The sequence below is a fragment of the Bradyrhizobium sp. UNPF46 genome (assembly GCF_006658625.1).
In the GTDB taxonomy this organism is placed as follows: domain Bacteria; phylum Pseudomonadota; class Alphaproteobacteria; order Rhizobiales; family Xanthobacteraceae; genus Bradyrhizobium; species Bradyrhizobium nitroreducens.
In genome coordinates this window covers 53533-110992 of sequence record NZ_LFJB01000034.1, presented here as the reverse complement: position 1 = coordinate 110992, position 57460 = coordinate 53533, and the positions used below count along the sequence as shown (strand labels likewise).

Here is a 57460-nt window from a genome sequence, read left to right as displayed (position 1 = left end):
TCTTGTCCTGGGTGCCGCGCTCCTTGGCGCGGTCGAAGATCGGCTTGGTCATGCCGGTCTCGATCAGGCCCGGGCACACCGCGTTGATGCGCACGCCGGTGCCGGTGAGCGAATACGCGGTGGTCTGCACCAGGCTGATCACGCCGGCCTTGCTCGCGGCATAGGGATGTCCGCTGGCACCGGCCTTGAGACCCGCGACGGAGGCGGTCAGCACGATGGCGCCGGACTGCTGCTTCACCATGTGGGGCATCGCGTGCTTCACCGCGAGGAACGGCCCGATCAGATTGATGCGCAAGATCTCCTGCCAATGTTCCACGGTCTGCTCGGGAATTGGAACAAGGCCGCCGGAGATGCCGGCATTGGCCCAGATCACGTCGAGTCGGCCATGTGTTGCGACGGCCTTCTCGATCACGGCGATGACGTCCTTTTCGGAGCCCGCATCGGCGATCATGGCTTCCGCGACGCCGCCGGCTTTTTTGATCTCTTCGACCGTCTCCTTCACCGCCTCGGTGCGATCGACCGCGATCAGCCTTGCGCCCTCCCTGGTGAACAGCAGCGCAGCCGCACGGCCGATGCCGCTGCCGGCGCCGGTGATGATGACGGATTTGCCTTGCAGACGGCCCATGCGTTTCTCCCTGTGGTGCCTCGCGCGACGCTTGCCGCGCGACGGAATTTCAAACAAGATTTCAAACGGTAAAGTGTCTTGAGACACGTTGCCTCCTGACGTACAGCGACATCAAACGGGATGGAAGGGTTTCGATGGCAGGCGCAGACAAGCCCAATGTGGTCACGACGCGGTGGTGGTGGGTCCGTCACGCGCCTGTGCGCAACGATGGCGGCAACATCTACGGGCAGAGCGATCTCGCCTGCGACACCAGCGACACCTACGTGTTCAATGCCGTTGCCAAGGTGCTGCCACGCAAGGCGGTCTGGTATTCGAGCAATCTGATGCGCACGCACCAGACCGCGGAAGCGATCTGGGCGGCCGGCTACCCGAAGCCTGCGTCGATGCCATGGGAAGCAGATCTCGCCGAGCAGAATCTCGGGAAGTGGCAGGGCATGAACCGCGCCGCATTCATCGCGAGCCGCCCCGTCGGCTCGAGCTGGTTTGCCGACATCAACGAGCCCGCGCCCGGCGGCGAAAGCTTCATGGATCTCTACAACCGCACGCGCCGCACCATCGAGCGCATCAACGGCGAGGCTGGTGGGCAGGACATCATCGCGGTCGCGCATGGCGGCACCATCAAGGCGGCGATCGGCCTCGCGCTCGACGGCCAGATCGAGCGGGCGCTGTCCTTCGACATCGACAATTGCTCGATCACGCGGCTCGATTATTTCGCAAGCCCTGAGCGCTCGGTCTGGCGGTTGCCGATGGTGAATCAGCAGCCCTGGATCGCGGACGATGCGCACGCGGCGATGCATCAGCTGGCCGGTCCGGAAGTCAAGAAGCTCGCCTGAGTAGCTCGCCATTCCGCGTTCGATGCTCTGCATCGCTCCGGAACATTAAAGATCAATCTGGGAGGAACACATGACCTTGTTCGACATGAAGGGGAAAGTCGCCGTCATCACGGGATCGACGCGCGGTATCGGGCTTGCGATCGCCGAGCGCATGGCCGAGCACGGCGCCAAGGTCGTGATCTCCTCGCGCAAGGCCGACGTCTGCGAGCAGGTCGCCAAGGGCATCAACGACAAGTTTGGCAAGGGCACCGCGGTCGCGATCGCCGCGAACATCTCCTCGAAGGAGAACCTGCAAAATCTCGTCGACGAGAGCAACCGCGCCTTCGGCAAGATCGACGTGCTGGTCTGCAACGCCGCCTCGAACCCGTATTACGGCCCGCTCGCCGGCATCTCCGACGATCAGTTCCGGAAGATCCTGGACAACAACATCGTCGCCAACAACTGGCTGATCTCGATGGTGGTGCCGCAGATGATCGAGCGCAAGGACGGCTCCATCATCATCGTCTCCTCGATCGGCGGCCTCAAGGGCTCGACCATCCTCGGCGCCTACGCGATCTCGAAGGCCGCCGACATGCAGCTCGCGCGCAACCTGGCTTGCGAATACGGCAAGCACAACATCCGCGTGAACTGCATCGCGCCCGGCCTGATCAAGACCGACTTTGCCAAGGCGCTGTGGGACAATCCGGAGAATCTGAAGGCCTCGACCGCGCGCTCGCCGCTCTTGCGCATCGGTATCCCCGACGAGATCGCAGGCGCGGCCGTGTTCCTGGGCTCGAAGGCCGGCGACTTCATGACCGGCCAGACCATGGTGATCGACGGCGGCGCGACGATCAGTTGATGGTCGCTCTCGTGTCCCGGACGCGGCGCAGCACGAAGTGCTGCTCCGCAGAGCCGGGACCCAGAAGGCCAAGCACGAGATCGTAGAGATATGGGCCCCGGCTCAGCGCCGCACCGCTACGCGCTGCGTCGCGTCCGGGGCACGAGAGCGGAGACTACTCCACCGCCGCGTAAACCAGATCCCGCACCAGGGTCCGCGTGTAGTCGCGCTGGCCCGGGCCCTGGCTCATGAACACCGCGAACAGATCCTCCTTCGGATCGATCCAGAAGAACGTGCCGGCGATGCCGCTCCAGAAATACTGGCCGACGCTGCCGGGGAAGGGCGCGATGCCGGCCTCGCGGCGCACGGCGAAGCCGAGACCGAAGCCGTGGCCGGGCGCGAGCAGGGTGCCGTTGATCTGAACCTGCGGCCCGAGATGATCGGATGCCATCAGCTCCAGCGTCTTGCGGCCGATGATCCTGTTGCCGTCGAGCGTGCCGCCGTTGCGCAGCATCAGGCAGAAGCGGGCATAGTCCATCGTCGTCGAAACGAGACCGCCGCCGCCGGACTCCATCACCGGCTGCTCGAGCATGTTGAACAGCGCGACCTTGTCGCCGGTCCAGGGATCGGCCGCGAACGGCTCGGCGAGCCTGCCCGCGTTGGCCTCGCTGGTCGAGAAGCCGGTCTCGGCCATCTGCAGCGGTGCGAGCACGCGCTCGGTGAGGAACGTGCCGAGCGACTTGCCGCTGACGACTTCGATGATGCGGCCGAGGATGTCGGTGGAGCGGCTGTAGTTGAACTCCGCGCCGGGCTGGCAGACCAGCGGGAAGCTCGCCACCAATGCGGCATGCTCGGCATTGGTGATCTTGCGGCTGCGGACGCGGGAGTCCTGGTAGAGCTTGTGCACGGGGCCGTCGCCCTGATGCTCGTAGGTGAGCCCCGAGGTGTGGCGGAGCAGGTCCTGCACGGTCATCGGCCGCGACGGCGGCACCAGGTCCAGCTTGCCGTCCTTCACGATTCCGACCTGCTGGCTCGCAAATTCCGGGATGAATTTTGCGACGGCGTCGCTGAGCAGGAGGTGGCCGTCCTCGACCAGCGCCATGATGGCGACCGAGACGATCGGCTTGGTCATCGAGAAGATCCGGAAGATCGAATCCCGCGTCATCGGCGCGTCGGCCGCCGGGCTCTGCTTGCCGAGCGCCTCGAACCAGCCGACCTGGCCGCCTCTTGCCACCAGCACGGTGGCGCCGGGAATGGTTCCCTTGTCGATCTCGCGCTTGAAGGCGTCCGACATGGCCTGAAGCCGCGGCCGCGACAGCCCGAGCGTCTCCGGGCGGGCCTCCGGCAGTGGTGGGGTGGAGGCTGTGGAGGTGGCTATGGTGGCAGCTTGGGCGGTCATGGAGGCTCCCGGACTCTTGTTTTTGGTTGACCGGGAAAGTGTGGCTCAGGCGTCCTGAGAAGAACAGATGCATTCGGCGTGGTGACATCTGCAGCGGACGCTCAGCATTGGGCCTTGCGCACGGAAATACAATTCGGGGTAGACAATAGCGGACGAAACACCCTATCTCTGGCGCGGGCTGAACTTGGGACTACGAGGACAGGGGGCGTTCATTGAAAGTGCTGCTGGGGCTGGCGCGCATGGTCGCGCTGGGCGGGTTGCTTGTGCTTGCGGGCTGCGTAACCGCCAATAATTCCCTCTCGCAGAGCGACGTCGCCAGCATGAAGCTGGCTGGCGTTGCGGTCAGTTTTGCACCGGACGCACGCATCCAGTGGGAGGACGGTCTCCGCGCCTATGCGGACGCGAAGGCGGTCAGTCTGGAACAGGTGGCCACGATGGCCGACACCCCGGATGTCAAGGCCTTCGAGCAGGGCCTGCTGACGCCGCGGATCAAGGCCGGCGTCGAGCAGGTCCTGGCCGCCCGGCTGGCGGGCACGCGGCCGGTGCGGCTGGACATCCGGGTGAAGAGCCTGCTGTTCCCGTCGGCCATCCAGCGTGTCGTGATCGGCGGCCATCGCGGCATGATCGCGGACGCCAACCTCGTCGATGCCCGAACCGGCGCGCTGATCGTCGCCTATCCCGAGCTGAACGCATCGCTCTATACCGGGCAGGGGATCGTCGGGGCGGCGGTGCAGGCCGCTATCGACAATAACGCGACGCAAACCCCGGTGGACAAGGTGAGCGTGCGCTACGGGGAAATCTACCGGAACTGGCTGCTGAAGGATGGGGCCTAGCGCGAACTGCGCATATGGCGCTCGCTTCGCTCTTGCAATCCGGCCGCCCCCTGTGCTTGAAAGCGGCCTGATCCGAAGCGGCGACGCAAGGGTCTGTAGGAGTGTAGCTCAATTGGTAGAGCACCGGTCTCCAAAACCGGGGGTCGCAGGTTCGAGCCCTGCCACTCCTGCCAGTAAAATCAACCACTTAAGTCAGATGCTGGCAGGATAGGGACGGGGCGTCCCGCGGACGAATCGCCACGCGTGGGCCATCTCACCAAGTGTGAGCCTATCCGCTCCAAGTCCGGGGTCGGCAGAGGCCGGGCGGCGCCTAGCGCGCCGGGGCCCGCTCCGCATCGTCGGGAATTTGGCTGAGATCGACGTGCCGGATGGGAACACGGCGCAGCAGCGAGACGATGGTGCCGCCGAGCTCGAAATAGGTGCGCAGCCGCAGCGCGCGGGAGGAGCCCTTCAGCTCCGCATTCAGGCTCACGGGCACCTGGACATAGGTGAGGCCGAGCTGGAGCAGGGAGATCAGGGCGCAGATCTGATAGCCATAGCCGTCGGCCTTGACCGCGATCTGGCGCAGCCATTTCACGGGGTAGACGATCATGCTGTGGTAGTCGGACAGCCAGAAGCCGAACAGGCAGTTCAGGATGAACCGCAGCGAGTGCGACTGCAACGAGCGGTTGACCGAGCGGTCCGACTGGTTGTCGCGATAGGTAATGACGAGATCCGCGGCGCCCGCCGCCTTGAACATCCGGGCAATACCCTCGTTCTGAAAGGCGTGGTCGCCGGGAATGAGCGTGATGGCATCGAATTTCGCGCGCGAGAGGGCGTATTCGAAGCCGGCGCCGACACCGCGCCGCTCGGGGTTATGGTGCACGATGATGCGGGGCTCGCTGGCCGCGAACTCGTCCATGATCGCGCCGGTGGCATCGGTGCTGCCGTCGTCGATCAGGAAAATCTCGAAGTCGTCGAGCAGCTCGCGGGCGAGCGGCAGCACGCCGTCGATGGTGTCGGCGATCTTGTCCTGCTCGTTCAGTGCAGGGATGACGATCGTAAGCCGTTTTGCCGCCCTGGAAGGTGTCATTTCATGCCGCCCGCTGCAGGCCACTCTTTTACTGGTGGAACCCTGGCGCAACTCTAGGTCATCCGGGCTGAGCGAACAATAAGGGCCCCGCAGATATGCCCTGCACAACCAGCAGGAAACCGGCGATCTGTGTGTTTCCAGCAACTAGTCGGAGGAAAAATCGTAAAGACTGGTGTCGCCGATGCCGAAGGCGCGGCGCAACTGTCCGACGCGGCCTGCCATGGTCCGGCCCGCCGCTGTCGCGGCGAAGTGCGATCCGACCGGCTCGACCAGGCCGCTGTCGACCAGGCTTCCAATTCGTCCCTGGAACAGAGCTGGAACCTGCCGTTCGACGATGTCGGAAAGCGGAGCCTTCCGCTCGGACCGGCCGACGAGGCCAAGCAGAATGTCCAGCGAGACCGATTTGTACACAGCGCCAAAAGCGAAGACATAGCCCATGACGAAAAATCCGAAAATCGAAGCTGCGTCCCAATACTGAAATTGCGCGACGACCAAAACCCCGAGCATCACGCCGAGACCATGGGTGATGATCGCGGCGATCGCGAGCAGGGTCACGGGTGCAACGGTCCATCCGCGCGCGCGGGCCATCAGCTGCAAGGCGGGCGACAGCAGGGCGAAGGTGACGGCGGCGAGGAATCCGACAACGAAGGACATCGTGACCGCTCACCCGAGGCCGGTCGACAGACGAACGAATTTGACGAGACGCGCGACCGCCACGCCCTTCGTCGTCGGAGCCAGCTTGCCGTCTGCGATGGTCAACATCCCCGCGCCGACCAGGAGTTTCAGGCGATTGTGCGTGAATGTGCCGAGATCGCCGCCCTGCATGTAGGCCACGGCCCATTGCTCCAGGGTGAGGGGACGCCCGGCCTTGTCGAGGGCCGTGAGCAGCGTCAGGGTGAAGCCCCAGGCCAGCAGGCTGAACAGGATGTAGAAAAACATCATCGCCGTCGCCAGCAGGAACAGGCCGCCAATGACGTCGTCGAGATGGCGTTGACCGGGAAGCGCGATGCAGGCGATCGCGTAGAGGGTCATGAGGCTGGCGCAGGCGAGCCGGTAGCGGCGACCGGATCCGCCGGTGGCGGCGATACGCGCGTAGCACAGCAACAGCAGCGGCAGCACAGCGCTGAGACCAATCGCAGCGGCTTGCGCGGGGCCCGGTAGCATGTTCATTGCGGAAAATCGTCCCGGACGCCTCTCAGGCCCAGCCAGTGCAGGAGTCTATAGGAGGTCGCATTTTTCCGGTCAAGGGAGCCCGTCATGGGCGCTCTTGCGGACCTCAACCGGGCGTGCAAATCCTTGTCGGCGATGCCGTTCCTCCCTCCGAGATGTCTCCATTGCTGCGTGCGATCATCGTCCTCCTCGTCGTGCTGTTGGCTGCGCACGCACCGATGCTCCTCAACGACGGTCTCTTCATGGACGACTGGCTCGTGCTCAAGCCGCGTCCGGACTATTTCATCGACATCGATTTCCTGCTGAACGGCGCCGGCCATCCGATATTCTACAGCTACGACACGTTCGCGAACTGGACCGGTGCCCCGATCGCCGTGATGGTATCGCTCGCGGTTGCCGGAATTGTCCTCGGGGCAATATCGTTCGCGCTGACCGCAACGCGTCTCGGTCTGCTCGACCGCGCCGAGGCGGTCGGTTTGGCGCTGATCGTCTGGACCTATCCCGGCTACCAGCTCTGGGCGGGCAAGGCGAACGCGGTCTACGTCTTCAGCTTCGGACTGTTGTTCATCGGTGCCTGGCTATTGACGCTGGCCTTCGCCGCAAGCGGCCTGCAGCGCGTGCTGCTTCGCATCGCCTGCGCCCTCGTGTTTCTGCTGAGCTTTGCGCTCAACTCGACGATCGTGCTCTATGCCTTCGTGATGCTCGGTCTGTTCGTTGCGATATGGCGGGGCGGCGACGCGTCGGACGGCTTCGTTCGCCGCACATGGCTCGCATCCTGGCGCTGTGCCCTCGGCTATCCGGAGTTGGTGCTGCTGCCTCTGATCTACTGGGGCTCGCTCAACATCTGGTTCAAGCGGATCGGCGTCTATGCACAGCACTATGACGCGCATTTCCCGACCTTGCGGGAGCTGGCTGGGGGATGGCAGGCATTCTTCGCCGCGGCTTACCGGGACGTCCTGGCCCATGCGGTGCGCGCGGCGATCACCGTCCCGACGATCTTCATTTTGGCGGCGGTGCTCGTCGGCATCGTCTTGCTGCTGCTGCGTTCCGACATCAAGCCGACCACGTCCAGGCTCGGGATCCTCGCGCCGCTCGCGCTCGCCGCAATCTTGTTTCTCGCATTGTCGTCGCCCTATCTGATCGCCGGCCTGCGGCCGTCGTCCACGCATTTCTACGAGAGCCGTCACCTGCTGATGTTCGGCGTGCCGTCGGCACTGGCGCTTCTCGCATTCAAGCGGCAGGCCGAACGCTGGACCGCTCCCGGCGTCGCCTTTGCGGTCGTGTTCGGAGGGGGCCTCATCCTGTCGATCGGCATGCTGTGGAGCGACTACGTCTTCATGCAGGCGAGAACGTTGAAGCAGGAGGCCCTGGAGCGCAATCTTGCCGGCCGGGTCCAGCCGGCAGCGACGGTCTACGCGCTCGACGACGGTTTCTTCGATTATCCGTCGCGGCACGTGCCGTTCGGTCTCGCCGAGGTCACCGGCATGCTGCGTCTCGCCTGGGGCAATCAGCCGTTCTTCGGATTTGCACTGCGCGCCGAGCGGCCCGACATCCTGCGGAGAATGGACGAGGCGCGGAAGGCGCCGGGGAGTGCATTCCATCATTTCGATCCGACGGGGCCGCAGGCGACGATCTCGTTTCAGCCGGGACCGGGGGCCGCACCGAACCAGACCCTGGTGCGGAAGTACTACGCGTGCCGGCTGCTGGCGCGCTGCGATGTTGCAGAGTTCCTGGCTCAGCTTGCGCAGGTGACGATCAAGCTCGGACCGATCGCGGGCGTCCTGCCGATCGAAAAGGATGCAGCGCCTAGCCGCTAACCCGCCGTTGCCAGACGGCTTCCGCCAGCGCGATGTCGGTGACCGAATCCGCGCCGGAGGCCAGCGGGGCGCCTCGCGCGGTGACATCGGACACGAAGGCATCGGCCTGGCGCCGGAATGCCCAGCTCGTTTCACCGGTCAGGCGTGTGCTTTGACCATCGTGCTCGACAATGACCTCCGCCTCCTGCTCGGCAAAGGGGGGAGGCAATTCCAGCGTCACCGCGCCGCGCTCGAAGTCGATCGTCAGTCCCTCGCGCCAGGCACCGTCCGATCCGCTCACGAGATCCAGCGCGCAGGCGATGCCGTCGAAGTCGAGGATGATGCGCCCGGCACCCGAAGCCTCGATCTCGCTTTCGGCGACCGTCGGCGACGATCCCAGCAAATAGCGCGACAGATTGATGATGTGGCTGAAGACGTTCAGAAAGTTATCGTAGCCGGGACGCATCTCGCGCGGCATCCAGTCGGGACCATCCTGCCAGAGCTCGAGCCCGTCCGGACGCGCTTCGCCGGTCATCACGAAATTGTCCTGCGCGCGGCCCGTGTCGCCGCCGAAGCACCAGCCTCTTGCCCGGACGATGCGTCCGAGCGACTGGTCTTCGCGCAAGCGCGTCAGCACCTCCAGCGCCCGCGCCACACCGGCATCGTGACGCTTCATGTAGCCGATGCTGTAGACGAGGTCTTGCTGCCGCGCGGCGTCGACCAGCAATGCGGCCTGGGCCGTCGTGTAGGCCATCGGCTTTTCCGAGAGCACGTGCCGGCCGCTCTTCAGTGCGTCCAGCACGATCGGGCCGGTGGCACGGCGCTTGGTCACGACGACGACGGCGGACACCGCGCTGTCCGCCAGCAGCTCCCGGTGCGTGCCGTAAACCTTGGGAATGCCGAATTTCTGCGCCGCGGCGGCAGCCAAGTCCGGCCGGAGATCGGCGATCGCGACGACGCGGCAGGCGGGATTGGCAGCGAAATTGGCGAGGTGGCACATCTGGCCGACCATGCCCGTTCCGATGATGCCAATGCCTGGCCTCACTGGCTATGATCCCTCAGCGCTTCCGGACGACGAGGAAATGCGCCGGCTGTCCCCATGTGTTGATGAAGGCCGCATCCGACTGGGTGAGAGCGGTGACCGCGGCCGCGTCCCGCTGACCGATCGCGGCAAAGATGCGATGGAAACTGTCGAGCGTGGCGATGATGGCGTCGATGTCGGCCGCATCGTCGGCGAGAATGTCCGTGGACCGGATCGTCTCGCGCAGCGACGCGAGGCCCGCGATCACGCGCGGCAGGCTCTCGCCGAAGGGATTGTCGATCATGCCATCGACATCGAGAACCAGCGCTTCGATCGATGCCGAGATCGCCTGGACTGCATCGGCCTTGCCGACGAGATAAAGCTTTCGACCGCCGAGGAAGCTCAGGCGGCTGCGGTCGAGATGGCGTGCGGCGCGCCGCAGCTTGTCGTCACCGGATAGCACCTTCTTGTGCCAGTAGATGTCCAGGCTGTCGCGGTAGGCGGGCCACGCCGAATGGACGTCGAAACCCTGGTCATGCGCCGCCGTGCACAACGCGGTTGCGTCGAGGAAGTAGCGATACCGGACGAACGGATTTTCCAGCACGTCCATCAGCCAGGATTCGAAACTGCGGGTGTGCGGAATGCTGTTCCACTTCGGCTCGAACAGCGCCTTCGCGTTGTCGAGCGGGGCGCGACCGGTCAAGGCCTTGCCGGCTGCATGGATCGCCTTGAGCGTGAGCTCGAAGAAGCCGCCATAGCGCTCGTAGTAGGACACGACGGCGTAACCGTCCTGATTGAGCAGGCGCTGGAAGATGCCGAGCCATTTTTCGCTCGGCTGCACGGTGTAGATGAAGCCCTCGGCATCGATGATGTCGAAGCGGCGATCGCTGCGGAAGCCCTCGACATCGGCCAAAGCGAGCTCGCGCAGACGCTGAGTGAGGCTGAAATGCGCGAAGTAGGCTTCGATCTTCGGGTGTGCGAGCCGGTTCGGCTCGGCGAGCGTCATGTTCGCCCCCCAGCCGGCAAACACCAGCGCGTTCTCGCCGGAATCGGGGCCGAACTCGAGCACCTCGGCATCGCGGAACAGCCTGGGCGGCAACACCAGCTTGTCCGAAAACAACTCGCGCCGCTGGCCGGCGTAGGCCTCGAGCTCGGCGGACGACTTGAAATTGCCGAACGTCGGCAGAACGTCCTGACGTTCGTAATAGTTGAAGAGCTTGTCCTCAGCCATGCCGCGACCTTAGCGACGCCTCGAGGCGATCGAGCTCGCTCCAGATATCGTTTGGCGCGAAGATCGAAACGATCTCGAGCGGACGCTTCACGCTCTCGCGCAGCCGGCTGGAGACCTTGGCTTCGTTCTCTTCGTTCACTGCCAGGAGACAGACGAGCGGCCCGGACTTGCCGGCGAGATCCTCTGGCGCGCGGATCGGAATGCCGGTGCCGGGCAGGAACAGCCCCTGGCGCTCCTTCTGGTCATCGACCGAGAGGTCGACGAGATCCGCGAGCTCATGGGCGTTGGTGAAGGTGCAGGCGCGGCAGCCGGCGCCGTAGATGGCGATCTCGGCACCGTTGGCGCGGGCCTTTGCCAGAACAGGCCGCAAGCGCGCGCCGTACTCACGCGCGCGCTGACCGAATTTCTCGCCGACGCCGGACGGCGCAGGTGGCGCCGTCACGGCGCCCTTGGCACGGCGGGCTGCGATCGCGAGGGTCCCGCCGCTGAAATTGTATTTCTTCACCGACACGGCCTCGAAGCCGTGGCGCGCCAGCAGCGCGAGCAGGGTCGGCTCGGTGAAATAGCTGACGTGCTCTTCCCAGAGGACGGAGAGGTCTCCCACCGCCGAGCCCGGGGCGAAATCGGGCACGTCGATGAACAGCAGTCCGTCGTCACTGAGCGCGATCTTCACGCAGTCGAAGAAGTTCTCGAAATCGACGATGTGCTCCAGCACCTGGCGCGATATGACGAGGTCGAACTTGCCGGACTGAGCGACAGCATCGTGGGCCATCTCCGGGCTCAGCATGTCGGCATAGACCTTGATGCCGCGCTCGCGGGCGATCTTGCCCGAGACCGGATTGGGCTCGACGCCGACCATGACCTTGGTGCCGCGCTCGCGCAGCTTGTCCATGAACAGGCCGTCGTTGCATCCGATCTCGAACACCGACTGATGCTTGGAGAATTTCGCGATGGTGTCGAGCTCGTCCGCCTGATGCGGCTCCGGCTTCCAGCTGCTGAAATTGTAGTTGAACTGCCGGTACAGAATCTCGGGATCGATCGGCTTGACGATCTGAGGCAGGCCGCAATCGCCGCAGGCCAGTACGTCGAACGGATAGCGTTCCTCCTGCTCGTTTCGGCTATGCCGAAGTCGATGCGCAATCGGCATCAGTCCGAGGTCGATGACCGGACGCAGGTTGGTCGAGTGGCAAAGGCGGCAATGGTCGGTCACGGTTTCAGCTCTTTGCAGGAAAACAGGGGAACGTCGGCGCCCCGAGGCGATACGCGGCGCAGTTGAAGCCTATATAGCCCCGCAGGCCGTGCCACAATTCTTAAGTTGGCCCGGGCAGGCCATTCACAAGCCTGGCGCCACTCTCGAGCTGGTACCCCTTGGCCTTCGTTTGGGCTCTTGCTTCCCGACATGCGCGGAACCGGCTGGGACCTAGTGACAGGTCATGAGCTGATCGAGGGCCGTGATGTCCGCTCGCTGGCCGTTGGGAGACAGGCGGTGCTTCACCACCTCGAACGGCTCGATCCCATAGGCCTGGCGATAGATGTCTTTCGATCTCGTCCGTAGCGCAGATATCCCGGCCTCGGCTTCGGGGCTCAGCGGCTGTCCGCCATCCCTCCACGTCAACAGCCAGTAGTTCGGGGTCTCGCTATGCAAAGCGAACCGTTTCTCCAGCTCAGCGCTCTGAAAGACGTCAGAGAAGCCGTTGAGCCAGAAATCGCAATTCTGCTTCAGAACATAGAACAGCTTGACGCCAAGTGATCGAAGGGTGGCCTCGGCCCTATCGGCAGTCCCAAGTGCGATGCTCTTGAAATTGCGCGCGACGTCGCTCTGATAGGTATGGATGATCTTGCCGCGCGTGAGCAGCGGCGAGAAATAGCAGGGCACCATCGCGCGGTATCCGTTCAGCGCGAGAATCCGATCGGAGCCCGTGGATTGCTGCAGCTCGTCACAGCGCTGCCAGTTCAGGCTGACCCGGGGCATCTGGATGAGAGAGCGTCCGCCTGCAAAGGCGATGGCTCCGTCATCCCTGAAGCTCTGCCAGGGAAACCAGATCGTCATCCAGGCGCAAGCGGCAAGCAGCGCCAGGATGGCGACATGGGGTGCAAAGCGCCCGGCGAATATGGCCGGGACCAGCCGCCGCACGATGACCAGCCCCCAGCAGGCAATCGCGGCGGCCGCGAGCGGGAACAGCGCGTTGACGTGAATGGACAGCCTGATCAGGCTCGGAATATTCAGCGTCATGTCCAGCAGCCGCACGCTGGCGACGTAGGCGATAACGATGAAAACGCCGGCGATACTGGGCAGGGGACGCGATTTCGTGACGCCGGTGCGATCCGGAAACAACTTCGAATCGAGGAAAGAGATCGCGCAAGTCGTCGCCGCGATGAGAGCTGCAACCAGCACGACGGATTTGGCCTGCCTGATGAAGGCGACCACTCCCGACTTGCTGAGGAAATCGCTGACCTCCAGCGACTGCGCCAGCACGAAGAAATCAAGAATATCCAGGCTGCCGAACTGCGAGAAGCGCTCGACCGATGCGATCTTTCGAAAGAGCGAGTACGGGTTGGTGGCGGGGATTCCGAGATAGAGATAGTTGATGGAGAAGGCCAGGATGCACCCGGCAACCGCTCCAAACCCGAGCAACAGGCTGGTGACGAGGCCGGATCGGTCGCGCTGAAGAACCTTGGTGAAGGCGCCCAGCGACGAAATCAGGAACACGAACGCCGCATAGAGCGGATAGGAGGCGGCGACGGCAAGGCCGCAAATGCCGGCGGCCAGCCGGTCGCGGGCTTGGGACGATCGAATGACGACCAGCAGGAAATAGACGAAGAATGCCGCCGTCTGCAGATGGTACTTGCCGAACTCCATGATGTAGAGGCCAGCCTTGACGCTCGGCATCGTGCGGGGCCACGCAAGCCCGAGGATCGCCACGCCGAGCGCAATCGGTATCGCCGCGTCTTCCCAGCGGCGTCCGAGCGCCTGCAAGGGCAGAACGAGGCGGGCGAGCTCGAAAATCACCGCGCCGATGCCGACGAAGTAGAGAAACGAAACGATCTGGGCGACATGGGGCGGCAGGAACGTCGCCATCAACAGATGCAGCCCGTTGCCATGGCCGATCTCGAAGTCGGAGAAGATGGGGTTGTCGGGCGCCAGCCAGATGCTGTGATTTCTCGCGACTTCTGCAAGATACGGGGCGTAGAGCTGCTGGACGTCGGTCGAAATGACGTCGGGTATGACCGCACGGTCGAGGAACACCGTCGCCAGTAGCCAAAGCCCCATCAGCGATGTTGCGACCAGCGGCAGGGTCACCGCGGGCTTCTGCGGCGTGCCGAAGCTGCGGCTATCCCACAGCAGCACCACGGTCGCACATCCGAGAACGATTTGCGGGTACAGGATCGAAAGTGCGCCGAAGCCAAATCCCGTCAGAATGAGCGCGGCTGCGCCGACAAAGAACTCGTCGACGCGCTGAGTGGGCTCGTGCTTGATGAGCGAGAACGTCAGGCGTCCGGTCGCCATGATGAGCCAGCCGAGATACGGCGTCAGGACGATCCAGGCGAGGACGTAAAATCGCGTCGTCCAACCGCCATCGAACAGCAGCGCACGGTAGGTCCCGGTTCGATTCACGAACCAGATGGAAAGCGCCGCGGGCACGAAGATGAGGACACGCGGCCACCACGTCTCGATGATGGCACGCAGACGCATCTCGCCGGCCGTCATCGTTTGATCTTGTCCAGAGGTGCTCATGCTAAACCGGCGCTGCATCCGTTCGTTCGGCGATGGCCCGCGCCTGGTCGGGGGTGAAGCCGGCGCGCTCGGGCGCGATCAGCCATACCAGCCCGCCGAACAGGCCGACGATCAGGCCGCCGAGGCCCAGCAAGACCGATATCGCGAGCGCCTTGTCGGATGCAATTCCAGCCAGACCAAGCGCGCCGACCATGGCGCCTTCGCGCACGCCCCAGCCTCCGATCGAGATCGGGACCGCGGAAGACAGGATGACGAGCGGAATCAGCACAAAGGCGCCGAGTGGGGAGAGTGGCGCTTGCAGTCCGACCGCAAGGACATAGCAGGTCGTGACGGTGATCAGGTGAACGACAATGGCCGATCCGATCAACGTGGCTCGCCCCTTCACCGCCAGCAACGGGGCTCTGACCAGCATCACGAACTGCACGACTTTGTCCGGCACGGTGGAGAGCAAGCGCGGTGGCCACCAATCCAGCGTCATGAGCGCGATTGCTCCGAGGCACGCAGCCGCCAGAGCACTCACGATCGCGAAAAGGAGCGAGCTGTCCCGGACGAGAGGCAGCAGGAACGGCATTCCCGAGAGGACGATGAGGCCGAGGGCCAGCAGGGCCAGGAAGCGATCGGCCACGATGCTGCCGATCGTTTGCGACCATTGCACACCCTGACGCCGCAGCATCCAGATCCGGACCGCATCGCCGCCCGCGGGCAATACCTGATTGAAAAAGGTGCTGACGATGAGAATGCGCCAGCCGGGCAGCCAACCGAGTGGCACGTTCATGGCGCGGAGGATCAGGATCCAGCGGTGGCAGAGGACGAAGGTCTGGGCGAACAGCAGCAGCACCGCAAGTGCCAGCACGCTCGGATCGACGGCAAGCAGATCCGTTTTCAGGGACGACAGGTCCTGGCTACGCAACAGCAACACCAGGATCCCGATCGACACCGCGAACTTGACCAGGGTAACCATTGCTTTTGCTGGCGGCTTCATCGGCTGGTGTTCGTCCTCGATCATTCACGGGTGGGATCGTCGAGCAGCGATAGGGGAAGTCTACGGTGTCGCCACATGCTCCGCGGCGAGCGCGCCAGTCCTCGTGACGTAGTTCCGGACCTCGGCGGCGTCGCTGCCGTCCGGAGCCCAGTCGGGGAATGCCGTGCGCGAGGGATCGAACGGGCCGGCGGTGGTTTCGTGGAACACCAGCCACTCCGACGTGATCAGGATGGAATGAAAGACCTTCTCCGGCATGCGGTAGTAGCACCGCTTGCCCTGGCCGTAGGGCGCCATCTCGAGCACCTCGCGAATACGGCCGTCGTCCTCGAAGATCACGACCTGCGCAGTGCCCTCGATCACGTGGAACGATTCAGGTTTGCCGAGATGCTTGTGGGGGCGGACATAGGCCTCGCGGTGATGCACGATCAGCATCTCGTGCAGGCCGGACGAGGGATCGGGGTGCGTGCACAGCCGGCTGCGCAGGCGCGGGTTGCCGGCGGCGATGCGCTTCAGCTCCGCGATCGTGGCGTCATCCGCCGTGACGATGGGATCGTCGGAATAATAGACTTCCGGATTTTGCGCCCGCAGCGACGTCGTCCGGTGCGGGCCCGTCGCCTCATTCGAAGAAGATGAACCCATGGTCGCCCCGATAGCCGCATTTGTCGTAGATCCACGCCCAGGTTTCCGGGCCGTGGAAGCTCAGGCAGGTGAGCTGCCAGTAGAGGAGGTTCGCCTTCTCGCGCTCGTTGCGAAAGGATTCCACCATCAGATATTTCGAGGCACCGCGTCCGACGCGCTCGATCTCAGGCACCGCGCGGAACACGTCCTCGAGAGGAAGGTTGTGCAGCACACCGAGCGACACCACGAGGTCGAAGCTGTGATCGGGGTAGGGCAGCTTCACAGCGCTGCCGACCTCGAGCTGCGGCCGCACCTCCTCCTTGGCATTGGCGATCCCGTAGTCGGAGATGTCGATGCCGGCGATCGTGAGGTCGGGGACGAGCTGGGTGAACTCGTAGAGCAAATAGCCCTTGCCGCAGCCGACGTCGAGCACGCTCATGCCGGGCTTGATGCCGTAGCGGTCGATCAGGGTCTGGGCGAGGGGACGCCAGCGTCCGTCATAGCGATAGCCGCCATAGCCGTAGCGCCGGTCGCCATCCCAGTAGTCGCGCCCCCATTGCCGCGCGACGGTAGCGGATTCCGCCTTGTCGTGCTCGACCACGCGCTGAACGTAGTTCCGCCTGGTCGAGGCGTGCATCGATTGGAGCAGGTTGATCTCGCTCATGGGGCTCAACCGGTCCGCGGCATCGTCAAAGGATCGTCGCGTATTTGTTGACCAGCAGGATGTCTTCGATCGCCTGGATGTCTTTCGGCGACGACAGCGTGATTTCCTCGACGGCCGCGTGCAGGTCGCAGCCCTCGCGCAACACGCGGTCGTAGATCTCCCGTCGCCGTGCCTCGTCGGGCGGCAGCATGAAGATGCTGTAGAGGATCATGCCATTCAGGCGAGGCAGCTCGTCCAGGATGTCCTCGAGCACCATGTAGCTGCCGGGCATGATGTGCTCGACGGCGCTGAGCAGAAATTGCAGATTCTTCCGCCGCGCGTAGTCGCGGATCACGATGTTCTGGACGTGCTGCGGGGTGCGGCTGCCGTTCAGCGGCCGCGCGCCGATATAGCCGCGATGGCCGGCTCGCTCAGCCATGGAAGCCTCCCGGCAGCTTGTATTGCATGCCGACCCGAGTCGCCGGACGCAGCAGGATCGGTTCGAAGAACTCGCCGAAGCGCTTGTCCGCGTAGGGCGACATGATGCTCTTGAACCGGCAGTTCATGCTCCAGCGCGTGCCGGGCTCTTCGTTGACGCGATTGCCGTGCATCAGGGTCTGGTTGAACAGCATCACGTGACCATAGGGAATCTCGATGAAGGTCGCGTGCGGCTTGATGGTGTTGTAGAGCTCCTCGGCGCTGCGCAGGTTCGCCATCCGGTCCTGCATCTCGCCGTTCAGCGACGGCGGCAGCAGATACATCGCCTTGGTGTGATGGACGTCCACCAGCGGCACCCACACCACGACCTCGAACGGCGAGTCGCCCGACCACACGTCGGAATGGGTGGCGAGCAGCGAGGAATCGTCGCCGGGCATCTGGATGCTGAGATTGACGCGGCGCTGCATGCAGAGCTCGTTGCCGACGATGGTCTCGATCGTCGAGCGCGCGAGGCGGAAATAGGTCGGCCGGAACCACGCTTCGGCGTTGAGGCCGTTGAAGACGTGCAGCCGCAGGCCGTTGAGATCGTCGACGCTCACGCGGGTATGGATGCTGTCAAGCATCGCATAGGGATCGTTGCTGTGCGGCAGCTTGAGATAGTCCGCCGCGAGCTCGGCGGCGCGCCGCTGGATGCGGTCGAGGCCTGCGCGATCGTCGGCCGGCGTGGTGACGAAGCCGTTGTCGATGAAGCGCCGCGCCAGCGCCTGCTCATCGGCCTGAAGGAAGTCGGTATCCGTCATGCAAAATACTCCCGGGCGGTCGCGCAGATATGGCTGATGTCCGCGGCCGACAGGAACTGGTTGATGGGAAGCGTGAGGATCTGGTCCGCCTGCCGTTCCGTCACCGGGAACGCGCCGCGGCCCTGACCGAGATGCGCCGCCGCCGGCTGCAAATGGATCGGCACCGGATAGTGAATGGCAGTCTCGATGCCCTTGTCGGCAAGATATTTCTGGAAGTCGTTGCGGCGGTCGGTCTGCACCACGAAAGTGTGGAAGGTGTTGAACTCGATGTTGCGGCAGGGCGGAATGAACAGAGGGAGCCCGGCGAGCTCGGCGCGGTATTGCGCGGCGTTGCGTCGCCGGCGTTCGATCACCGAGGGCAAATGACGCAGGCGAATGCGCAGCACCTCGGCCTGCAGCGTGTCCAGCCGTGAGACGATGCCCCATTCCTGGACGTCGCTGCGGTTGATCAGACCGTGATTGCGCAGCCGGCGGATGCGGGCAGCCATCTCGGCGTCGGCGGTGACGAGGAAGCCGGCATCGCCCGCGGCGTTGAGATTTTTCAAGGGATGGGCGGAGAAGCAGCCGAACGTGCCGATGGTGCCGCTCATGCGGCCGTCATAGGTCGAGCCGATCGCCTGGGCGCTGTCCTCGATCACGGCGAGCGCATGCTTTTCCGCGATCGCCATCAGCGGGGTCATGTCGGCCATGCGCCCGGTCAGATGCACCGGCATGATCGCCTTGGTGCGCGGCGTGACGGCGGCCTCGACCGCGGCGGGGTCGATGTTCTGGTCGGGCAGCACGTCCGCAAAGACGGGCGTGGCGCCGACCGCGATGATCGCGGCGGTCGATGCCACGAACGAATTCGGCGGGGTGATCACCTCGTCGCCGGGACCGATGTCGAGCGCCCGCAAGGCGAGGATCAACGCGTCGGTGCCGGAATTCAGCGTCACGACATGGGGCGAGCCGAGATAGGCGGACAGCTCCTCCTCGAGCTTTCCGACCGCCGCGCCGCCGATGAAGTCGCCGCGCTGGAACACGCCCTCGACCGCCTGCATGATCTCGGCGCGCTCTTCCTCGAATTGCGCGGGAAGATTGACGTAACCGATGCGTCGGCGGCCGGTGTCAGCGTCCATGGCAGAACTTCCTGACGGTCTCGATGACGCGATCCTGCTGGGCGCGCGTCAGATGCTGGTCGACGGGGAAGCTGATGACTTCCTTGGCGTGGCGATCGGTGACCGGGAAGGTGCCGGGCGCATAGCCGAGATGCTTGAGGCCTTCCTGCTGATACAGCGGGATCGGATAGTGGATCTTGGCCTCGATGCCGTTGTCCAGGCAGTATTTGTAGAGCTCGTCGCGGCGTTCGGCGAACACCATGTAGAGATGGTAGACGTGCTTCACGTTGGGTCGGCGCGGCGGGACGCGCAGGCCGGGAAGGCCGGCAAGGCCCGCGTCGTAATAGGCCGCGTTCTCGATCCGCCGCCGCGTGATCTCGCTGGTCTGGCCGATCAGCCAGTTGCCGACGACCGCCTGCAGCGAGTCGAGCCGCGAATTGCAGCCGAGGATCGAAATCTCGTCGCGGTTCTTCATGCCGTGGTTGCGGATCAGGCGGAGCTTCTCGTTCATGCCGTCGTCATTGGTGACGACGACACCGGCATCGCCCCAGACGTTGAGGTTCTTGAGCGGATGCAGCGAGAAGCCGGCCGCGATGCCATGGGTGCCGGAGCGCTTGCCGGAAAACTCCGACAGGATGCCCTGGCAGGCGTCCTCGACCACGGGCAAATTGTGGCGCTGCGCGATCGGCATCAGCTTGCCCATGTCGGTGACCTCGCCGGTCAGCTGCACCGGCATGATCGCCTTGGTCTTCTTGGTGATGGCGGCTTCGACGTGGTCGACATTCATGCAGAAGGAATCGTCGCAGTCGACCAGCACGGGCGTTGCGCCGGTTTCCGCGATCGCGCCGACGGTGGCGATGAAGGTGTTGGCGGCGGTGATGACCTCGTCGCCGTGACCGATGCCGAGCGCCTTGAGCGGCAGCTTGAGCGCATCGGTGCCGGATCCGACGCCGATGGCGTGACGCACGCCGATCAGTTCGGCGAAGCGCTTCTCGAATTCGGCGACGGGCTTGCCAAGGGTGAAGTCACCGGTTGCAACCAGCCTGCCGATCTCGGCCAGGATCGGCGCGGGGTCGGAGAATTGCTCGAGCAGATAGGAATATCGAACGTCGTACATGTGACCCGTCAGGTGGAATGGAGTTGAGGAGAGGGAGTGGGCGAGGCGGCAAGCGTGCGCTCGATCGAGGTCGCGATGGCGCCGGCGGAAAGGCCGTGCTTCTTCAGCAGCGAGTCCTGCGAGCCGTAATTGTGCATGAAGCGGTCCGGCAGCGACAGCCGCAGCATCGCGGGCAGGCCCGAGCCGAGCTTGTCGATCAGCGTCTCGGCGACCGCGCTGCCGAGGCCGCCGGAGGGCACGTGCTCCTCCAGCGTCGCCAGCAGCTTGACGCCGCGGATCGCCTGCAGCAGCGCTTCGGTGTCGAGCGGCTTCACCGTGTGCATGTGCAGGATGCCGGCGCGAATGCCTTGCGCCGCCAGCAGGTCGGCTGCGGCCAGCGCCCGCTGCAGCATGATGCCGGTGGTCACCATGAGGACGTCGCCCGGGGGGCGCATCAGGATGGCCTTGCCGATCTCGAAGCCGTGCTCGGCCTTGGAGACGATGGCGTCGCCGCCCTTGCCGAGCCGAATGTAGATCGGGCCCTTCCAGTCCAGCGTGTGCTCCATCATGCGCGCCGCCTCGTCGGCGTCGCAGGGGCAGATCACCGTCATGTTCGGCAGCGCCCGCATGATGGCGATGTCTTCGATCGCCTGATGGGTGGGGCCAAGCGGCGCGTAGACGAGCCCGCCGCCATTGGCGATCAGCCGCACCGGCAGATTGTGCAGGCAGAGATCGACGGCGACCTGCTCGTAGCAGCGGCGGGTGAGGAAGGTCGCGATGGTGTTGACGTAGGGCACGAAGCCCTCCATCGCGAGCCCGGCCGACATGCCGATGATGTGGGCTTCCGAAATGCCCTCGATCAGATGGCGCTTGGGAAACTCCTTGCTCATCGCGCGCAGGGTGCCGGCGCCGGGATCGGAGCCGATGTAGAGCACTCGCTCGTCGCGCGCGGCGAGCTTGTGGACCATGTTCATCGCTGTGTTGCGCATGGGGAGCCGATCAAAAATCGCCGACGGCGACGCGGATGGCGTCGAGCTCGCTGTCGGACAGCTTGTTCTTGTGATGCCAATCCGCGTTGGATTCCGCAGCCGGCAGGCCCTTGCCCTTGACGGTATGGCAGATCACCGCGGTGGGCTTGCCCGGAACGGCCGGAACCTGCTTCAGCACCGTGCGCAGCGCGGCGACGTCGTGGCCGTTCACCTCCTGCACGGCGAAACCGAAGCTGCGCCACTTGTCCGCGAGCGGCTCCAGCGGCAGCACGTAATCGGTGGGCCCGTAGCTCTGCAGCTTGTTGTAGTCGATCATCGCGACGAGGTTGTCGAGGCCGTGCTTGGCCGCGCCCATGGCGGCTTCCCAGACCGATCCCTCGTTGATCTCGCCGTCGCCGAGCAGGACGAAGGTCCGGTAGCTGCGGTCGCGCATGCGGGCGGCGAGGGCAAGGCCGACGCCGATCGACAGGCCGTGTCCGAGCGCGCCGGTCGAGGCCTCGACGCCCGGCACCATGCCGTATTCGGGATGTCCGCCCAAAATGCTGTCAGAGCCGCAGAAGCCGTCCAGCTCCGACAGCGGGAAGAAGCCGCGATCGGCGAGCAGCGCGTAGAGCGCGAGACAACCGTGTCCCTTGCTGAGGATGGCGCGGTCGCGATTGGGATCTTGCGGGTTCTGCGGGTCGATCCGCAGCACGTCGTCGTAGAGCACGCGCACCATCTCGATCAGCGACAAGGCGGGACCAACATGGCCGCGTCCGGCCGAGCGGACAGAACCGAGGACCAGGCGGCGCAAGTAAAGACTGCGCTCGTCCAGCGTGCAGGTGAGGGCGGCTTCAGCGTGGGGTGAGATCTGGATCACGTTGGCAAATCGTTTGATGGAGCCGGCGGGCTTTGTCGAGCTGGCCGGCAAGGCGGACCGTCAGATCGCCACCTTGCGCAGCCAGGGCGCGCCGGGAGCGGCTTTCCGGCAAATAAGCATTCAGGACAATCAGGCACCAAATCGCCCCGAACACAGGATACAGTACGTCCCGGCGGATCGCAAACGCGTCATCCCTAGCCGCGAAGGCTTGCGTGAGGCGTTCGATGAGGCGATTCGCGCTTGTTGCGGGCAGATCGCTGCCGGGGTGGATCGCGGTATCGGACAGCAGTTTGACCGGATCGTCCCAGCCGAAATATTCGAAGTCGATGAAGCGCAGCCGGCCGTCTTCGCCGCGCAGCGCGTTGTGCAGTCCGAAGTCGGACGGGCTCAATGCGCGATGTGCAGGCAAGAGGTCCGCGGCGGGATTCAGCCCCAGTTCCACATAGCGCTGGCGGAGCCGCCGAACCGCGGCGGCGGTGCTGGGAACCAGGCTACCATCGATGAACGCACGCAGGTCCGGATGATCGCTCGAGCCCCGCCGCAATCCGTCGAGGCGCTGCTCATACTGGGCGATAGCTTCCTCGGGCGAAAAGATGCTGGCCGATGCGTTCCGCAAAGTCTGCGCGCCTTCGGCATCGCGCAGCTTCTGCAATTCGATCAGGAAATCGGCGAGCTGGTCGGCATCGCCGTCCTGGGGATGCAGTACCGCCGCTTCGCCGTCGAACCATTGATACAGCGCGCAGAACGCATCCGCGTCCTTCGCGATCGGCTGCGGCGTCGACAGGATGCCGTGGCGCGACAGAAACGACAGCGCGTCATATTCCTGCCCGAGGCGATCGCGCCCGTCGGAGGGATAGTGCTTGAGGGCGAGGGGCGGGCCCTCCGCCATCTCCAGACGAAACACCCTGTTGTTGCCGCCGGACCGCGCCGGTTGGGCGGCCGCGACCCGTGCTCCGGCCAGGCGGCTGCCGATCGAGATCGCATCCTGCGCGCTCAGGTCCGGCTCGCTCATGGCGCGAACACTCCGCGGCTTATATCGGCCCAGGTCGCGAGCGGCTTGCAATGAACGGGATGAGGGGGCCGCGATTGCGTGAACAGGATCGATCGCGTCGCCTTCGGAAAATGCGGCTGCTCGAAGACGTCGACGAGATCGTCGATGAAGATATCGAGATCGAGGCTCGCGAGCCGCTCGACCTTAGCGGCCATCGTGTCCTCGAAATAGACGTTGCCCGCGGCGACGGCCGCATCCGCGGCGTCGATCAGGCCGGCTCCCCGCAGCCAGCCGCGCGCGGCTTCGCGCAGGTCGGTGTGGTCGGGATCCTGGTGGCCGAACTGCGTCTTGTGGCTGACGATGTAGACGCTCGCGCCGGCCTTGCGGCAGCTTGCGAGAAACTCGCGCACGCCAGGATAGATCTCGGCGCCGCCGATGCCCTTGCCGTAGACGAAGCCTTGCAGCCCCTGCCAGGCCAGCTCGCCGCCGGGGCGGGATCGCAGGAAATCCCGAACGTCGGTCTTCAGCCCCGCCCAGCCCTCGGGCACCAGCCCACGCTGGCGCGCGACGGCGGCGAAGACCTTGTCGTAGCAGATGATCGTGTTGTCGAAATCGATGCCGATCCGCACGCCGCTCACTTCAGGCTGATGTTCTGCATCATCTTGATGTTGAAGTACCGGGGATCGTTCAGCGAGTTCGGCAGGCGGCCGGCCTTGAAGGCGTCCACGAGGCCGGAGACGGCCTGCTCGATCGTGTGCGTCGGCGCAAATCCGAGCTCGCGGCGGATCTTCTCCGAGGAGACGTGGTAGGAGCGGAGATCGTCGGTCGGCTCGACGGCGACTTCGACGTTGTTGCCGACCACCGACTTGACGATGTCGGCGATCTTCATCAGCGCGTGGTTTTCGTAGCCGATGTTGTAGGTCTTGCCGTCGATCTTGGCGTCGTCCTGCTGGAGCAGGAACAGATAGGCCGCCGACATGTCCTGGATGTGCAGGTTCGGCCGCTTCTGCGTTCCGCCGAACACACGGATGCGGCCGGTGTTGACCGCGAGGTTGGTCAGGATGTTGACGACGACGTCGAGCCGCTGCCGCGGAGCGTAGCCGCAGACCGTGGCGGGACGAACCGTGCAGGTGACGAAGCCGGAGGCGGCCTCGTCGGCGAGATCGGTCTCGCACATCGCCTTGTACTTCGAATAGTCCGTGAGCGGTTCGCAGGACAGCTCCTCGGTCACCTCGGCCTCGTCCTTGATGCCGTAGACGCTCGACGAGGAGGCGTAGATGAAGCGCTTGATGCCCGCCTTCTTGGCGGCGCGCACCATCGGGCGGAAGCAGTCGTAGTTGATGGACTTGCCGAGCCCCGGATCCAGCTCGAACGAGGGGTCGTTGGAGATGCAGGCGAGGTGGATCACCGCGTTGTTGCCGCGCAGCGCCTCGTTGATCGCGGCCTCATCGCGGATGTCGCCCTTGATCAGGCGAAGATTGGGATTGTCGCGGACGGCGTTGAAGACGTCCTCGCCGTACATGAAGAGGTCGAGCACGGTGACCTTGTGGCCCGCCGCCAGCAATTGCGGAACCAGCACGCTGCCGACATAGCCGGCGCCACCGGTGACCATCACGTTCCATTTCTGATCAATCACTGTCGTTCTCCAGATTTTTTCGGTCGCGCTTACTTCAACAACGCGGTGACAAACTTGACCAGCGGCGCCTTCTCGACCGAGCTGCGGTGACCGACGATGCCGACCTTGATCGCGCCCGCCGCGTTGCCGATGAAGGCGACGTCCTCGATGTTGCCGCCGGCCGCCACCAGCGGCGCCGTGATCGTCAGGAAGGCGTCGCCGGCGCCGACCGTGTCGACCACTGTCTTGGTGAAGGCGGGCACGCGCGCGACGCCGGTCTTCGACGAGAAGGGGTAGCAGCCGAACGAGCCGTGCGTGATGATCATGTTGTCGCAATCGATCTTGCGATGCAGGCCGTCCTCGATCACCGAGGCTATGTCGTTGAACTTGTCGGTGGCGGCGAGCCGCGCTTCCGGCGCGTCGATGCAGATGTAGTCGGCCTTTGGATACTTCGTGATCAGATTGTAGCCGTGGTTGCCGCTGTTGCTCTGGGCGTTGACCGCCAGGAACTTGGAGTTCGCGATCAGCGTCTCGATCGTGCTGGACGCGATCATGCCGTGACCGAAATCGGTGACGATGACGACGTCCGCGCCGCGCACGCGCTCGGCGGTGACGCGGTCGATCTCCTTGCGCGTGGTCTCCTCGAGCGGCGTGTCGTCCATCGTGTAGACTTCGAACAGCTTGTGCAGATAGCCCATCTCGACGTACCGCAATTTTCGGGTGGTCGGGCGGCCCTGGATGCGTATCGGCGTCAGCGTGACGTTCGGGCGGACATGCGCGCGGATGAACTCCTCGGGGTAGTCGTTGCCGCCGAGCGTCGTGACGATCTCGACCGACTTGCAGAAGCTCGCGACGTGGTTGGCCGCGGCGATGACGCCGCCGGCAAACTGCTCGCCGTTCTTGAGCAGGGTCGCGACGATGTTCTCCTTGGACGCCTTTCCGAGCGCCGTGACGTACTGGTATTCGTCGATGATGGTGTCGCCGACCAGCACGACGTGCATGTCCTGGATCTTGTCGATCAGCTTCAGCAGGCGGTCGGCGCCGCCGCCTTCGCGCACCTTCTGCAGGTAGTCGCGCAGGGGAGGATCGTAGATGTCGAAATAGCGGTTCAACAGCGACGACGAAGAGAAGGTCACGTCGCGCGTGAAGACGATGCGCCCGCCATGGCGCTCGACGGCCTCGCGCTCGACGGCGATCTTGCCGGTGACATCGTCCTCGGGGTTCTCATAGTCCGAGCCCTTCACGTAGATGTCGGGGCGCACGGTGTCGAGGACCGGCTCGGCGCTGGAGGTCAGGTTGATGCCGACCCAGTCGACCGTGCCGAGCGCGGCCAGCATTTCGGCGCGCATGTTCTCCGGAAAGATCGGCCGTCCCGGGCCCTTGTTGACGAAACGGTCGGCGGTGATGGTCACGATGACCACGTCGGCCTCGTTGCGCGCCGCCAGGATGTGCCGGACGTGGCCGAGATGCACCAGATCGAACACGCCGTGACAGAGCGCAACGGTCAGGCCCTTGGCCTGCGCGGCGCGCGCGATCTCGCCGAGCTCCTCGATCGTCCTGATCTTGTCGTGTGGGGCCGGATGGACGGCCGGCTTGTCTTTCGGAGCATTACCCATGTGAATTACCCAAAGCGCCGGTAGGTCTCAGATGGCCGCCCGGAAAATGATCGAATCGCAAGCAACGTTATCCGGCGAACCTGTTCAAGAGCTTGCCTTCTGCGGCGAGCCGTTGTCGTCACCGAGATATTTGAACCAATCCTTGGTGGCGTCGGCGATCTTGTCGACCGTCCACAGCGGCGCGTCCTTGTACTGATCCATCGATTTCAGCATCGTCGCGACGCCGTCCTCGAATTTCACCTTCGGCGTCCAGTTCAGGACCCGCTTGATCTTGGTGATGTCGGCGTAGGTGCAATCGGGCTCGCCCGGACGCTTGGGAATATGGACCTTGTCGCCGCCGAGAAGCTCGACCAGCCGGTTGACGCTGTAGGTGTTGTCCGAGCCGACGTTGAGTATTTCGTGCGAGACATCGGAGCGGGCAGCGGTGACGAAGGCGTCGGCGACGTCGCTCACGAAGGTGAAGTCGCGCGTCTGCTCGCCGTCGCCGACCACCGTGAAGGGCTTGCCGGCGAGCTTCTGCGCCATGAACACGCCGAACACGGCGCCGTAGGTGCCGGTGGTCCGATGGCGCGGCCCATAGACGTTGAACAGGCGCAGCGCGACCGCAGGCAGCTTGTAGACCTGGCACCAGTGCATGACGCACTGCTCGCCGAGATTTTTGGTAAGCGCGTAGGGATACATCGGCCGGATCTCGGCGCTCTCCGGCGTCGGATAGACGTCGGGAATGCCGTAGCAGGACGAGGATGCGGCGTAGACGAAGCGCTTGGCGCCGGCGTGCCGCGCCGCCTCGAGAACGTTGACCGTGCCGTCGACATTGGCGCGATGATACGGGATCGGGGACTCGATCGAGGGAACGATGTCCGCGAGCGCGGCGAGGTGGAAAACCCAGTCGATCCCGTGGAAATACGGTTTGATCGATTCGAGGTCGGTGACGTCGGCCCGCACGACCTTCAGCTGGCTCGAATTGGCGCGCGAGGCCAGATTTTCGGGGCGGCCGATCACGAAATTATCGAGCGCGACCACTTCGTGGCCATCGTCGAGGAGGCGGTCGACGAGGTGACTTCCGATGAAACCAGCGCCACCAGTAACAATGCATTTCATGGGGAACATCCGTGACGCGAATGCCCAGCGAAACAGGCCCGCCAATGTTAAGTGAAACCCGAAAGCCGACTATCAGCCGCTCGCCGACTTTGCAAGCATTATACCTTTGCAATCCCTAGTAATAGCCGGTATCAGGGCGTCATGTTGCAGCCGAGCCGCCAGCCCATGCCAGTCGAGTCCGTCGATCCCGATCACAAGGCTTTCCTCGACGACTATGTGGGGCGTCTCCATCGCGCGACGGCGATCGACGATCGCGTTTTCGCTCAGATCTCCGCCACCCGCGCGATCTGGTTGCGCGTGCGCGAGCAGGGCGGCCGCGTCATCTTCATCGGCAACGGCGGCTCCGCCGGCATCGCCTCGCATCTGGCGATCGATCTTGCGAAGAACGCATCGGTGCCCGCGCTCTGCTTCAGCGACGCGAGCATGATGTCGTGCCTTGCCAACGACTACGGGTTCGAGGATTGGATCGCGCACGCCGTGCGGCTGAACGCCCGTGCCGGGGACTGCCTCGTCGCGATCAGCTCGTCGGGGCGGTCGAAGAACATCCTCAATGCGGTTGCGCAGGCGCGCTCGATGAAGCTCGACGTGATCACGCTGTCGGGGATGAATGCGGACAATCCCCTGCGCAATCTCGGCGACGTCAATTTCTTCGTCGACAGCCGCAGCTATAACATTGTCGAGACCACGCACCAGTTCTGGATGATGGCCGCGATCGACCTCGTAATCGGTCGTGCGGAATATCCGGCGTCCTGAGGCGGGCATCCGATGCAGTCGCGATTCAAGCAGGCGGCCCTGTTTTCGGTAAAGCTGCTGCTGTCGATCGCGGTGCTGGTCTACATCGCGCGCGGTCTCGACCTGCAGCGGTTGCGGAGCCATCTGGTCTCGGTCGATCCTTTGCTGTTCGTCCTCGCGCTGGCGCTGATCTTCTTCCAGACCTTCGTGCTCAACGGCCGCTGGGAGCTGATCATGCGCGCGCTCGGCGTGTCGCTGGACTGGCTCGCGGGCTGGCGGATCCTGATGATCAGCCTCTGGTTCAATCAGGTGTTGCCGTCTTCGGTCGGCGGTGACGCGGTGCGGATGTGGCTGCTGCGCCAGCGCGGCGTGCAGTGGCCGGAGGCGGTCAAGGGCGTCGCGGCCGACCGGTTCACGGCGTTGATCGGGCTGATTGCGCTGATGGTGGCCGGATTGCCCTTCCTGTTGTCTCGCGTGTCCGATCAGGCCGCGATCCTGGCCATCGGTGGGCTGACGCTGGCCGGCGTCGCCGGCACCGTGGTTCTGTTGACGCTCGACCGGCTGCCCAAACGCCTCATCGCCCATCGGGCGATCGCAAGCTTCGTCCGGTTCGGGGCGCTGGTCCGGTTCCTTCTCTTGCAGTCCGAGCGCCGCGCTTTGCTGTTCGGGTCGGCGCTGCTCATCCATCTCGTGACCGCGGCGGCCTGCTTCGCCCTGGCGCGCGGTGTCGGAGCGCAGCTCTCGGTGGTGGATGCCGGCATCCTGATTCCGCCCGTGGTGCTGTTGACGGCGGTTCCGATCTCGATCAGCGGCTGGGGTGTTCGCGAGGGGGCGATGGTCGCCTGTCTCGGCCTGGCGGGTGTCCCTTCCGAGGAAGCGCTGTCGGTGTCGCTCCTGCTCGGCGCCATCAGCGTGATCATCGGGCTCGTCGGCGGCGCCATCTGGCTGGCAAGTCCGGAGCGCGGATCGTATTCAGCTGACAAGGCCGCCATGGCGGCGCAGGACGCCCCCAGCTACGACGGGCTGGGCAAGGAAGTTTCGAGCCACCCATGACCCGCTTCAGCTCGTTGCTGCCGGTCTGGACTTCACGGGGTGGGATTGCCTCACCCGATCGCGTATCTCATTTTTCGGTTCCACGATGAAAAACCTGTTCTACGTCCGCCATACCTGCCGCCTCTGTCACTCGGACAAACAAGAGCTGGTCGTCCCGATGGCCGGCATGCCCATCGGCACGCCGAACTTCCAGGTCCCGGACGCCAGCGTCGACGATCCCGTGTTCCGCGCCGCGGTGCCGATGGCGCTGCATCTGTGCAGGGATTGCGGCCATCTCCAGATTCTCCATGTCGGCAATCCCGAGGTCCAGTACCGCAACTACGTCTACACGACCTCGCTCTCGCTCGGCCTGCGCGAGCATTTCGCCGGCTATGCCAACGACGTCGTCAGCCGCTTCGGCATCGCGCCGGGCTCGCTGGTCGTCGAGCTCGGCAGCAACGACGGATCGTTGCTCGGCTTCTTCAAGGAGCGCGGCATGCGGGTGCTCGGTGTCGATCCTGCGGTCGACATCGCCAAGCGCGCGACCGAGGCGGGGATCGAGACGATCGGCGACTTCTTCACCGATGCGATCGGTCACCGCATCCTGCAGAGCCACGGTGCGGCAAGCGTCGTGATCGCCAACAACATGATCGCCAATGTCGACAATCTCGATCCGCTCGTGATCGGCGTCCGCGACGTGCTGGCGCCGGACGGCTTGTTCGTGTTCGAAACGCAATACGGCGTCGACGTCACCGAGAAGAACCTGCTCGACACGGTCTATCACGAGCATCTGTCCTATTTTAACATCAAGCCGCTGATCCGCTTCTTTGCCCGGCTCGGCATGGAGCTGATCGACGTCCAGCACATCTGGACCAAGGGCGGCTCGATCCGCGTGACCGTGCAGCGCGCCGGCGGCGCCAAGAAACCCTCAGCTGAGGTTGCGCGCTTCGTCGCCGAGGAAGAGCGGCTCGGCGTCGATCAGCCGGCCTATTATGCGCCCTATGTGAAGCGGATCGCCGCCATCCGCGACGAACTGGTTGCGATGGCCGACGCCGCCCATGCGCGCGGTCAACTGGTCGCAGGCTACGGCGTGTCCGTGGGCACCACGACGCTGCTGCCGCAGTTCGGCCTGGAGAACAAGATCGACTTCCTGGTGGACGACGACCCCAAGAAGGGGAACGTGATGGCAGGTCCCGGCTACGACATCCCGATCCTGCCGCCGGCGGCCCTGTACGAGCGCAAGCCGGCGTTCGTCGTCGTCTTCGCCTGGCGCTATGTCGACCCGATCCGGGCCAAGCACGCCCGCTATTTCGCCGAAGGCGGCAAGTTCGTGGTGCCGCTGCCGGGCATCTCCATGGTCGACCGGGCCGACTGACGGTCGCCCAGGGCCGCCGCCAGCACGAGGAGGGCGGCCCGGCCGGTTCGAACGTCAGGAGCCCAGGCGGCCGGTGCGTTAAGCCGTTGATTCGCATGGGCTCTGGCGGAGGTCGCCGCGGACGAGGGGCGGTTTGGCCAGCGCGCCGCTACCTTGACGTTTGGCCTCATCCGCAGTAGATACCCCGCACTCGCTGCCGGCCCGTTAGACGCGGATCTCCGGCGCGGCTTTGAAATCCCCGAACAATCGAGCCCGGATTCCGGCTCATCCTTCGAGACAGAGGGCTGGGCCAACGGCGGCTGTTCGGATCCCTGAAATTCATTCGCGTCTGTCGACGGACGTTGGACATCAAAACGATGGCAGTCAGCCCGTTCAAGTTCTTGCAGGAAGTGCGCTCGGAGACCGCCAAGGTCACCTGGCCGACCCGCCGCGAGACCACGATCACCACCATCATGGTGTTCGTGATGGTCGCCGTGGCCTCGATCTTCTTCTTCGCCGCCGACCAGATCATCCGTGTCCTCATCACCTACCTTCTGGGCATTCACTGATGGCAACCGCAACCGCTCAACTGTCCGACAAGCGCTGGTACATCGTCCACGCCTATTCGAACTTCGAGAAGAAGGTCGCCGAATCCATCCGCGAGCAGGCCAAGCAGCGCGGGCTCGAGGAGCTGTTCGAGCTGGTGCTGGTGCCGACCGAGAAGGTCACGGAAGTGCGCCGCGGTCGCAAGATCGACGCCGAGCGCAAGTTCTTCCCCGGCTACGTGCTGGTGAAGATGAAGCTCACCGACGAGGCGTTTCATCTGATCAAGAACACGCCGAAGGTCACGGGCTTCCTCGGCGCTGAAAACAAGCCGATGCCGATCTCGGAAGCCGAGGCCATGCGGATCCTGCACCAGGTGCAGGAGGGCGTGGAACGGCCGAAGGCGTCGGTGTCGTTCGAGATCGGCGAGAACGTGCGCGTGGCCGATGGCCCGTTTGCCTCGTTCTCGGGCGTTGTCGAGGAAATCGACGAGGCGCGTTCGCGCGTGAAGGTCGCGGTGTCGATCTTCGGCCGCGCAACGCCCGTCGAGCTGGAATTCGGTCAGGTCGAGAAGGTCTGATCCGATGCTGTCATTGCCGGGCTTGATCCGGCAATCCATCTGCTTCGTGACAAAGCACTTTACGAAGCGGGATGGATGCCCGGGTCAAGCCCGGGCGTGACGAGAGTGGAGGCGGCGACGTCTCTGAAGAGGCCGTGGGAGGACGAGGGCGGTTGCCAGCCGCCCGTTGATCCCGACCACGAACCTGAAACCGCCGGCGGCATGCCGGCACAACAGGAGTGATACATGGCAAAGAAAGTGACCGGATACCTGAAGCTTCAGGTCCCGGCCGGTGCGGCGAATCCTTCGCCCCCGATCGGTCCCGCGCTCGGTCAGCGCGGTCTCAACATCATGGAGTTCTGCAAGGCGTTCAACGCGCAGACCCAGAAGGAAGAGAAGAACACCCCGATTCCCGTCGTGATCACGATCTACGCCGATCGTTCGTTCACGTTCGAGATGAAGACCCCCCCGATGTCGTTCTTCCTCAAGCAGGCTGCCAAGATCCAGTCCGGCTCGAAGGCGCCGGGCCGTGACAAGGCCGGCAAGGTGACCAAGGCGCAGGTGCGCGAGATCGCCGAGAAGAAGATGAAGGATCTCAATTGCGACACCATCGAGTCGGCCATGAAGATGGTCGAGGGCTCTGCCCGTTCGATGGGTCTGGAAGTGGCGGGGTAAGCGGTCATGGCAATCGGAAAGCGTTTGAACAAAGCCCGCGAAGGTGTTGACCGCGAAAAGCTTTACCCGCTCGCGGAAGCCATCAAGATGGTCAAGGAACGCGCGAAGGCGAAGTTCGACGAGACCATCGAGGTCGCGATCAATCTCGGCGTCGATCCGCGTCACGCCGACCAGATGGTCCGCGGCGTCGTGACCCTGCCGAACGGCACCGGCCGTACGCTCCGCGTCGGCGTGTTCGCCCGCGGCGCCAAGGCTGACGAAGCCAAGGCCGCCGGTGCCGACGTCGTCGGCGCCGAGGATCTGGTCGAGAAGGTGCAGAACGGCTCGATCGATTTCGACCGCTGCATCGCCACTCCCGACATGATGCCGCTGGTCGGCCGCCTCGGTAAGGTGCTCGGCCCGCGCGGCCTGATGCCGAACCCGAAGATCGGCACCGTGACCATGGACGTCACCGGTGCGGTGAAGGGTGCCAAGGGCGGCTCGGTCGAGTTCCGCGTCGAGAAGGCCGGCATCCTGCAGGCCGGCGTCGGCAAGGCCTCGTTCACCGAGGAGAAGCTGGTTGAGAACATCAAGGCTCTGGCCGATGCGGTCTCGAAGGCAAAGCCCGCGGGCTCCAAGGGCACCTACATCCAGCGCGTTGCGGTGTCCTCGACGATGGGCCCCGGCGTGAAGGTCGAGCCGGGCACCATTCTCGGCTAAAGGTTTGGAAATTGCATGAGGCGAGGGGCGGAATCGGGCAACCGATTCCGCCCCTCGTCGTTTGTGGCGGCACTCACCGGAAACAACAATGGCTGACAAGGTCCTGATCTATTCGCGCTTTCCCAAGACCATGATGGCGCGCTTCGCCGAGCGGTTCGATCTGCTCGACACCGGCGGCAAGCCCGCGCGCGAGGTGTTTCCGGCGGACGAGCTCAGTGGCATTCGCGCGCTGCTGACCGGCGGCGCCCAGCCGCTCGGCGCGGAAGCGATGGACCAGTTTCCGAAGCTCGGCGCCATCGTCTGCTACGGCACCGGCTATGACGGTATCGACCTGAAGGCGGCAGCCAGCCGCAACATCGCGGTCGGTCACAGCCCCGGCGCCAATGCCGCCTCGGTCGCCGATATCGCGATGACCCTGATGCTGGCGACGACGCGGCGGATCCTGGTCGCCGACCAGTATGTCCGCGGCGGCGATTGGGCCGCCTCGAAGCAGTCGCCGATGATGCGGCCGCAGGCCGGCATGCCCGGCCGCCGCATCGGCGTCTACGGCATGGGCGAGATCGGCCGCAAGATCGCCGCGCGCTGCGCCGCTTTCGAGAGCGAGGTCGGCTATTTCAGCCGGACCAAGTACGATCTGCCCTATCAATATTTCCCGTCGCTGGAGGCGCTGGCCGACTGGTGCAGCGTGCTGATGATCGCGGTCCGGGCGGGAGCCGAGACCCAGCACGTCGTCAATGCGGATATCCTGGGGCGCCTGGGCGCCGACGGCTACGTCGTCAACATCTCCCGCGGCTCTGTCATCGACGAGAAGGCCCTGGTCGCGGCGCTCTCCGACAAGACCATTGCCGGCGCCGGCCTCGACGTGTTCGAGAAGGAGCCGCACGCCCCCGACGCCCTGACGGCGCTGCCGAACGTGGTGTTTGCCCCCCATATCGGCGGCCACACCCTCGAATCGCATGTCGCCATGCAGAACTGCGTGCTGGCGAACCTGACCGCGTTCTTCGAGGGCAAGCCGCTGCCTTACGCGGTCAAATCGGCCTGAATCGGCCCTTGTCAGCCGGCCTCAAGGCCCGCCGGCAACGGATTGGAACTGGTGTGAATTTTGCTCTTGGCAAGCAGGCAAGGAGCGGTTAAAGAACCGCTTCCGGACGTGCCGGCCTCGGCTGGCGCGTTCGTGCACGCATTCCGAAAACCCGATACGACAGGAGATCATTCCTTTTCAGGACGTCCGCGAGGATTTGCCCGAAAAGGAAGGAAAATCCGTCGGTTGGTGGGATGCGGGCAGAGGTCGGGCGGTTCGCCGTCTGACCTTGTCCTGTCCAAGACTGCAGGCGCTTGCGGGAAATTTCGATTTCTCAACGGCTTAATCGTATGGCCTGCATAGACGGGTGAAGACCGGATTTCACTTCGCGTCCAGCTTTAAGGGCTGGCTGCGCGAAACGGGTCTGGTTCGGACCTCGACACGCCGTGGGCCTTAGCGGGCTCCCGGAGGGCAGGCTTTGAATTGTCGTCTCGCCCGGCGCGTGTCCTTCAGGGTTTTGGCCCCGAGGTTCAGGTTTTGGGTGGGACGATGGGTGTAACCCGGCGGTCCCGCTTCTTGCGATGACCGCCAACCGGAGAGAGCTTGCTGTGGAACGAGCGGCAAAAAAAGAGGCGGTCGAACAGCTCAATGAGGTCTTCAAGACCACGAGCGTCGCGGTCGTTGCTCAATATTCCGGCCTCACCGTCGCCCAGATGCAGAAGCTGCGCCAGCAGATGAAGCAGGCGGGTGCCGCGGTGAAGGTCTCGAAGAACCGTCTCGCCAAAATTGCTCTTGAAGGCACTGACGTCGTTGCCATCGGCCCCATGCTGAAGGGACCGACCGTGATCGCCACTTCGAACGATCCGGTAGCGGCGCCAAAGGTCGCCATCGAATTCGCCAAGGCGAACGAAAAGTTCGTCATTGTCGGCGGCTCGATGGGGAAGACCGTCCTGAATGTCGACGGCGTGAAGGCTCTTGCCTCGCTGCCGTCGCTTGACGAACTGCGCGGCAAGATCGTCGGCCTCATCGTGGCCCCGGCGACCAAGCTGGCCCAGCTCGCCAACGCGCCCGCGGGCAAGCTCGCGCGCGTCATCCAGGCTCATGCCTCAAAGGGCGAAGCGGCCTGACGCCCTTCGCAAAACTCAAACCCGAACCAGACTTACACGTAAGGAAACTGAACAATGGCTGACCTGCAGAAGATCGTTGACGACCTCTCGAGCCTCACCGTGCTCGAAGCTGCTGAACTGGCGAAGCTCCTTGAAGAGAAGTGGGGCGTTTCGGCTGCCGCGGCTGTCGCCGTGGCTGGCCCGGCTGGCGGTGGCGCTGCTGCTGCTCCGGCGGAAGAGAAGACCGAGTTCACGGTCGTTCTCGCCTCGGCTGGCGACAAGAAGATCGAGGTCATCAAGGAAGTCCGCGCCATCACCGGTCTCGGCCTGAAGGAAGCAAAGGACCTCGTCGAGGGTGCTCCGAAGCCGCTGAAGGAAGGCGTGAACAAGGAAGAAGCCGACAAGATCAAGGCCCAGCTCGAGAAGGCTGGCGCCAAGGTCGAGCTCAAGTAAGCACTGCTTACTGGCGCGGGATCCCGGGCGGAAAGCCCGGGATCCTTGTCTCGCCCTCAAGCAGGGCAGATGCAAAAGGCGTGCGACGGAACGTCCCGACGCGAGCCGAACACGAAAAAGTGTGGGGATTTGCGGGCTTAACCCTCGAATCTGCACTATTGTCGCCCCATATCGGGTCGACAGCACGAAAGCGCGGTGGGCAGGGAGGTCGGATTTCCCTGTAAGCCGTTGGGAGAGCAGGCTATTTCGGGCTTTTGCAGTCCGTGAAGACGATCGTTGTGACGGGCGGGCGCGCCTATGCGCCCCGCGCGTCGTTTTGCGTTTTGAAGGTCTGAAGAACAGATTCAGGACATTCCGGCCTGAAACTGAATTTCCGACCCCCAAAACGGGTTCGAAAAATTCAACCCGGGGAGCGGTGGCAACCGCGTTCCGGACGGCGCGCCCAGAGCGGGCGACGAAATGAGAGGCCACGATGGCGCAGCAGACATTCACCGGTCGCAAACGCGTTCGCAAGTTCTTCGGACACATCAAGGAAGTCGCCGAGATGCCGAACCTCATCGAGGTTCAGAAGGCGTCCTATGACCAGTTCCTGATGGTCGACGAGCCCGCGGGTGGTCGCCTCGACGAGGGCCTGCAGGCGGTGTTCCGCTCGGTGTTCCCGATCTCCGATTTCTCGGGCACCTCGATGCTGGAATTCGTCCGGTACGAGTTCGAGCAGCCGAAATACGACGTCGACGAGTGCCGCCAGCGCGGCATGACCTTCGCGGCCCCCCTCAAGGTGACGCTGCGCCTCATCGTGTTCGATATCGACGAGGAAACCGGCGCGAAGTCGGTGAAGGACATCAAGGAGCAGGACGTCTACATGGGCGACATCCCGCTCATGACGATGAACGGCACCTTCATCGTCAACGGCACCGAGCGCGTCATCGTCTCGCAGATGCACCGTTCGCCCGGCGTGTTCTTCGATCACGACAAGGGCAAGACCCATTCCTCGGGCAAGCTCCTGTTCGCCGCCCGCGTGATCCCGTATCGCGGCTCCTGGCTCGACATCGAGTTCGACGCCAAGGACATCGTCTATGCCCGTATCGACCGTCGCCGCAAGATTCCGGTGACGTCGCTGATGTTCGCCCTCGGCCTCGACGGCGAGGCGATCCTGTCGACGTTCTACAAGAAGATCCTCTACAAGCGGACCAAGGAAGGCTGGCGCGTTCCGTTCGACGCCAACCGCTTCCGCGGCTACTCGACCGTCAACGATTTGATCGACGCCGATACCGGCAAGGTCGTGCTCGAGGCTGGCAAGAAGCTCACCGTCCGCGCCGCCCGCCAGCTCCAGGAGAAGGGGCTGAAGGCGCTGCGCATGGCCGATGAGGAGCTGGTCGGCAATTACATCGCCGAGGACCTCGTCAACCCGAAGACCGGTGAGATCCACGCCGAAGCCGGTGAGGAAATCACCGACAAGTCGATGAAGGTGCTCAACGAGCACGGCTACAAGGAATTGCCGCTCCTCGACATCGACCACGTCAATGTCGGCCCCTACATCCGCAACACGCTCTCGGCCGACAAGAACATGACGCGTGAAGACGCGCTGTTCGACATCTACCGCGTGATGCGTCCGGGCGAGCCGCCGACGCTGGACTCGGCGCAGGCCATGTTCCAGTCGCTGTTCTTCGACGCCGAGCGTTACGACCTCTCCGCGGTCGGCCGCGTCAAGATGAACATGCGCCTCGACCTCGATGCGCCCGACACCCAGCGCACGCTGCGCAAGGAAGACATCCTCTCCGTCATCAAGACGCTGGTGGATTTGCGCGACGGCAAGGGCGAGATCGACGACATCGACCATCTCGGCAATCGCCGCGTGCGCTCGGTCGGCGAACTCATGGAGAACCAGTACCGCATCGGCCTGCTGCGCATGGAGCGCGCGATCAAGGAGCGCATGTCCTCGGTCGACATCGACACGGTCATGCCGCAGGACCTGATCAACGCCAAGCCCGCGGCCGCCGCCGTGCGCGAGTTCTTCGGCTCCTCGCAGCTCTCGCAGTTCATGGACCAGACCAACCCGCTCTCGGAGATCACCCACAAGCGCCGCCTGTCGGCGCTTGGACCGGGCGGTCTGACCCGCGAGCGCGCCGGCTTCGAAGTCCGCGACGTGCATCCGACCCATTACGGCCGCATCTGCCCGATCGAGACGCCGGAAGGTCCGAACATCGGTCTGATCAACTCGCTCGCGACCTTCGCGCGCGTGAACAAGTACGGCTTCGTCGAGACGCCGTACCGCAAGGTCAAGGACGGCCGCGTCACCGACGAGGTCGTGTACCTCTCGGCGATGGAGGAGGGCCGCTACACGGTCGCGCAGGCCAACGTGCCGCTCGACCCGAAGGGCCGCTTCACCGAAGACCTCGTGGTCTGCCGTCACGCCGGCGAAGTCTTGCCGGTGACGCCGGACAAGGTCGATTACATGGACGTGTCGCCGAAGCAGCTGGTTTCGGTCGCAGCGGCCCTGATCCCGTTCCTCGAGAACGACGACGCCAACCGCGCGCTGATGGGCTCGAACATGCAGCGCCAGGCGGTGCCGCTGGTTCGCGCCGAGGCGCCGTTCGTTGGTACGGGCATGGAAGGCGTCGTTGCGCGTGACTCGGGTGCCGCGATCGCGGCGCGCCGTTCGGGCGTGATCGACCAGATCGACGCGACCCGCGTCGTCATCCGTGCGACGGAAGATCTCGATCCGACCAAGTCGGGCGTCGATATCTACCGTCTGATGAAGTACCAGCGCTCGAACCAGTCGACCTGCATCAACCAGCGTCCGCTGGTGAAGGTCGGCGACATCGTCAAGAAGGGCGACATCATCGCCGACGGTCCGTCGACCGATCTCGGTGAGCTCGCGCTCGGCCGTAACGTGCTCGTCGCGTTCATGCCGTGGAACGGCTACAACTTTGAAGACTCGATCCTGCTCTCCGAGCGGATCGTGAAGGAAGACGTCTTCACCTCGATCCACATCGAGGAGTTCGAGGTGATGGCCCGCGACACCAAGCTCGGGCCCGAGGAAATCACCCGCGACATTCCGAACGTCTCGGAAGAAGCGCTGAAGAACCTCGACGAAGCCGGTATCGTCTACATCGGCGCGGAAGTGCGTGCGGGCGACATCCTGGTCGGCAAGATCACGCCGAAGGGCGAGAGCCCGATGACGCCGGAAGAAAAGCTCCTGCGCGCCATCTTCGGCGAGAAGGCGTCCGACGTTCGCGACACTTCGCTGCGCGTTCCCCCGGGCGTGCAGGGCACGATCGTTGAAGTGCGCGTGTTCAACCGTCACGGCGTCGACAAGGACGAGCGTGCGCTGGCGATCGAGCGGGAAGAGATCGAGCGTCTGGCCAAGGACCGCGACGACGAGCAGGCGATCCTGGACCGCAACGTCTACAACCGTCTTGCCGAGCTCCTCGAGGGGCGGCAGGGCATCGCCGGCCCCAAGGGCTTCAAGAAGGACACCAAGATCACCCGTGCGGTGCTCGAGGAGTACCCGAAGTCGCAGTGGTGGCTGTTCGCCTCGCCGAACGACAAGCTGATGGCCGAGATCGAGGCCATGCGGAAGCAGTACGACGAGTCGAAGAAGGGGCTCGAGCAGCGCTTCCTCGACAAGGTCGAGAAGCTGCAGCGCGGTGACGAATTGCCGCCCGGCGTGATGAAGATGGTCAAGGTCTTCGTCGCGGTGAAGCGCAAGATCCAGCCCGGCGACAAGATGGCCGGCCGCCACGGCAACAAGGGCGTGGTGTCGAAGATCGTGCCGATCGAGGACATGCCGTTCCTCGAAGACGGCACGCACGCCGACATCGTGCTCAATCCGCTCGGCGTGCCCTCGCGCATGAACGTCGGACAGATCCTCGAGACCCATCTCGGCTGGGCCTGCGCCGGCCTCGGCAAGCGTATCGGCCAGACGGTCGATGCCTATTTGTCGAAGCAGGACATCAAGCCGCTGAAGGAGACCTTGAAGAAGGTCTACGGCGAGGACGAGACCATCAAGTCGCTCAACGACAACGAGCTGCTCGAACTCGGCCATAACCTCAGCCGCGGCGTGCCGATCGCAACGCCCGTGTTCGACGGCGCCAAGGAAGCCGACATCGAGGAGATGCTGAAGCTTGCCGGTCTCGACGCGTCGGGCCAGTCGACCGTCTATGACGGCCGCACTGGCGATGCCTTCGATCGCAAGGTGACGGTGGGCTACATCTACATGCTCAAGCTGCACCATCTGGTCGACGACAAGATCCATGCGCGTTCGATCGGTCCGTACTCGCTCGTCACCCAGCAGCCGCTGGGCGGCAAGGCGCAGTTCGGCGGCCAGCGCTTCGGCGAAATGGAGGTGTGGGCGCTCGAGGCTTACGGCGCGGCGTACACGCTCCAGGAAATGCTGACGGTGAAGTCGGACGACGTCGCCGGCCGCACCAAGGTGTACGAGGCGATCGTGCGCGGCGACGACACGTTCGAGGCCGGTATTCCGGAATCGTTCAACGTGCTGGTCAAGGAAATGCGCTCGCTCGGCCTCAACGTCGACCTGCACAACTCCAAGATGGGACCGGCGCCGACGTCGGAAGCTGCCGAGTAATTCGACCTGTCATGCCCGGCCTTCGCGGCCGGGCATTGGCGCCCCTCCTGATGCCTTGAGGGCAGGGCGCCCCACGAAGTGATTTTCGAATTTGCGGCCGGAGGCGACCGGCACGCGAGGAGAAGACGATGAACCAAGAAATTATGAATCTCTTCAACCCGACGACGCCGGCTCAGGTCTTCGACCAGATCCGGATCTCGATCGCGTCTCCAGAGAAGATTCTGTCCTGGTCCTACGGCGAGATCAAGAAGCCGGAGACCATCAACTACCGCACCTTCAAGCCCGAGCGCGACGGCCTGTTCTGCGCGCGCATCTTCGGGCCGATCAAGGATTACGAGTGCTTGTGCGGCAAGTACAAGCGCATGAAGTACAAGGGCATCATCTGCGAGAAGTGCTCGGTCGAGGTCACGCTGTCGCGCGTCCGGCGCGAGCGCATGGGCCATATCGAGCTCGCCGCCCCCGTCGCCCACATCTGGTTCCTGAAGTCGCTGCCCTCGCGCATCGGCCTTCTGCTGGACATGACGCTGAAGGATCTCGAGCGGATCCTCTACTTCGAATACTACGTCGTTCTCGAGCCGGGCCTCACCGCGCTCAAGGACCGTCAGCTGCTGTCTGAAGACGAGTACCTGAAGGCACAGGACGAGTACGGCCAGGACAGCTTCACCGCCATGATCGGCGCCGAAGCCATTCGCGAGCTGCTCAAGGGCATGGACCTCGAGAAGCTCGAGGCGAGCTTGCGCGTCGAGATGCAGGAGACCGACTCCGACATCAAGCACAAGAAGCTCGCCAAGCGCCTGAAGATCGTGGAAGCGTTCCGCCACTCCGGCAACAAGCCGGAATGGATGATCATGACCGTGGTCCCGGTGATTCCGCCGGACCTGCGTCCGCTGGTGCCGCTGGACGGCGGCCGCTTCGCGACCTCGGATCTCAACGACCTCTACCGCCGCGTCATCAACCGCAACAACCGCTTGAAGCGGCTGATGGAGCTGCGCGCGCCGGACATCATCATCCGCAACGAGAAGCGCATGCTTCAGGAAGCGGTCGATGCGCTGTTCGACAACGGCCGCCGCGGCCGCGTCATCACCGGCGCCAACAAGCGCCCGCTGAAGTCGCTCGCCGACATGCTCAAGGGCAAGCAGGGCCGGTTCCGTCAGAACCTGCTCGGCAAGCGCGTCGACTATTCGGGCCGTTCGGTGATCGTGGTCGGTCCCGAGCTGCGCCTGCATCAGTGCGGCCTGCCGAAGAAGATGGCGCTCGAGCTGTTCAAGCCGTTCATCTATTCGCGGCTCGACGCCAAGGGCCTGTCCACCACGGTGAAGCAGGCCAAGAAGCTGGTCGAGAAGGAGCGGCCCGAGGTCTGGGACATCCTGGACGAGGTCATCCGCGAGCATCCGGTGCTGCTGAACCGCGCACCGACGCTGCATCGCCTCGGCATTCAGGCGTTCGAGCCCGTGCTGATCGAGGGCAAGGCGATCCAGCTGCATCCGCTGGTCTGCTCGGCATTCAACGCTGACTTCGACGGCGACCAGATGGCCGTGCACGTCCCGCTGTCGCTCGAAGCGCAGCTGGAAGCGCGCGTCCTGATGATGTCGACCAACAACATCCTGCATCCGGCCAACGGTCAGCCGATCATCGTGCCGTCGCAGGACATCGTGCTCGGTCTCTACTACGTTTCGATCATGCGCGAAGGTCTGCCCGGCGAGGGCAAGATCTTCGGCGACATGGCCGAGCTCGAGCACGCCCTGCACGCGAAGGTCATCCACCTCCACACCAAGATCAAGTACCGGTGGCAGGGCATGGACGAGACCGGCAAGGTCTCGACGCGCTGGATCGAGACCACCGCCGGCCGCGTCATGCTCGGCAATCTCTTGCCGAAGAACCCGCGGATTTCGTACGAGATCATCAACAAGCTGATGACCAAGCGCGAGATCTCGGGCGTCATCGACCAGGTCTACCGCCACTGCGGACAGAAGGAGACGGTGATCTTCTGCGACCGCATCATGGCGCTCGGCTTCTACAACGCGTTCAAGGCCGGCATCTCGTTCGGCAAGGACGACATGGTCGTGCCGCACGGCAAGTGGAAGATCGTCGACACCACCCGTACGCTGGCGAAGGATTTCGAGCAGCAGTACAACGACGGTCTGATCACCCACGGCGAGAAGTACAACAAGGTCGTCGACGCCTGGTCGAAGGCCACGGAAGAAATCGCCAAGGCGATGATGAAGGAGATCTCCTCGACCAAGAAGACGGCGAGCGGGGCCGACGCCGACATCAACTCGATCTACATGATGGCTCACTCCGGTGCCCGCGGTTCGCCGGCCCAGATGCGCCAGCTCGCCGGCATGCGCGGCCTGATGGCCAAGCCGTCGGGCGAGATCATCGAGACGCCGATCATCTCGAACTTCAAGGAAGGCCTCTCGGTGCTCGAGTACTTCAACTCGACCCACGGCGCCCGTAAGGGCCTCGCGGACACCGCGTTGAAGACCGCGAACTCGGGCTACCTGACCCGTCGTCTCGTCGACGTCGCGCAGGACTGCATCATCACGCAGAGCGACTGCGGCACCAAGCTCGGCATCAAGATGCGCGCCATCGTCGATGCCGGCACCGTGGTCGCTTCGCTCGGCTCGCGCATCCTCGGACGCACGGCCTGCGAAGACATCCGTGACAGCTCGGGCAAGGTGATCATCAAGCGCGACACGCTGATGGAAGAGAGCCACCTGGACGCCATCCAGCAGGGTGGTGTGCAGGAGGTGAAGATCCGCTCGGCGCTGACCTGCGAGCTCGTCAACGGCATCTGCGGCAAGTGCTACGGCCGCGACCTCGCCCGCGGCACGCCGGTCAACCACGGTGAAGCCGTCGGCGTCATCGCGGCGCAGTCGATCGGCGAGCCCGGCACCCAGCTGACCATGCGCACCTTCCACATCGGTGGTGCGGCGCAGCTCAACGAGCAGTCCTTCGTCGAAGCCAATTTCGACGGCAAGATCGTGATCCGGAACAAGGCCATCGCCCGCAACAGCGAAGGTCATCTGATCGCGATGGTGCGCAACATGGTGGTGGCGATCGTCGATGCCGACGGCACCGAGCGTGCGACGCACCGCGTCCAGTACGGCTCGCGCCTGCACGTCGACGAAGGCGACATGGTCAAGCGTGGCCAGCGCATCGTCGAGTGGGATCCCTACACCCGTCCGCTCCTCACCGAGGTCGAAGGCACGATCGGCTTCGAGGATCTGGTCGAGGGGCAGTCGATCTCGGAAACGCTCGACGAGGCAACCGGTATCGCCAAGCGCGTGGTCATCGACTGGCGCTCGACTCGCGGCGGCTCGGACCTGCGTCCGGCCATCGTGATCAAGGGCAAGGATGGCAAGGTGCTCAAGCTCGCCCGTGGCGGCGATGCCCGCTACATGCTGTCGGTCGATGCCATTCTCTCGGTCGACGTCGGAGCCAAGGTCAACCCGGGCGACATCCTCGCCCGTGTCTCGACCGAAAGCGCCAAGACGCGTGACATCACCGGCGGTCTGCCGCGGGTGGCGGAACTGTTCGAGGCACGGCGTCCGAAGGATGCGGCGATCATCGCCGAGATCGCGGGCACCATCCGGTTCGGGCGCGACTACAAGAACAAGCGTCGCATCTCGATCGAGCCGATGGACAAGACCGACGAGCCGCGCGAGTACCTGATCCCGAAGGGCAAGCACATCCACCTTCAGGACGGCGACGTCGTCGAAAAGGGCGACTTCATCGTCGAAGGCAACCCGGCGCCGCACGACATCCTTGCGGTCAAGGGCATCGAGGAGCTCGCGGCCTACCTGGTCAACGAAATCCAGGAGGTCTACCGGCTCCAGGGCGTGCTCATCAACGACAAGCACATCGAGGTGATTGTCCGTCAGATGCTCCAGAAGGTGGAAGTCACCGACCAGGGCGACACGGACATGATCTCCGGCGAGCAGGTCGACAAGATCGAGTTCGACGCGCTGAACGAGAAGGCCAAGGAAGAGGGCAAGAAGGTCGCCACGGGTACGCCGGTTCTGCTCGGCATCACCAAGGCGAGCCTCCAGACCCGTTCGTTCTTCTCGGCGGCCTCGTTCCAGGAGACCACCCGCGTCCTCACGGAAGCGGCGGTCAACGGCAAGATCGATCCGCTCGAAGGCCTCAAGGAGAACGTCATCGTCGGCCGGCTGATCCCGGCGGGCACCGGCGCCTCCATGGCCAAGATCCGCGAAGTCGCAATGAAGCGCGACAAGCTGATCCTGGACGAGCGCGAGAAGCAGGCGGCCGTCGTGTCGCCCGCGCCTGAGGCGGAGCTTCCTGCGCTGCCCCCCGCGGAATAATCGTTCATCCGTAGGAATACCGAGGACACTGAAAAGGCCGGCGGAAGCCGGCCTTTTTGCTGCTTTCTTTCCTTGCTGCGATGCGGGATCAACCTTTGTTCATCTTTCCTTCAGGCGCAAAAGCGCTTCTGCTAGGGGAGTTTAGGCCGGTGGATCCCGTGACGGGGGCAGGGCCGGAGACCACGGAACTCACATGCTTGATCTGGCAATCGTAGGCGGCGGCCCGGGCGGGCTGATGAGCGCCTGGTATTTGAAGCGCAAGCTTGGCGACCTCTGCCGCGTCACCATCTACGAGGCCTCCGACCGGCTCGGTGGCAAGGTGGTCACGCGCAAATTCGATTCGGCGCCAGCGATGTATGAAGCCGGCGTCGCCGAGATCTACGACTACTCGATGACCGGCCCCGATCCGCTGCGCGAGCTGATCCAGCATTTCGGGCTGCAGACCATTCCGATGGATGCCGAGCAGGTGCATCTCGGCGGCGAGCTCCTGAACGACGTTCCCGGCATGCGCCGCAGATACGGCGCCAAGACCGCCGCTGCGATCGAGGCGTTCCGCAAGCGCTGTACCGAGATGATGTCGCCAATCGAATATTACGAGGGCGTCGGCGCGCACGACAACGAGAATCCCTGGGCCTACAAGACCGCCGAGCAGGTGCTCGACGAGGAGGTCGACGACGAGACCGCCAAGCGCTTCTTCAAGGTGATGGCGCGTTCCGACATCGCGACCGAGAGCCACAACACCAACGGCCTCAACGCGCTCAAGAACTACCTGATGGATGTCGACGGCTATATCGGCCTCTATTCCATCCAGAACGGCAACGAGCAGCTGATCGAGTGCCTGCAGTCGGAGGTCAACGCCGACATCCAGCTCAATCACCGCGTCCTCGCCGTGGGCAAAGCGCCGACCGGCCGCTACCAGCTCAAGATGATGAACGGCAAGGGACCGGAGACGCGCGACTTCGATCTCGTGCTGGTCTGCCTGCCGCATTCCTGGCTCGCCACCATGGGGTGGGAAGGCGAGCAGCTGCGCAAGTCGATGGTCAAGCACGTCTCCTATTTCGACCGTCCCGCACATTACCTGCGCGTCTCGATCCTGTTCGACACCCCGTTCTGGGGCGAGAAGATTCCCGGCGCCTGGTTCATGTCGGAAGCCTTCGGCGGCTGCTGCGTCTACAACGAGGGCGCGCGCCATGACGTCGGCAAGCATGGCGTGCTGAACTGGCTGATTCCCGGCTCCGATGCGCTCGCGTTCGCCAACCTGTCGGACCAGGAGCTGATCGACGCCGCGCTGAAATCGCTGCCGGCTTCGCTTGGCGATGCGCGTGCGCATTTCATGGAAGGCAAGATCCACCGCTGGCTGTCGTCGGTGAACGCGATACCCGGCGGTCTGCCGGTGCGCGACGTCATGACCAACCACCGTCCCGAGCCGAAGGAGCATCCCGGCATCGTCGTGGTCGGCGACTATCTCTTCGACTCGACGCTGAACGGCCTGCTCGATTCCTCCGACGCCGCCACCGACATCATCCTGACCGAGATGATGCGCCTGCGCCGCGAACGCGCGCAGCAGGACAAGCCGCTCTCCGACAAGATCGACCGCGATTATTTCGAGAACTATCGCGGTCAGGGTCCCTATCACGAGGCGTGGCGCCACTTCACCGACCCCGATTATCTCACGAGCCTGCTCGGCATCGTCTGGGGCAGGACCAAGGGCGCCAAGCTGCTCGTCGCGGGCTCGGCCAGCGGCGAGCTGGTGGGCGCGCTGCGCGACCGCGGCATCGATGCCTACGGCATCGAGAACAACCGCGCCATCCATGCCAAGACGCCGAAGGCGCTGAGAAAGTACAACAAGCTCGGCTCGATCACCGACATGCCGTTCAAGGACGGCGCGTTCGATTTCGTGTTCGAGACCAGCCTCTGCCACGTTTCCCCGAAGCAGGTGGTCCGCGCGATCCGCGAGCTCAACCGCGTGGTGAAGACCGGCCTCGTATTCGGCTCGATCACCTCGGACATGGCGCCGGCGCTGATCGACCGCTACGACCTCTTGCGCGGGGTCAAGAAGCTCGGCACCTGGTGGGAATGGTCCGAACTGTTCTTCGGCAACGGTTTCGACCTCTCGATGCACCGCAAGGATTGCACCGATGCGCTCTGGGAGGCGACGCTCGCCGCCAACAAGGGGCCGGGGCAGTGGTACGCCGACGCCGACAGCTTGCGCTATTCCTTCTTCGACAAGGTCGAGGACGACGACGAGGACTAACCTCGGAACGTGCGTCGAATTCGCCAATTGTTTTGCCGAACTCATCCTGATCGCATAGAATCGGCGCAATAGCGGTTGCCGCTATGTCCTGCTTTCTCTGCGGTCATGCCGGCCGTCAGCATCGGTTGGTTTCATGGCATCCAAGCCTCTCTCGCCCGACGACAAGTCTCTTTCGCCCGACAAACAGAAGCTCGCCGAATCCAGGGCGGCCGAGCTCGACGACAAGCTCGCTGCGGCGGCCAAGCCGGACCTCGAGGATGAGGAGGACGACGAAGACGAGGCGGATGACGAGCTGGAGCTCGATGACGACGACGAGGACGAGGATCTCGTCGTCTTTACCGCCCGTGAAGCCGCCGGCGCGCTCGCGACCATCGTCGGCTTCGTCAAACCCTTTCTGTCGAACTACAAGCGGATGCTGTCATTCGTGGCGTTCGGCGTCTTCGTCGAGACGCTGTTCAACGTCATCATGCCGCTCAGCCTCAAGTTCCTGATCGACGATGCGCTCGGCGAGGAGGATTTTCAGGCGCTGTACAAGATTCTCGGCGTGCTTGCCGTCGCCGGAATCTTCACCTCCATCGTCGCCGTCTGGTACGAGCGTTGGGACGCGCGACTGGCGGCGTGCATCATTTCCGACGTCCGCAAGCGCCTGTTCGAGCACGTCCAGGACCTGCCTGCTGCCTATTTCGGCCGCACAAAGCGCGGCGAGATCCTGTCGCGCTTCTCGGTCGACCTCTCGGCCTTCGAAGGCTCGGTGAAGACCTTCGCCAACAGTGCTGCGCTGCCGTTCCTGGAATTGATCGCCGGCATCATCCTGATGGTATTTTTGAACTGGCAGCTCGCGGTGGTCGCGCTGCTGGTGTTCCCGATCACGCTGATCGGTCCGCGGATCCTGACGCCCAAGGCGGTGCAGGCCAATTACGAGCAGAAGCTCAACGAGAGCGCGCTGCTCGGCATGGTGCAGGAGAACGTGGCGGCGCAGGCCGTGATCAAGGCGTTCAGCCTGCAGCGCAGGATGTTCGGCTTCTTCACCTTCCGCAACGACGCGACGCGCGACAAGATCGCCTCGGCCGCGTTCCTGTCGACCATGGTGGAGCGGACGGTGACCATCTCGGTGCTGATGCTGCACCTCGTGGTGCTCGCGATCGGCGCGTATCTGGCGACCAAGGGCCAGATCACCATCGGCACCTTCGTCACCTTCGAGAGCGCGTTCTGGGAAGTCTCCTACAACATCGCCCACGTCATGCATTTCATCCCGGTGTCGATCTCCTCGGCCGCCGCGATCCGGCACATGCAGGAGCTGCTCGACGAGCCGACCCGCGCCGCCGATCGTCCCGGCGCGCCCGATTTGCCGCGCATCACCAACGACATCACCTTCGACCACGTCAGCTTCCAGTACGAGGGCAGCCAGACGCCGGTGCTGGACAATCTCAGTCTCAAGCTCAACGCGGGCAAGCGCATCGCGATCGTCGGCCCGAGCGGCTCCGGCAAGAGCACCTTGCTCAACCTGATCCTGCGGCTCTACGTGCCGGACGAGGGGCGCGTCACCATTGACGGCGTCGACGTCCGCAAGGTGACGCTGGATTCGCTGCGCCGGAGCATGGCGGTGGTGTTCCAGGAGAACATGCTGTTCAACATGTCGATCCGCGAGAACATCCGGCTCGGCAAGGAGGGCGCGACCGACGAGGAGGTGGAGGAGGCCGCCAAGAAGGCCGAGATCCACCGCTACATCATGAGTCTGCCGCAGCGCTACGACACGCCGGTCGGCGAGCGCGGCGACACGCTCTCGGGCGGCCAGCGCCAGCGTATCGCGATCGCGCGCGCGATCATCCGCAACCCCTCGGTGCTGCTGCTGGACGAGGCCACCTCGGCGCTGGACCAGACCACGGAAGCGGCGATCAACCGCACCCTGCTCAAGGTCGCCAAGGGCCGCACCATGATCTGGTCGACCCACCGCCTGACCTCGGTGGTCGAGATGGACGAGATCATCGTGATCTCAGGGGGCAGGGCGATCGAGCGCGGCTCGCATGCCCAACTGCTCGCCAAGAACGGGACCTATCGCAAGCTCTGGAACGACCAGATCCACCAGCCGCATGGCGCGGGGGCTCTTGCCGACGAGGGCCCGGACGAGGACGATGAAGACGACCTCGAGGACGATGAGGACGAGGACGACGACGAGGAGTGAGAGGCAGCGCTGATTCTGCGAATCCCGTCATCGGCCTCGTGCCGTCAGCGCGTCAGGGCTTCGATTTCAAGACCTATGCCGGATCGCTCTCATGCGGATTGGCCGGGACCGGGCAGGGCGGGTGTCGGTCGCGTCGGATGGCCCGCCGTCTGTTGTGGTGAAATCCCGGTCGCCAATTTCGGCCGAAGTGAAGAGATTAATGCGCCTTAACGAATTGAGAGCGCAAAAAGGCCCATCCAAGCATCATAAAGTGTCTTTTTATCCGGGCACAAATTGCCGGCGCGCTAGCGAAATGCGATGCATGTACCCATATGGAGGAGGTGCGGTGAGGGTGGCAAACAGCTATTTCGACAGGCGCCTGAAGCGCTTCGTGACTGTCGTTTCGCCTTGACTTGAGCGATTCCCACTTATAGAAAGCGCCTCACTTAACGACAGGCGGTGAGCATCGCCAGCGTCGGAACGGGCCACCCGTTAGACCTCCAAAGACTAGAGCCGCAAGGACTAGATCCACGAGGGTCGCTCAAGACGGGCACCAACCTCGACGAATGCCGCTCAAACGCTGTCGATCATAGCTAGGCAATGCCAGTGCGATTCTAGTTCTCTTGAGCTCATTCTCTTGAGATCGAATTCGGATGCATGACCTCGGTGCGCGGGCCACAGCTTTACGCTGATTGGCCTGAAAACTGCGGTCCTCTGTGGCGTCGTAACGCTTTCCGCTCGGTGATGGAGCGGTTGGCGCAATTTCGCTTTGTGCGGATTGTTCCGTGCGAGGCGGCCTCGTCGGGCGGGTGGCTCGAAACGAATTGCGGTTCCGGCAACGGGCCGCGGCAAGACAGCGGTCCCGCAAGGGACCGCGGCAGAACAAAGGGTAAGGCCAGGATGCCGACGATCAACCAGCTGATCGCTCAACCGCGTGAAGTGCAGAAGTCGCGCAAGAAGGTGCCGGCGCTGCAGCAGTCGCCGCAGAAGCGTGGTGTTTGCACCCGCGTCTACACCACGACCCCGAAGAAGCCGAACTCGGCACTTCGTAAGGTCGCCAAGGTGCGCCTGACCAACGGCTTCGAGGTGATCGGCTACATTCCCGGTGAAGGCCATAACCTCCAGGAGCACTCGGTGGTCATGATCCGCGGCGGCCGCGTCAAGGACTTGCCCGGCGTGCGCTACCACATCCTCCGCGGCGTTCTGGATACCCAGGGCGTCAAGAACCGTAAGCAGCGTCGTTCGAAGTACGGCGCGAAGCGTCCGAAGTAAGCGGGAACCAGCTCCATGTCTCGTCGCCACTCAGCGGAAAAGCGCGAAGTTCTTCCCGATCCGAAGTTCGGGAACATCATCGTCACGAAGTTCATGAACTCGGTGATGTACGCCGGCAAGAAGTCGGTCGCGGAAGGCATCGTCTACGGTGCGTTCGGCATCATCGAATCCAAGACCAAGCAGAACCCGCTCGGTGTGTTCGAGCAGGCGCTCGAGAACGTCATGCCGACGATCGAGGTTCGCTCCCGCCGCGTCGGCGGCGCCACCTACCAGGTTCCGGTTGAAGTTCGTTCGACCCGCCGTCAGGCGCTGGGCATTCGCTGGCTGATCTCGGCCGCGCGCGAGCGCAACGAGAAGACCATGACCGAGCGGCTCTCGGCCGAGTTGCTGGATGCCTCGAACAACCGTGGCAATGCCGTCAAGAAGCGTGAAGACGTGCACCGGATGGCGGAAGCCAACCGTGCCTTCTCGCACTATCGCTGGTAACGGCGAAACACGGAATCTAAGGAACATCCAATGCCCCGCGTTCATGCCATAGAGAATTACCGCAACTTCGGTATCATGGCGCATATTGATGCCGGCAAGACCACGACGACCGAGCGCATCCTCTATTACACCGGCAAGAGCCACAAGATCGGCGAAGTGCACGAAGGTGCCGCGACGATGGACTGGATGGAGCAGGAGCAGGAGCGTGGCATCACGATCACCTCGGCTGCGACCACCGCCTTCTGGGCCGGCAAGCGCCTGAACATCATCGACACCCCCGGCCACGTCGACTTCACCATCGAGGTCGAGCGTTCGTTGCGTGTGCTCGACGGCGCCGTCTGCGTGCTCGACTCCAACCAGGGCGTCGAACCCCAGACCGAGACCGTCTGGCGCCAGGGCGACAAGTACAAGGTTCCGCGCATCGTCTTCGCCAACAAGATGGACAAGACCGGTGCCGACTTCTTCAAGTGTCTGTCCGACATCGTCGACCGCCTCGGCGCCAAGCCGATCGCGATCCAGCTCCCGATCGGTGCCGAGAACAACTTCAGGGGTCTCGTCGACCTCGTGAAGATGCAGGGCATCATCTGGAACGATGAATCGCTCGGCGCGAAGTTCGACTATGTCGACATCCCGGAAGATCTGGTCGAGCAGGCCAAGGAATATCGCGAGAAGATGGTGGAAGCCGCCGTCGAGCTCGACGACGACGCCATGGCCGCCTATCTCGACGGCAAGGAGCCGGACGAAGAGACGCTGAAGCGCCTGATCCGCAAGGCGGTGCTGACCGGTGCGTTCTATCCCGTGCTGTGCGGCTCGGCCTTCAAGAACAAGGGCGTGCAGCCCCTGCTCGACGCCGTCGTCGACTATCTGCCGTCGCCGATCGACGTGCCCGCGATCAAGGGCACCGACGATCGCGGCAACGAGGTCGTGCGCAAGGCGGACGACAAGGAGCCGCTCGCGCTGCTCGCGTTCAAGATCATGGACGACCCGTTCGTCGGCACCATCACCTTCTGCCGCATCTACTCCGGCGTCCTGCAGAGCGGCACCGGCGTCGTGAACTCGACGCGCGAGAAGAAGGAGCGCATCGGGCGCATGCTGTTGATGCATGCGAACAACCGCGAGGACATCAAGGAAGCCTATGCCGGCGACATCGTCGCGCTGGCCGGCCTGAAGGAAGCGCGCACCGGTGACACGCTGTGCGATCCCGACAAGCAGGTGATCCTGGAGAAGATGGAATTCCCCGAGCCGGTCATCGAGATCGCGATCGAGCCGAAGTCCAAGGCCGACCAGGAGAAGCTGGGCGTGGCGCTGGCCAAGCTGGCTGCGGAGGATCCGTCCTTCCGCGTGTCGACCGACCAGGAGTCCGGCCAGACCATCCTCAAGGGCATGGGCGAGCTCCATCTCGACATCAAGGTCGACATCCTCAAGCGGACCTACAAGGTCGACGCCAACATCGGCGCGCCCCAGGTTGCGTTCCGTGAGCGCGTCACCAAGAAGGCCGAGGTCAAGTACACCCACAAGAAGCAGACCGGCGGTACCGGTCAGTTCGCTGAAGTGTCGATCGTGGTCGAGCCGAACGAGCCCGGCAAGGGTTACGAGTTCGAGTCCAAGATCGTCGGCGGTGCGGTTCCGAAGGAATACATCCCCGGCGTCGAAAAGGGCCTCAACAGCGTGATGAGCTCTGGCGTGGTCGCGGGCTTCCCCGTGGTCGACGTCAAGGTTCAGCTCGTCGACGGCAAGTATCACGACGTCGACTCGTCGGCGCTCGCCTTCGAAATCGCAGCGCGCGCGGCGTTCCGCGAAGCGCTGCAGAAGGGCAAGTCCGTTCTGCTCGAGCCGATCATGAAGGTCGAGGTCGTGACCCCGGAAGACTACACCGGTTCGGTCATCGGCGACCTGAATTCGCGGCGCGGTCAGATCCAGGGTCAGGACATGCGCGGCAACGCCAACGTCATCAACGCGATGGTGCCGCTCATGAACATGTTTGGTTACGTGAATAACCTGCGCTCGATGAGCCAGGGTCGCGCGACCTTCACCATGCAGTTCGACCACTACGCAGAAGCGCCGGCCAACGTGTCGGCAGAAGTCCAGAAGAAGTTTGCCTGATTGTCGTCGGTCTCAAGCTGACGATTGAACGGAGAGTCAAATGGCCAAAGCAAAGTTTGAACGTACCAAGCCGCACTGCAACATCGGCACCATCGGTCACGTCGACCATGGCAAGACGTCGCTGACGGCGGCGATCACCAAGGTCCTCGCCGAAGCCGGCGGCGCGACGTTCACCGCGTACGACCAGATCGACAAGGCGCCGGAAGAGAAGGCGCGCGGCATCACCATCTCGACCGCGCACGTCGAGTACGAGACGCCGAACCGCCACTACGCCCACGTCGACTGCCCCGGCCACGCCGACTACGTCAAGAACATGATCACCGGCGCCGCCCAGATGGACGGTGCGATCCTGGTCGTGTCGGCCGCTGACGGCCCGATGCCGCAGACCCGCGAGCACATCCTGCTCGCCCGCCAGGTCGGCGTGCCTGCGCTGGTCGTGTTCCTGAACAAGTGCGACATGGTCGACGATCCGGAACTGCTCGAGCTCGTCGAGCTCGAAGTCCGCGAGCTGCTCTCGAAGTACGACTTCCCGGGCGACAAGATCCCGATCATCAAGGGTTCGGCGCTCGCCGCCCTCGAAGATTCCGACAAGAAGCTCGGCCACGACGCCATCCTCGAGCTGATGAAGAACGTCGACGAGTACATCCCGCAGCCGGAGCGTCCGATCGACCAGCCGTTCCTGATGCCGGTTGAAGACGTGTTCTCGATCTCGGGCCGCGGCACCGTCGTGACCGGCCGTGTCGAGCGCGGCATCGTCAAGGTCGGCGAGGAAATCGAGATCGTCGGTCTGCGCGCCACCCAGAAGACCACGGTCACCGGCGTCGAGATGTTCCGCAAGCTGCTCGATCAGGGCCAGGCTGGCGACAACATCGGTGCGCTGCTCCGCGGCACCAAGCGCGAGGACGTCGAGCGCGGCCAGGTGCTGTGCAAGCCGGGTTCGGTCAAGCCGCACACCAAGTTCAAGGCTGAGGCTTACATCCTCACCAAGGAAGAGGGCGGTCGCCACACCCCGTTCTTCACCAACTACCGTCCGCAGTTCTACTTCCGCACCACCGACGTGACCGGTGTCGTGCACCTGCCGGAAGGCACCGAGATGGTGATGCCGGGCGACAACATCGCGATGGAAGTGCACCTGATCGTGCCGATCGCGATGGAAGAGAAGCTCCGCTTCGCGATCCGCGAAGGTGGCCGCACCGTCGGCGCCGGCGTCGTCGCCTCGATCATCGAGTAACAAGCGAATAGGGAATGGTGAGTGGCGAATAGGGATTTCTATTCGCTACTCGCTACTCGCCACTCACTAGAGAAAGCACGGCAATGAACGGCCAAAACATTCGTATCCGTCTCAAGGCGTTCGACCATCGTATCCTCGATACGTCGACCCGCGAGATCGTGAACACGGCGAAGCGCACCGGCGCGCAGGTCCGCGGACCCATTCCGCTGCCCACCCGCATCGAGAAGTTCACCGTCAACCGTTCGCCCCACGTCGACAAGAAGAGCCGCGAGCAGTTCGAGATGCGCACTCACAAGCGCCTGCTCGACATCGTCGATCCGACCCCGCAGACCGTCGATGCTTTGATGAAGCTCGACCTGGCCGCCGGTGTCGACGTCGAGATCAAGCTCTAAGATTTTGGATCCCGTTCGCGTGAGCGGACAGAAAGAACAGGAAGCAAGCCGATGCGCTCCGGAGTGATCGCACAAAAGGTCGGGATGACGCGGGTCTTCACGGAGGCCGGCGAACATATCCCCGTGACCGTGCTGAAGCTCGGCAATTGCCAGGTCGTAGGCCACCGCACCGAAGAGAAGAACGGTTACGTCGCGCTCCAGCTCGGTTCTGGTGCCCGCAAGACCGTTTACATGCCCAAGGCGGAGCGCGGCCAGTTCGCGGTCGCCAAGGTCGAGCCGAAGCGCCGGGTCGAGGAATTCCGCGTCACCGCGGATGCCATGATCCCCGTCGGCGCCGAGATCCAGGCCGATCACTTCGTCGTCGGCCAGTTCGTCGACGTCACCGGCACCTCGGTCGGTAAGGGCTTCGCCGGCGGCATGAAGCGCTGGAACTTCGGCGGTCTGCGCGCCACGCACGGTGTGTCGATCTCGCACCGTTCGATCGGTTCGACCGGTGGTCGTCAGGACCCCGGCAAGACCTGGAAGAACAAGAAGATGCCCGGCCACATGGGTGTCGACCGCATCACCACGCTCAACCTTCGCGTCGTCCAGACCGATGTCGAGCGCGGCCTGATCCTCGTCGAGGGCGCCGTTCCCGGCTCCAAGGGCGGCTGGATCCGCGTGCGCGACGCTGTCAAGAAGCCGCTGCCGAAGGAAGCTCCGAAGCCCGGCAAGTTCAAGGTCGCTGGCGACGCGGAAGCCGCTCCGGCTGCGCAGGAGGCTTGAGATGGAATTGAAGGTCACCACCCTCGAAGGTAAGGAAGCGGGCTCCGTCCAGCTCTCCGACGCCATTTTCGGCCTCGAGCCGCGCGAAGACATCATCGCGCGCTGCGTGCAGTGGCAGCTCAACAAGCGCCAGGCCGGCACGCACAAGGCCAAGGGCCGCGCCGAGATCTGGCGCACCGGCAAGAAGATGTACAAGCAGAAGGGCACCGGCGGTGCTCGTCACGGCTCGGCCCGCGTGCCGCAGTTCCGCGGCGGCGGCCGTGCCTTCGGTCCGGTGGTGCGTTCGCACGCCACCGACCTGCCGAAGAAGGTCCGCGCGCTCGCTCTGAAGCATGCGCTCTCGGCCAAGGCCAAGGACGGCGATCTCGTCGTGATCGAGAAGGCAGCGCTGGAAGCCGCCAAGACCAAGGCGCTGCTCGGCCATTTCTCGGGTCTGGGCTTGACCAACGCGCTGATCATCGACGGCGCCGAGCTCAACAACGGCTTTGCCGCTGCAGCCCGCAACATCCCGAACATGGACGTGCTGCCGATCCAGGGCATCAACGTCTATGACATCCTGCGCCGTCAGAAGCTCGTTCTGACCAAGGCCGCCATCGATGCGCTGGAGGCGCGCTTCAAATGACGAAGAACATCGAGCCTCGCCACTACGACGTGATCCTGTCGCCGGTCGTGACCGAAAAGGCCACGATCGCCTCCGAGCACAACAAGGTGCTGTTCAAGGTGGCCGCGAAGGCGACCAAGCCGCAGATCAAGGAAGCGATCGAGAAGCTGTTCGACGTCAAGGTCAAGAGCGTCAACACGCTGGTCCGCAAGGGCAAGACCAAGATCTTCCGCGGCAATCTCGGTTCGCAGTCGAACTCCAAGCGCGCGATCGTGACTCTCGAAGAGGGTCACCGGATCGACGTGACCACCGGTCTGTAAGGTCGTACGACGATGGCACTGAAGACATTCAACCCCACGACGCCGGGCCAGCGCCAGCTGGTCATGGTCGATCGTTCGGCCCTGTACAAGGGCAAGCCGGTCAAGGCGCTCACCGAGGGCAAGCACTCCTCGGGCGGCCGCAACAACACCGGTCGCATCACCGTGCGTTTCCGCGGCGGCGGTCACAAGCGGACGCTGCGCACCGTGGATTTCAAGCGCGAGAAGACCGACGTTCCCGCGACCGTCGAGCGTCTCGAGTACGATCCGAACCGCACCGGCTTCATCGCGCTGATCAAGTATCAGGACGGCGAGCAGGCCTATATCCTGGCGCCGCAGCGCCTGGCCGTGGGTGACACCATCGTTGCCGGCAATTACGTCGACGTGAAGCCGGGCAACGTCATGCCGCTCGGCAACATGCCGGTCGGCACGATCATCCACAACATCGAGGTCAAGATCGGGAAGGGCGGCCAGCTCGCACGTTCCGCCGGCACTTACGCCCAGCTGGTCGGCCGCGACCAGGACTACGTCATCATCCGCCTGAACTCGGGCGAGCAGCGCCTGGTGCACGGCCGTTGCCGCGGCACGATCGGCGCTGTGTCGAACCCGGATCACATGAACACCTCGATCGGCAAGGCCGGTCGCAAGCGTTGGATGGGCCGTCGCCCGCACAACCGCGGTGTCGCGATGAACCCGATCGACCATCCGCACGGCGGTGGTGAAGGTCGTACCTCGGGCGGTCGTCACCCGGTCACTCCGTGGGGCAAGCCGACCAAGGGCAAGAAGACCCGCACCAACAAGTCGACCAACAAATTCATTCTCCTAAGCCGCCACAAGCGGAAGAAGTAAGGAACGACGGACATGGTTCGTTCAGTCTGGAAAGGCCCGTTCGTCGAGGGTTCTCTGCTCAAGAAGGCAGATGCCGCGCGCGCGTCCGGCCGTCACGACGTCATCAAGATCTGGAGCCGTCGCTCGACGATCCTGCCGCAGTTCGTCGGCCTGACCTTCGGCGTGTACAACGGTCAGAAGCACGTGCCGGTGGCCGTCAACGAGGAAATGGTCGGTCACAAGTTCGGCGAGTTCTCGCCGACCCGGACCTTCCATGGCCACTCCGGCGACAAGAAAGCCAAGAAGGCTTGAGGATTGAACGATGAGCAAACCTAAGCGCGAACGGAGCCTCGCCGAGAACGAGGCCAAGGCGGTCGCCCGGATGCTGCGGGTGAGCCCGCAGAAGCTCAACCTGGTCGCCCAGCTCATTCGCGGCCGGAAGGCTGCCGCTGCGCTCGCCGATCTGCAGTTTTCGCGCAAGCGGATCGCGGTCGACGTGAAGAAGTGCCTGGAATCGGCTATCGCCAACGCCGAGAACAACCACGACCTCGACGTCGACGATCTCGTCGTGGCGCAGGCCTTCGT

At 63.9% G+C, this 57460-nt stretch carries 52 protein-coding genes and 1 tRNA gene (2 of these 53 running past the window's edge); 30 read left to right on the top strand and 23 right to left on the bottom strand.

What is annotated here, in order from left to right:
• Nucleotides 1-625, bottom strand: the 5' portion of a protein-coding gene (locus tag UNPF46_RS15270) for an SDR family NAD(P)-dependent oxidoreductase (protein ID WP_100177034.1). It extends 161 nt beyond the left edge of the window; the window shows 625 of its 786 coding nt (coding positions 1-625); it begins with the start codon at nt 623-625; the stop codon falls past the left edge of the window.
• 134 nt (nt 626-759) lie between these two features.
• Between UNPF46_RS15270 and UNPF46_RS15265 the strand changes: the two genes are divergently transcribed.
• On the top strand, nt 760-1458 hold the full coding sequence (locus tag UNPF46_RS15265) for a histidine phosphatase family protein (RefSeq protein WP_174718911.1): 699 nt from the start codon (nt 760-762) through the stop codon (nt 1456-1458).
• Between the two features lie 70 nt (nt 1459-1528).
• On the top strand, nt 1529-2296 hold the full coding sequence (locus UNPF46_RS15260; RefSeq protein ID WP_100177032.1) for an SDR family NAD(P)-dependent oxidoreductase: 768 nt from the start codon (nt 1529-1531) through the stop codon (nt 2294-2296).
• Between the two features lie 154 nt (nt 2297-2450).
• Here the strand turns inward: UNPF46_RS15260 and UNPF46_RS15255 are convergent, their stop codons facing one another.
• Nucleotides 2451-3674 (bottom strand): serine hydrolase domain-containing protein, encoded by a 1224-nt coding sequence (locus UNPF46_RS15255; protein ID WP_142250528.1) that lies wholly within the window; start codon nt 3672-3674, stop codon nt 2451-2453.
• A gap of 218 nt (nt 3675-3892) precedes the next feature.
• On the opposite strand from UNPF46_RS15255, the gene UNPF46_RS15250 reads away from it, so the two are divergent.
• Together UNPF46_RS15250 and UNPF46_RS15245 are read left to right on the top strand one after the other, a co-directional pair.
• Nucleotides 3893-4507, top strand: coding sequence for a hypothetical protein (locus UNPF46_RS15250; protein WP_246668660.1), 615 nt, complete (start codon nt 3893-3895; stop codon nt 4505-4507).
• A gap of 97 nt (nt 4508-4604) precedes the next feature.
• Nucleotides 4605-4680 (top strand) — tRNA-Trp (locus tag UNPF46_RS15245).
• Nucleotides 4681-4817: 137 nt separating this feature from the next.
• Here UNPF46_RS15245 and UNPF46_RS15240 read toward each other — a convergent pair.
• The 3 genes from UNPF46_RS15240 to UNPF46_RS15230 form a co-directional block, all read right to left on the bottom strand.
• Nucleotides 4818-5579: a glycosyltransferase family 2 protein gene (locus UNPF46_RS15240; protein WP_100177030.1), complete on the bottom strand. Its 762-nt coding sequence runs from the start codon at nt 5577-5579 to the stop codon at nt 4818-4820.
• Nucleotides 5580-5723: 144 nt separating this feature from the next.
• The gene (locus UNPF46_RS15235; RefSeq protein ID WP_100177029.1) at nt 5724-6233 is read right to left on the bottom strand and encodes a hypothetical protein; all 510 of its coding nucleotides are present in this window, start codon (nt 6231-6233) and stop codon (nt 5724-5726) included.
• Nucleotides 6234-6242: 9 nt separating this feature from the next.
• On the bottom strand, nt 6243-6749 hold the full coding sequence (locus tag UNPF46_RS15230; RefSeq protein ID WP_100177028.1) for a hypothetical protein: 507 nt from the start codon (nt 6747-6749) through the stop codon (nt 6243-6245).
• Between the two features lie 155 nt (nt 6750-6904).
• Here UNPF46_RS15230 and UNPF46_RS15225 point away from each other — a divergent pair, with 155 nt between their 5' ends.
• On the top strand, nt 6905-8566 hold the full coding sequence (locus UNPF46_RS15225; RefSeq protein ID WP_142250534.1) for a hypothetical protein: 1662 nt from the start codon (nt 6905-6907) through the stop codon (nt 8564-8566).
• Here UNPF46_RS15225 and UNPF46_RS15220 read toward each other — a convergent pair.
• The 18 genes from UNPF46_RS15220 to UNPF46_RS15135 form a co-directional block, all read right to left on the bottom strand.
• Nucleotides 8556-9590 (bottom strand): Gfo/Idh/MocA family protein, encoded by a 1035-nt coding sequence (locus UNPF46_RS15220; protein ID WP_100177026.1) that lies wholly within the window; start codon nt 9588-9590, stop codon nt 8556-8558. The genes UNPF46_RS15225 and UNPF46_RS15220 overlap by 11 nt on opposite strands.
• A gap of 13 nt (nt 9591-9603) precedes the next feature.
• Nucleotides 9604-10797 (bottom strand): class I SAM-dependent methyltransferase, encoded by a 1194-nt coding sequence (locus UNPF46_RS15215; protein ID WP_100177025.1) that lies wholly within the window; start codon nt 10795-10797, stop codon nt 9604-9606.
• Entirely contained in the window at nt 10790-12007 is a 1218-nt protein-coding gene (locus tag UNPF46_RS15210; RefSeq protein ID WP_100177024.1) for a class I SAM-dependent methyltransferase, read from the bottom strand. The genes UNPF46_RS15215 and UNPF46_RS15210 overlap by 8 nt, the downstream gene beginning before the upstream one ends.
• 210 nt (nt 12008-12217) lie before the next feature.
• Nucleotides 12218-14506 carry a hypothetical protein gene (locus tag UNPF46_RS15205; RefSeq protein WP_246668658.1) on the bottom strand — a complete coding sequence of 763 codons (2289 nt, stop codon included), beginning with the start codon at nt 14504-14506 and terminating at the stop codon, nt 12218-12220.
• Between the two features lie 28 nt (nt 14507-14534).
• Nucleotides 14535-15539 (bottom strand): lysylphosphatidylglycerol synthase transmembrane domain-containing protein, encoded by a 1005-nt coding sequence (locus UNPF46_RS15200; RefSeq protein ID WP_246668657.1) that lies wholly within the window; start codon nt 15537-15539, stop codon nt 14535-14537.
• A gap of 36 nt (nt 15540-15575) precedes the next feature.
• A complete protein-coding gene (locus UNPF46_RS15195; protein ID WP_142250525.1) occupies nt 15576-16154 on the bottom strand; it encodes a WbuC family cupin fold metalloprotein in 579 nt (192 codons plus the stop codon).
• Nucleotides 16132-16797: a class I SAM-dependent methyltransferase gene (locus UNPF46_RS15190; protein ID WP_100177021.1), complete on the bottom strand. Its 666-nt coding sequence runs from the start codon at nt 16795-16797 to the stop codon at nt 16132-16134. Before UNPF46_RS15190 ends, UNPF46_RS15195 begins: the two co-directional genes overlap by 23 nt.
• A gap of 25 nt (nt 16798-16822) precedes the next feature.
• Nucleotides 16823-17215, bottom strand: coding sequence for an LIC12192 family sporadic carbohydrate cluster protein (locus tag UNPF46_RS15185; protein ID WP_100177020.1), 393 nt, complete (start codon nt 17213-17215; stop codon nt 16823-16825).
• Nucleotides 17208-18014 carry a sporadic carbohydrate cluster 2OG-Fe(II) oxygenase gene (locus tag UNPF46_RS15180; RefSeq protein ID WP_142250524.1) on the bottom strand — a complete coding sequence of 269 codons (807 nt, stop codon included), beginning with the start codon at nt 18012-18014 and terminating at the stop codon, nt 17208-17210. The genes UNPF46_RS15185 and UNPF46_RS15180 overlap by 8 nt, the downstream gene beginning before the upstream one ends.
• Nucleotides 18011-19129 carry a DegT/DnrJ/EryC1/StrS family aminotransferase gene (locus tag UNPF46_RS15175; RefSeq protein WP_100177018.1) on the bottom strand — a complete coding sequence of 373 codons (1119 nt, stop codon included), beginning with the start codon at nt 19127-19129 and terminating at the stop codon, nt 18011-18013. The genes UNPF46_RS15180 and UNPF46_RS15175 overlap by 4 nt, the downstream gene beginning before the upstream one ends.
• Nucleotides 19119-20225, bottom strand: a complete 1107-nt coding sequence (locus UNPF46_RS15170; RefSeq protein ID WP_100177017.1) for a DegT/DnrJ/EryC1/StrS family aminotransferase — start codon at nt 20223-20225, stop codon at nt 19119-19121. The genes UNPF46_RS15175 and UNPF46_RS15170 overlap by 11 nt, the downstream gene beginning before the upstream one ends.
• A gap of 8 nt (nt 20226-20233) precedes the next feature.
• The gene (locus UNPF46_RS15165; RefSeq protein ID WP_142250523.1) at nt 20234-21193 is read right to left on the bottom strand and encodes a transketolase family protein; all 960 of its coding nucleotides are present in this window, start codon (nt 21191-21193) and stop codon (nt 20234-20236) included.
• Between the two features lie 10 nt (nt 21194-21203).
• Complete coding sequence (locus UNPF46_RS15160; RefSeq protein WP_142250522.1) at nt 21204-22052, bottom strand: transketolase; 849 nt, start codon at nt 22050-22052, stop codon at nt 21204-21206.
• Nucleotides 22027-23064, bottom strand: a complete 1038-nt coding sequence (locus UNPF46_RS15155) for an aminoglycoside phosphotransferase family protein (RefSeq protein ID WP_181769942.1) — start codon at nt 23062-23064, stop codon at nt 22027-22029. Before UNPF46_RS15155 ends, UNPF46_RS15160 begins: the two co-directional genes overlap by 26 nt.
• Nucleotides 23061-23672 carry an HAD family hydrolase gene (locus UNPF46_RS15150; protein WP_246668656.1) on the bottom strand — a complete coding sequence of 204 codons (612 nt, stop codon included), beginning with the start codon at nt 23670-23672 and terminating at the stop codon, nt 23061-23063. Before UNPF46_RS15150 ends, UNPF46_RS15155 begins: the two co-directional genes overlap by 4 nt.
• A 5-nt stretch (nt 23673-23677) precedes the next feature.
• Complete coding sequence (locus tag UNPF46_RS15145) at nt 23678-24679, bottom strand: NAD-dependent epimerase/dehydratase family protein (protein WP_100177013.1); 1002 nt, start codon at nt 24677-24679, stop codon at nt 23678-23680.
• 29 nt (nt 24680-24708) lie between these two features.
• The gene (locus UNPF46_RS15140) at nt 24709-26274 is read right to left on the bottom strand and encodes a PfkB family carbohydrate kinase (RefSeq protein ID WP_100177012.1); all 1566 of its coding nucleotides are present in this window, start codon (nt 26272-26274) and stop codon (nt 24709-24711) included.
• Nucleotides 26275-26358: 84 nt separating this feature from the next.
• On the bottom strand, nt 26359-27375 hold the full coding sequence (locus UNPF46_RS15135; RefSeq protein WP_100181129.1) for an SDR family oxidoreductase: 1017 nt from the start codon (nt 27373-27375) through the stop codon (nt 26359-26361).
• A gap of 165 nt (nt 27376-27540) precedes the next feature.
• Between UNPF46_RS15135 and UNPF46_RS15130 the strand changes: the two genes are divergently transcribed.
• The 25 genes from UNPF46_RS15130 to rplV form a co-directional block, all read left to right on the top strand.
• Nucleotides 27541-28128: an SIS domain-containing protein gene (locus UNPF46_RS15130; RefSeq protein ID WP_245448253.1), complete on the top strand. Its 588-nt coding sequence runs from the start codon at nt 27541-27543 to the stop codon at nt 28126-28128.
• Between the two features lie 12 nt (nt 28129-28140).
• Entirely contained in the window at nt 28141-29160 is a 1020-nt protein-coding gene (locus UNPF46_RS15125) for a lysylphosphatidylglycerol synthase transmembrane domain-containing protein (protein ID WP_142250520.1), read from the top strand.
• A gap of 85 nt (nt 29161-29245) precedes the next feature.
• On the top strand, nt 29246-30514 hold the full coding sequence (locus UNPF46_RS15120) for a class I SAM-dependent methyltransferase (RefSeq protein WP_142250519.1): 1269 nt from the start codon (nt 29246-29248) through the stop codon (nt 30512-30514).
• A 356-nt stretch (nt 30515-30870) separates the two neighbouring features.
• Nucleotides 30871-31062, top strand: a complete 192-nt coding sequence (secE, locus tag UNPF46_RS15115) for a preprotein translocase subunit SecE (protein ID WP_026202711.1) — start codon at nt 30871-30873, stop codon at nt 31060-31062.
• The gene (gene nusG, locus UNPF46_RS15110) at nt 31062-31616 is read left to right on the top strand and encodes a transcription termination/antitermination protein NusG (RefSeq protein ID WP_007602985.1); all 555 of its coding nucleotides are present in this window, start codon (nt 31062-31064) and stop codon (nt 31614-31616) included. The genes secE and nusG overlap by 1 nt, the downstream gene beginning before the upstream one ends.
• Nucleotides 31617-31841: 225 nt before the next feature.
• On the top strand, nt 31842-32270 hold the full coding sequence (gene rplK, locus UNPF46_RS15105) for a 50S ribosomal protein L11 (protein WP_008136439.1): 429 nt from the start codon (nt 31842-31844) through the stop codon (nt 32268-32270).
• A gap of 6 nt (nt 32271-32276) precedes the next feature.
• On the top strand, nt 32277-32969 hold the full coding sequence (gene rplA, locus UNPF46_RS15100) for a 50S ribosomal protein L1 (RefSeq protein ID WP_097658732.1): 693 nt from the start codon (nt 32277-32279) through the stop codon (nt 32967-32969).
• A gap of 88 nt (nt 32970-33057) precedes the next feature.
• Complete coding sequence (locus UNPF46_RS15095) at nt 33058-34011, top strand: 2-hydroxyacid dehydrogenase (RefSeq protein ID WP_142250518.1); 954 nt, start codon at nt 33058-33060, stop codon at nt 34009-34011.
• A gap of 587 nt (nt 34012-34598) precedes the next feature.
• Nucleotides 34599-35117, top strand: a complete 519-nt coding sequence (gene rplJ / locus UNPF46_RS15090) for a 50S ribosomal protein L10 (protein WP_025037001.1) — start codon at nt 34599-34601, stop codon at nt 35115-35117.
• 54 nt (nt 35118-35171) lie between these two features.
• Nucleotides 35172-35549, top strand: coding sequence for a 50S ribosomal protein L7/L12 (gene rplL, locus UNPF46_RS15085; RefSeq protein ID WP_100177007.1), 378 nt, complete (start codon nt 35172-35174; stop codon nt 35547-35549).
• A 472-nt stretch (nt 35550-36021) separates the two neighbouring features.
• Nucleotides 36022-40140 carry a DNA-directed RNA polymerase subunit beta gene (gene rpoB, locus UNPF46_RS15080; RefSeq protein ID WP_100177006.1) on the top strand — a complete coding sequence of 1373 codons (4119 nt, stop codon included), beginning with the start codon at nt 36022-36024 and terminating at the stop codon, nt 40138-40140.
• A gap of 128 nt (nt 40141-40268) precedes the next feature.
• Nucleotides 40269-44465, top strand: a complete 4197-nt coding sequence (gene rpoC / locus UNPF46_RS15075; RefSeq protein ID WP_100177005.1) for a DNA-directed RNA polymerase subunit beta' — start codon at nt 40269-40271, stop codon at nt 44463-44465.
• 193 nt (nt 44466-44658) lie between these two features.
• Nucleotides 44659-46719: an FAD-dependent oxidoreductase gene (locus tag UNPF46_RS15070; RefSeq protein ID WP_142250517.1), complete on the top strand. Its 2061-nt coding sequence runs from the start codon at nt 44659-44661 to the stop codon at nt 46717-46719.
• 133 nt (nt 46720-46852) lie between these two features.
• Nucleotides 46853-48901: an ABC transporter ATP-binding protein gene (locus tag UNPF46_RS15065; protein ID WP_142250516.1), complete on the top strand. Its 2049-nt coding sequence runs from the start codon at nt 46853-46855 to the stop codon at nt 48899-48901.
• Between the two features lie 879 nt (nt 48902-49780).
• The gene (gene rpsL / locus UNPF46_RS15060) at nt 49781-50152 is read left to right on the top strand and encodes a 30S ribosomal protein S12 (protein WP_007603006.1); all 372 of its coding nucleotides are present in this window, start codon (nt 49781-49783) and stop codon (nt 50150-50152) included.
• Between the two features lie 15 nt (nt 50153-50167).
• Nucleotides 50168-50638, top strand: coding sequence for a 30S ribosomal protein S7 (gene rpsG / locus UNPF46_RS15055; protein ID WP_008136420.1), 471 nt, complete (start codon nt 50168-50170; stop codon nt 50636-50638).
• 30 nt (nt 50639-50668) lie between these two features.
• Nucleotides 50669-52741, top strand: a complete 2073-nt coding sequence (gene fusA / locus UNPF46_RS15050) for an elongation factor G (protein WP_100177002.1) — start codon at nt 50669-50671, stop codon at nt 52739-52741.
• A gap of 40 nt (nt 52742-52781) precedes the next feature.
• Nucleotides 52782-53972, top strand: a complete 1191-nt coding sequence (gene tuf, locus UNPF46_RS15045; RefSeq protein ID WP_100177001.1) for an elongation factor Tu — start codon at nt 52782-52784, stop codon at nt 53970-53972.
• Between the two features lie 83 nt (nt 53973-54055).
• Nucleotides 54056-54364, top strand: a complete 309-nt coding sequence (rpsJ, locus tag UNPF46_RS15040; RefSeq protein WP_002712302.1) for a 30S ribosomal protein S10 — start codon at nt 54056-54058, stop codon at nt 54362-54364.
• Nucleotides 54365-54415: 51 nt separating this feature from the next.
• Nucleotides 54416-55129 (top strand): 50S ribosomal protein L3, encoded by a 714-nt coding sequence (gene rplC / locus UNPF46_RS15035; protein ID WP_027564407.1) that lies wholly within the window; start codon nt 54416-54418, stop codon nt 55127-55129.
• A 1-nt stretch (nt 55130) separates the two neighbouring features.
• On the top strand, nt 55131-55751 hold the full coding sequence (rplD, locus tag UNPF46_RS15030) for a 50S ribosomal protein L4 (protein ID WP_018647243.1): 621 nt from the start codon (nt 55131-55133) through the stop codon (nt 55749-55751).
• Nucleotides 55748-56050 carry a 50S ribosomal protein L23 gene (locus UNPF46_RS15025; RefSeq protein ID WP_007603019.1) on the top strand — a complete coding sequence of 101 codons (303 nt, stop codon included), beginning with the start codon at nt 55748-55750 and terminating at the stop codon, nt 56048-56050. Before rplD ends, UNPF46_RS15025 begins: the two co-directional genes overlap by 4 nt.
• A 12-nt stretch (nt 56051-56062) precedes the next feature.
• Entirely contained in the window at nt 56063-56896 is an 834-nt protein-coding gene (gene rplB, locus UNPF46_RS15020; protein ID WP_100177000.1) for a 50S ribosomal protein L2, read from the top strand.
• A gap of 12 nt (nt 56897-56908) precedes the next feature.
• On the top strand, nt 56909-57187 hold the full coding sequence (rpsS, locus tag UNPF46_RS15015; protein WP_008136357.1) for a 30S ribosomal protein S19: 279 nt from the start codon (nt 56909-56911) through the stop codon (nt 57185-57187).
• Between the two features lie 10 nt (nt 57188-57197).
• On the top strand, nt 57198-57460 hold the 5' portion of the coding sequence (rplV, locus tag UNPF46_RS15010; RefSeq protein ID WP_008136353.1) for a 50S ribosomal protein L22. Its footprint extends 124 nt past the window's final position; only the first 263 of its 387 coding nucleotides appear in the window; the start codon lies at nt 57198-57200; the stop codon falls past the right edge of the window.

Bases quoted from the DNA above. Each gene is read 5' to 3' on its own strand.
- UNPF46_RS15265 (WP_174718911.1), top strand. From the start codon at position 760: ATGGCAGGCGCAGACAAGCCCAATGTGGTCACGACGCGGTGGTGGTGG.
- UNPF46_RS15260 (WP_100177032.1), top strand. From the start codon at position 1,529: ATGACCTTGTTCGACATGAAGGGGAAAGTCGCCGTCATCACGGGATCG.
- UNPF46_RS15255 (WP_142250528.1), bottom strand. From the start codon at position 3,674: ATGACCGCCCAAGCTGCCACCATAGCCACCTCCACAGCCTCCACCCCA.
- UNPF46_RS15240 (WP_100177030.1), bottom strand. From the start codon at position 5,579: ATGACACCTTCCAGGGCGGCAAAACGGCTTACGATCGTCATCCCTGCA.
- UNPF46_RS15235 (WP_100177029.1), bottom strand. From the start codon at position 6,233: ATGTCCTTCGTTGTCGGATTCCTCGCCGCCGTCACCTTCGCCCTGCTG.
- UNPF46_RS15230 (WP_100177028.1), bottom strand. From the start codon at position 6,749: ATGAACATGCTACCGGGCCCCGCGCAAGCCGCTGCGATTGGTCTCAGC.
- UNPF46_RS15225 (WP_142250534.1), top strand. From the start codon at position 6,905: ATGTCTCCATTGCTGCGTGCGATCATCGTCCTCCTCGTCGTGCTGTTG.
- UNPF46_RS15215 (WP_100177025.1), bottom strand. From the start codon at position 10,797: ATGGCTGAGGACAAGCTCTTCAACTATTACGAACGTCAGGACGTTCTG.
- UNPF46_RS15205 (WP_246668658.1), bottom strand. From the start codon at position 14,506: ATGACGGCCGGCGAGATGCGTCTGCGTGCCATCATCGAGACGTGGTGG.
- UNPF46_RS15200 (WP_246668657.1), bottom strand. From the start codon at position 15,539: ATGATCGAGGACGAACACCAGCCGATGAAGCCGCCAGCAAAAGCAATG.
- UNPF46_RS15195 (WP_142250525.1), bottom strand. From the start codon at position 16,154: ATGGGTTCATCTTCTTCGAATGAGGCGACGGGCCCGCACCGGACGACG.
- UNPF46_RS15190 (WP_100177021.1), bottom strand. From the start codon at position 16,797: ATGAGCGAGATCAACCTGCTCCAATCGATGCACGCCTCGACCAGGCGG.
- UNPF46_RS15185 (WP_100177020.1), bottom strand. From the start codon at position 17,215: ATGGCTGAGCGAGCCGGCCATCGCGGCTATATCGGCGCGCGGCCGCTG.
- UNPF46_RS15180 (WP_142250524.1), bottom strand. From the start codon at position 18,014: ATGACGGATACCGACTTCCTTCAGGCCGATGAGCAGGCGCTGGCGCGG.
- UNPF46_RS15175 (WP_100177018.1), bottom strand. From the start codon at position 19,129: ATGGACGCTGACACCGGCCGCCGACGCATCGGTTACGTCAATCTTCCC.
- UNPF46_RS15170 (WP_100177017.1), bottom strand. From the start codon at position 20,225: ATGTACGACGTTCGATATTCCTATCTGCTCGAGCAATTCTCCGACCCC.
- UNPF46_RS15165 (WP_142250523.1), bottom strand. From the start codon at position 21,193: ATGCGCAACACAGCGATGAACATGGTCCACAAGCTCGCCGCGCGCGAC.
- UNPF46_RS15155 (WP_181769942.1), bottom strand. From the start codon at position 23,064: ATGAGCGAGCCGGACCTGAGCGCGCAGGATGCGATCTCGATCGGCAGC.
- UNPF46_RS15140 (WP_100177012.1), bottom strand. From the start codon at position 26,274: ATGGGTAATGCTCCGAAAGACAAGCCGGCCGTCCATCCGGCCCCACAC.
- UNPF46_RS15135 (WP_100181129.1), bottom strand. From the start codon at position 27,375: ATGAAATGCATTGTTACTGGTGGCGCTGGTTTCATCGGAAGTCACCTC.
- UNPF46_RS15130 (WP_245448253.1), top strand. From the start codon at position 27,541: ATGCCAGTCGAGTCCGTCGATCCCGATCACAAGGCTTTCCTCGACGAC.
- UNPF46_RS15125 (WP_142250520.1), top strand. From the start codon at position 28,141: ATGCAGTCGCGATTCAAGCAGGCGGCCCTGTTTTCGGTAAAGCTGCTG.
- UNPF46_RS15120 (WP_142250519.1), top strand. From the start codon at position 29,246: ATGAAAAACCTGTTCTACGTCCGCCATACCTGCCGCCTCTGTCACTCG.
- secE (WP_026202711.1), top strand. From the start codon at position 30,871: ATGGCAGTCAGCCCGTTCAAGTTCTTGCAGGAAGTGCGCTCGGAGACC.
- nusG (WP_007602985.1), top strand. From the start codon at position 31,062: ATGGCAACCGCAACCGCTCAACTGTCCGACAAGCGCTGGTACATCGTC.
- rplK (WP_008136439.1), top strand. From the start codon at position 31,842: ATGGCAAAGAAAGTGACCGGATACCTGAAGCTTCAGGTCCCGGCCGGT.
- rplA (WP_097658732.1), top strand. From the start codon at position 32,277: ATGGCAATCGGAAAGCGTTTGAACAAAGCCCGCGAAGGTGTTGACCGC.
- UNPF46_RS15095 (WP_142250518.1), top strand. From the start codon at position 33,058: ATGGCTGACAAGGTCCTGATCTATTCGCGCTTTCCCAAGACCATGATG.
- rplL (WP_100177007.1), top strand. From the start codon at position 35,172: ATGGCTGACCTGCAGAAGATCGTTGACGACCTCTCGAGCCTCACCGTG.
- rpoB (WP_100177006.1), top strand. From the start codon at position 36,022: ATGGCGCAGCAGACATTCACCGGTCGCAAACGCGTTCGCAAGTTCTTC.
- rpoC (WP_100177005.1), top strand. From the start codon at position 40,269: ATGAACCAAGAAATTATGAATCTCTTCAACCCGACGACGCCGGCTCAG.
- UNPF46_RS15070 (WP_142250517.1), top strand. From the start codon at position 44,659: ATGCTTGATCTGGCAATCGTAGGCGGCGGCCCGGGCGGGCTGATGAGC.
- UNPF46_RS15065 (WP_142250516.1), top strand. From the start codon at position 46,853: ATGGCATCCAAGCCTCTCTCGCCCGACGACAAGTCTCTTTCGCCCGAC.
- rpsL (WP_007603006.1), top strand. From the start codon at position 49,781: ATGCCGACGATCAACCAGCTGATCGCTCAACCGCGTGAAGTGCAGAAG.
- rpsG (WP_008136420.1), top strand. From the start codon at position 50,168: ATGTCTCGTCGCCACTCAGCGGAAAAGCGCGAAGTTCTTCCCGATCCG.
- fusA (WP_100177002.1), top strand. From the start codon at position 50,669: ATGCCCCGCGTTCATGCCATAGAGAATTACCGCAACTTCGGTATCATG.
- tuf (WP_100177001.1), top strand. From the start codon at position 52,782: ATGGCCAAAGCAAAGTTTGAACGTACCAAGCCGCACTGCAACATCGGC.
- rpsJ (WP_002712302.1), top strand. From the start codon at position 54,056: ATGAACGGCCAAAACATTCGTATCCGTCTCAAGGCGTTCGACCATCGT.
- rplC (WP_027564407.1), top strand. From the start codon at position 54,416: ATGCGCTCCGGAGTGATCGCACAAAAGGTCGGGATGACGCGGGTCTTC.
- rplD (WP_018647243.1), top strand. From the start codon at position 55,131: ATGGAATTGAAGGTCACCACCCTCGAAGGTAAGGAAGCGGGCTCCGTC.
- UNPF46_RS15025 (WP_007603019.1), top strand. From the start codon at position 55,748: ATGACGAAGAACATCGAGCCTCGCCACTACGACGTGATCCTGTCGCCG.
- rplB (WP_100177000.1), top strand. From the start codon at position 56,063: ATGGCACTGAAGACATTCAACCCCACGACGCCGGGCCAGCGCCAGCTG.
- rpsS (WP_008136357.1), top strand. From the start codon at position 56,909: ATGGTTCGTTCAGTCTGGAAAGGCCCGTTCGTCGAGGGTTCTCTGCTC.